Origin of the sequence: Pseudoalteromonas sp. P1-13-1a (assembly GCF_001401875.1) — a bacterium.
Lineage (GTDB): Bacteria > Pseudomonadota > Gammaproteobacteria > Enterobacterales > Alteromonadaceae > Pseudoalteromonas.
The window spans coordinates 403700-448249 of record NZ_LKDV01000001.1; the positions used below are offsets into that span (position 1 = coordinate 403700).

The 44550-nt window shown below is 40.4% G+C and carries 40 protein-coding genes (1 of these 40 running past the window's edge); 17 read left to right on the top strand and 23 right to left on the bottom strand.

The features are described from left to right. From AN391_RS01860 to AN391_RS01885, 6 genes are all read right to left on the bottom strand, one after another. Nucleotides 1–821, bottom strand: partial view of an efflux transporter outer membrane subunit gene (locus AN391_RS01860; protein WP_055013812.1) — the 5' portion only. Its footprint begins 595 nt before the window's first position; the window shows 821 of its 1416 coding nt (coding positions 1–821); its start codon is at nucleotides 819–821; the stop codon falls past the left edge of the window. Next, nucleotides 818–3952, bottom strand: a complete 3135-nt coding sequence (locus AN391_RS01865; RefSeq protein ID WP_055013813.1) for an efflux RND transporter permease subunit — start codon at nucleotides 3950–3952, stop codon at nucleotides 818–820. Before AN391_RS01865 ends, AN391_RS01860 begins: the two co-directional genes overlap by 4 nt. A gap of 15 nt (nucleotides 3953–3967) precedes the next feature. Continuing rightward, nucleotides 3968–5134: an efflux RND transporter periplasmic adaptor subunit gene (locus tag AN391_RS01870; RefSeq protein ID WP_055013814.1), complete on the bottom strand. Its 1167-nt coding sequence runs from the start codon at nucleotides 5132–5134 to the stop codon at nucleotides 3968–3970. A gap of 258 nt (nucleotides 5135–5392) precedes the next feature. Continuing rightward, entirely contained in the window at nucleotides 5393–6673 is a 1281-nt protein-coding gene (locus tag AN391_RS01875; protein WP_055013815.1) for a hemolysin family protein, read from the bottom strand. A gap of 122 nt (nucleotides 6674–6795) precedes the next feature. Further along, the gene (locus AN391_RS01880; RefSeq protein ID WP_055013816.1) at nucleotides 6796–7500 is read right to left on the bottom strand and encodes an ABC transporter substrate-binding protein; all 705 of its coding nucleotides are present in this window, start codon (nucleotides 7498–7500) and stop codon (nucleotides 6796–6798) included. Between the two features lie 109 nt (nucleotides 7501–7609). Beyond that, entirely contained in the window at nucleotides 7610–8719 is a 1110-nt protein-coding gene (locus AN391_RS01885) for an arginase family protein (protein WP_055013817.1), read from the bottom strand. A 433-nt stretch (nucleotides 8720–9152) separates the two neighbouring features. Here AN391_RS01885 and udp point away from each other — a divergent pair, with 433 nt between their 5' ends. Next, nucleotides 9153–9908, top strand: a complete 756-nt coding sequence (udp, locus tag AN391_RS01890) for a uridine phosphorylase (RefSeq protein WP_055013818.1) — start codon at nucleotides 9153–9155, stop codon at nucleotides 9906–9908. Nucleotides 9909–9972: 64 nt separating this feature from the next. On the opposite strand, the gene cdd is transcribed toward udp, so the two are convergent. Both cdd and ppc read right to left on the bottom strand, forming a co-directional pair. Beyond that, a complete protein-coding gene (gene cdd / locus AN391_RS01895; RefSeq protein ID WP_055013819.1) occupies nucleotides 9973–10914 on the bottom strand; it encodes a cytidine deaminase in 942 nt (313 codons plus the stop codon). A 337-nt stretch (nucleotides 10915–11251) separates the two neighbouring features. Next, nucleotides 11252–13897: a phosphoenolpyruvate carboxylase gene (gene ppc / locus AN391_RS01900; protein WP_055013820.1), complete on the bottom strand. Its 2646-nt coding sequence runs from the start codon at nucleotides 13895–13897 to the stop codon at nucleotides 11252–11254. 120 nt (nucleotides 13898–14017) lie between these two features. Between ppc and AN391_RS01905 the strand changes: the two genes are divergently transcribed. The 7 genes from AN391_RS01905 (at nucleotide 14018) to AN391_RS01935 (ending at nucleotide 19337) form a co-directional block, all read left to right on the top strand. After that, nucleotides 14018–14416, top strand: coding sequence for a thiol-disulfide oxidoreductase DCC family protein (locus AN391_RS01905; protein WP_055013821.1), 399 nt, complete (start codon nucleotides 14018–14020; stop codon nucleotides 14414–14416). Continuing rightward, nucleotides 14413–15135 (top strand): SDR family NAD(P)-dependent oxidoreductase, encoded by a 723-nt coding sequence (locus AN391_RS01910; protein WP_055013822.1) that lies wholly within the window; start codon nucleotides 14413–14415, stop codon nucleotides 15133–15135. Before AN391_RS01905 ends, AN391_RS01910 begins: the two co-directional genes overlap by 4 nt. Before the next feature lie 9 nt (nucleotides 15136–15144). Further along, nucleotides 15145–15756, top strand: coding sequence for a flavin reductase family protein (locus tag AN391_RS01915; protein ID WP_055013823.1), 612 nt, complete (start codon nucleotides 15145–15147; stop codon nucleotides 15754–15756). Between the two features lie 73 nt (nucleotides 15757–15829). Continuing rightward, nucleotides 15830–17050 carry a Xaa-Pro peptidase family protein gene (locus AN391_RS01920; protein WP_055013824.1) on the top strand — a complete coding sequence of 407 codons (1221 nt, stop codon included), beginning with the start codon at nucleotides 15830–15832 and terminating at the stop codon, nucleotides 17048–17050. A 109-nt stretch (nucleotides 17051–17159) separates the two neighbouring features. Then, on the top strand, nucleotides 17160–17819 hold the full coding sequence (locus AN391_RS01925; protein WP_055013825.1) for a DsbA family oxidoreductase: 660 nt from the start codon (nucleotides 17160–17162) through the stop codon (nucleotides 17817–17819). Nucleotides 17820–18153: 334 nt separating this feature from the next. Next, complete coding sequence (locus AN391_RS01930; RefSeq protein WP_055013826.1) at nucleotides 18154–18885, top strand: MauE/DoxX family redox-associated membrane protein; 732 nt, start codon at nucleotides 18154–18156, stop codon at nucleotides 18883–18885. A gap of 107 nt (nucleotides 18886–18992) precedes the next feature. Beyond that, nucleotides 18993–19337, top strand: a complete 345-nt coding sequence (locus tag AN391_RS01935) for an energy transducer TonB (protein ID WP_055013827.1) — start codon at nucleotides 18993–18995, stop codon at nucleotides 19335–19337. Between the two features lie 67 nt (nucleotides 19338–19404). Here the strand turns inward: AN391_RS01935 and AN391_RS01940 are convergent, their stop codons facing one another. The 5 genes from AN391_RS01940 to AN391_RS01960 form a co-directional block, all read right to left on the bottom strand. Next, entirely contained in the window at nucleotides 19405–19683 is a 279-nt protein-coding gene (locus AN391_RS01940) for a peptidylprolyl isomerase (RefSeq protein ID WP_004588770.1), read from the bottom strand. A gap of 90 nt (nucleotides 19684–19773) precedes the next feature. Beyond that, nucleotides 19774–20184: a thiol-disulfide oxidoreductase DCC family protein gene (locus tag AN391_RS01945; RefSeq protein ID WP_055013828.1), complete on the bottom strand. Its 411-nt coding sequence runs from the start codon at nucleotides 20182–20184 to the stop codon at nucleotides 19774–19776. Between the two features lie 17 nt (nucleotides 20185–20201). After that, nucleotides 20202–20729 (bottom strand): response regulator transcription factor, encoded by a 528-nt coding sequence (locus AN391_RS01950; RefSeq protein ID WP_055013829.1) that lies wholly within the window; start codon nucleotides 20727–20729, stop codon nucleotides 20202–20204. Beyond that, the gene (locus tag AN391_RS01955; RefSeq protein WP_200910085.1) at nucleotides 20726–21967 is read right to left on the bottom strand and encodes an ATP-binding protein; all 1242 of its coding nucleotides are present in this window, start codon (nucleotides 21965–21967) and stop codon (nucleotides 20726–20728) included. The genes AN391_RS01950 and AN391_RS01955 overlap by 4 nt, the downstream gene beginning before the upstream one ends. A gap of 48 nt (nucleotides 21968–22015) precedes the next feature. Continuing rightward, nucleotides 22016–22417 (bottom strand): DUF4440 domain-containing protein, encoded by a 402-nt coding sequence (locus AN391_RS01960; protein ID WP_055013831.1) that lies wholly within the window; start codon nucleotides 22415–22417, stop codon nucleotides 22016–22018. A gap of 218 nt (nucleotides 22418–22635) precedes the next feature. Here AN391_RS01960 and AN391_RS01965 point away from each other — a divergent pair, with 218 nt between their 5' ends. Both AN391_RS01965 and AN391_RS01970 read left to right on the top strand, forming a co-directional pair. Next, nucleotides 22636–23715: a ketoacyl-ACP synthase III gene (locus AN391_RS01965; protein ID WP_055013832.1), complete on the top strand. Its 1080-nt coding sequence runs from the start codon at nucleotides 22636–22638 to the stop codon at nucleotides 23713–23715. 80 nt (nucleotides 23716–23795) lie between these two features. Next, nucleotides 23796–24182 (top strand): VOC family protein, encoded by a 387-nt coding sequence (locus AN391_RS01970; RefSeq protein ID WP_055013833.1) that lies wholly within the window; start codon nucleotides 23796–23798, stop codon nucleotides 24180–24182. A 17-nt stretch (nucleotides 24183–24199) separates the two neighbouring features. On the opposite strand, the gene AN391_RS01975 is transcribed toward AN391_RS01970, so the two are convergent. Both AN391_RS01975 and AN391_RS01980 read right to left on the bottom strand, forming a co-directional pair. Next, nucleotides 24200–25561, bottom strand: coding sequence for a M17 family metallopeptidase (locus AN391_RS01975; RefSeq protein ID WP_055013834.1), 1362 nt, complete (start codon nucleotides 25559–25561; stop codon nucleotides 24200–24202). A gap of 81 nt (nucleotides 25562–25642) precedes the next feature. Next, a complete protein-coding gene (locus AN391_RS01980; RefSeq protein ID WP_055013859.1) occupies nucleotides 25643–26065 on the bottom strand; it encodes a hypothetical protein in 423 nt (140 codons plus the stop codon). A 104-nt stretch (nucleotides 26066–26169) separates the two neighbouring features. Between AN391_RS01980 and AN391_RS20310 the strand changes: the two genes are divergently transcribed. The 3 genes from AN391_RS20310 (at nucleotide 26170) to AN391_RS01990 (ending at nucleotide 30756) form a co-directional block, all read left to right on the top strand. Beyond that, nucleotides 26170–26319 carry an oxidoreductase-like domain-containing protein gene (locus AN391_RS20310; RefSeq protein WP_082422710.1) on the top strand — a complete coding sequence of 50 codons (150 nt, stop codon included), beginning with the start codon at nucleotides 26170–26172 and terminating at the stop codon, nucleotides 26317–26319. A 343-nt stretch (nucleotides 26320–26662) separates the two neighbouring features. Continuing rightward, a complete protein-coding gene (locus AN391_RS01985; RefSeq protein WP_055013835.1) occupies nucleotides 26663–29242 on the top strand; it encodes a TonB-dependent siderophore receptor in 2580 nt (859 codons plus the stop codon). Nucleotides 29243–29328: 86 nt separating this feature from the next. Next, nucleotides 29329–30756 carry a sulfotransferase gene (locus tag AN391_RS01990; RefSeq protein ID WP_055013836.1) on the top strand — a complete coding sequence of 476 codons (1428 nt, stop codon included), beginning with the start codon at nucleotides 29329–29331 and terminating at the stop codon, nucleotides 30754–30756. A gap of 10 nt (nucleotides 30757–30766) precedes the next feature. Here AN391_RS01990 and AN391_RS01995 read toward each other — a convergent pair whose 3' ends face one another. Continuing rightward, nucleotides 30767–31669 (bottom strand): alpha/beta fold hydrolase, encoded by a 903-nt coding sequence (locus AN391_RS01995; RefSeq protein WP_055013837.1) that lies wholly within the window; start codon nucleotides 31667–31669, stop codon nucleotides 30767–30769. Between the two features lie 128 nt (nucleotides 31670–31797). Between AN391_RS01995 and rlmF the strand changes: the two genes are divergently transcribed. Beyond that, the gene (gene rlmF, locus AN391_RS02000) at nucleotides 31798–32730 is read left to right on the top strand and encodes a 23S rRNA (adenine(1618)-N(6))-methyltransferase RlmF (RefSeq protein WP_055013838.1); all 933 of its coding nucleotides are present in this window, start codon (nucleotides 31798–31800) and stop codon (nucleotides 32728–32730) included. Between the two features lie 40 nt (nucleotides 32731–32770). Continuing rightward, entirely contained in the window at nucleotides 32771–33775 is a 1005-nt protein-coding gene (ltaE, locus tag AN391_RS02005) for a low-specificity L-threonine aldolase (RefSeq protein WP_055013839.1), read from the top strand. Here ltaE and AN391_RS02010 read toward each other — a convergent pair. The 6 genes from AN391_RS02010 to AN391_RS02035 all read right to left on the bottom strand — a co-directional run bounded on the left by AN391_RS02010 (nucleotide 33758) and on the right by AN391_RS02035 (nucleotide 42516). Next, on the bottom strand, nucleotides 33758–34342 hold the full coding sequence (locus AN391_RS02010) for a thymidine kinase (protein WP_055013840.1): 585 nt from the start codon (nucleotides 34340–34342) through the stop codon (nucleotides 33758–33760). The two genes, ltaE and AN391_RS02010, sit on opposite strands and share 18 nt — an antisense overlap. A 101-nt stretch (nucleotides 34343–34443) precedes the next feature. Beyond that, the gene (locus AN391_RS02015; protein ID WP_055013841.1) at nucleotides 34444–35235 is read right to left on the bottom strand and encodes a hypothetical protein; all 792 of its coding nucleotides are present in this window, start codon (nucleotides 35233–35235) and stop codon (nucleotides 34444–34446) included. Nucleotides 35236–35309: 74 nt separating this feature from the next. Next, the gene (locus AN391_RS02020) at nucleotides 35310–35780 is read right to left on the bottom strand and encodes a methylated-DNA--[protein]-cysteine S-methyltransferase (protein ID WP_055013842.1); all 471 of its coding nucleotides are present in this window, start codon (nucleotides 35778–35780) and stop codon (nucleotides 35310–35312) included. Then, the gene (locus AN391_RS02025; RefSeq protein WP_055013843.1) at nucleotides 35777–37132 is read right to left on the bottom strand and encodes a DNA-3-methyladenine glycosylase 2 family protein; all 1356 of its coding nucleotides are present in this window, start codon (nucleotides 37130–37132) and stop codon (nucleotides 35777–35779) included. Before AN391_RS02025 ends, AN391_RS02020 begins: the two co-directional genes overlap by 4 nt. A 130-nt stretch (nucleotides 37133–37262) precedes the next feature. Next, nucleotides 37263–37748, bottom strand: coding sequence for a GNAT family N-acetyltransferase (locus AN391_RS02030; RefSeq protein WP_029774246.1), 486 nt, complete (start codon nucleotides 37746–37748; stop codon nucleotides 37263–37265). Between the two features lie 10 nt (nucleotides 37749–37758). Further along, nucleotides 37759–42516, bottom strand: a complete 4758-nt coding sequence (locus tag AN391_RS02035; RefSeq protein WP_055013844.1) for a PAS domain-containing protein — start codon at nucleotides 42514–42516, stop codon at nucleotides 37759–37761. 559 nt (nucleotides 42517–43075) lie between these two features. On the opposite strand from AN391_RS02035, the gene bfr (AN391_RS02040) reads away from it, so the two are divergent. Together bfr (AN391_RS02040) and bfr (AN391_RS02045) are read left to right on the top strand one after the other, a co-directional pair. Then, the gene (bfr, locus tag AN391_RS02040; protein WP_024031963.1) at nucleotides 43076–43549 is read left to right on the top strand and encodes a bacterioferritin; all 474 of its coding nucleotides are present in this window, start codon (nucleotides 43076–43078) and stop codon (nucleotides 43547–43549) included. A 12-nt stretch (nucleotides 43550–43561) separates the two neighbouring features. After that, nucleotides 43562–44026, top strand: coding sequence for a bacterioferritin (bfr, locus tag AN391_RS02045; RefSeq protein WP_004588793.1), 465 nt, complete (start codon nucleotides 43562–43564; stop codon nucleotides 44024–44026). 71 nt (nucleotides 44027–44097) lie between these two features. On the opposite strand, the gene AN391_RS02050 is transcribed toward bfr (AN391_RS02045), so the two are convergent. Continuing rightward, nucleotides 44098–44292, bottom strand: coding sequence for a (2Fe-2S)-binding protein (locus tag AN391_RS02050; RefSeq protein ID WP_004588794.1), 195 nt, complete (start codon nucleotides 44290–44292; stop codon nucleotides 44098–44100). Nucleotides 44293–44550 lie beyond the last annotated feature (258 nt).

Sequence of the window (44550 nt, forward strand, 5' to 3'; positions counted from 1 at the left end):
CCAACCGGTACTTCTGGTAAATCCAATAAATTGGTTAACGAATTAGTTGGCAATAAATCACTCGATACAGGCTGCCCTACCAGTAAATCTAATGCGCTTTTATCACGTTTCAACAAGCGTTTATACGTTGCTATATCTACTTTTGCTGTGGCCACAGTACTTTTGAGCTGCTCAAGCGTAATGGCCGATGTAGCGCCTAAATCAAAGCTTTTTTGCGTAAGCGAAAGTGACTCTTGTTGCGAGCTTAATGTTTCTTTAGCGAGTTCTAATAACTGTAAGTCGGTGGCGTAGTTTAGCCACGCATTAGCAAGCTCAGCAATAAGTGAAATTTGCGTGCTGTACTGAGTAAGCTCAGTGTTATAAAGGTTTTGCAGGGCTTGCTCTGATTGATTACGTACCTTGCCCCAAATATCCAACTCATAAGAAGTAATACCCACTGTAGCACTGTATTGTGAGCTAATTGTGGCTTCGCCACTACCTGACAACTCAGCAGGCAAACGCTGGCGTGTACCACTGGCGTTAAAATCTAACGATGGGTATAAAGCCGAGTCTTCAATTTGGTATAAGCCACGAACGCGCTGTACATTAAGCGCTGCAATTTGCATATCCTTATTATGCTCAAGGCTTAAGCCAATCAGGGTTTTTAATTTTTCATCGTTAAAAAATTGCTGCCAATGTAATTGCTGTGCTGATGCTTGCTCAGTGTCAGATGCATATGCATCTGGCACTGGTAAAGTAAGCTCTTTTTGCTCTGGCGCTAATTGGCAACCACTTAAAATAACAAGCGTAATAGCGCTTAAACTTAGACGTTTTTTGCTCATTGCGCGCGCTCCTTTTTGTCTTCGCTATTTGCCATAGGGAATAAACGACGAACTAATACAAAGAATAACGGCACAAATACCACGACTAAAATAGAAGAGGCAAGCGTACCACCAATAATTGAAATACCCAGTGCATTTTGTGCGCCTGAGCCAGCACTTGAGGCAATAGCAAGTGGAATAACACCACAAATAAAGGCCATAGATGTCATAAGTATGGGGCGTAAACGCAAGCGTACGGCAGCAACAGCCGCATCGACTAAGCTTAAGCCTTCTTGCATTTTATGAATCGCAAACTCTACAATTAATATTGCATTTTTAGAGGCAAGACCTATGGTGGTTAACAAACCAACCTGTAAGTATATATCGTTAGATAATCCAGCCGTTAGTGCAGCAACCATAGCGCCAAATATACCCAGTGGCACAATAAGCATTACAGCAAATGGTACCGACCAACTTTCATAAAGCGCTGCTAAACATAAAAATACAAACAACAGCGATAAACCATATAGCAATGGCGCTTGGCCGCTACTTGAGCGCTCTTGAAACGAAATACCGGTCCACTCAGAGGCAATACCATTAGGTAATTGCTTTACTAAGCGCTCCATTTCATCCATTGCTTGGCCTGTACTGTAACCTGGCGCAGCAGTACCTTGAATTTCCATTGCTGAAAAACCATTGTAACGCTCAAGACGCGGCGAGCCATAGGTCCAATGCGAACTTGCAAAGGCCGAAAATGGCACCATATCACCGCTATCATTACGTACATACCACTTATTTAAATCCTCTGGCACCATACGCGAATCGGCATCGCCTTGTAGGTAAACCTTTTTAACACGGCCGCGGTCAATAAAGTCATTTACATAACTACTACCCCACGCAGTTGCTAGGGTGCTGTTAATATTAGCTTGCGAAACGCCCAGTGCCTGAGCTTTAGCAAGGTCTACATCAAGTTGTAGCTCTGGCATATCTTCTTGACCATTAGGGCGTACGCCCGCAAGAATTGGGCTTTGGCTTGCTAATCCTAATAGCTGGTTACGCGCGGCCAGTAGTGCATCGTGGCCAAGTCCAACACGGTCTTGTAAGAAAATATTAAAGCCATTAGCCGTACCTAGTTCCACAATCGCTGGCGGCGGAAAAGCAAATACAAACGCTTCTTTAATGGTAGAAAAATAGCCCATTGCTTTACCTGCCACTGCTTGTACAGATAAACCTTCGCCTTGACGCTCATCCCAGTGCTTAAAGTTCACAAAAGCAATTGCTGAGTTTTGACCCGAACCGGCAAAACTAAACCCAGTTACCGTGAAAATACCATTTACAGCATCCGATTGATCGTTCAAAAAGTGCTTTTCTACTTTTTTAACAACTTCTAGCGTTTCTTCCGTCGTTGAGCCTGCTGGCAGTGATACCTGATTAAACAAAATACCTTGGTCTTCATCTGGTAAAAATGCCGTTGGTAAGCTTGAAAAGATATACACCATACCTGCGACAATAAGGCCATAACATAAAAGATAGCGCTTAGATAAACGGATCATGCGACTCACAAAGCTTTGTGCGCCTGAATTAGTTTTATCAAACCCGCGATTAAAGCCACTGAAAAAACGACCGAATAACGAGCTGTTATCATGAACATGGCTTGGTTTTAAAAGCGTTGCACACAATGCTGGTGTTAAAATAAGCGCCACCAATACCGATAACCCCATTGCTGATACCAGCGTAATAGAAAACTGACGATAAATAACACCGGTTGAGCCACTAAAAAACGCCATCGGAATAAATACCGCCGACAGCACCATGGCAATACCTACAAGCGCGCCTTTAATTTCATCCATCGATTTACGTGTTGCCTCAAGCGCAGAAAGCTTTTCTTCGCTCATTACACGTTCAACGTTTTCTACTACAACAATGGCATCATCTACCAGTAGGCCTATGGCAAGTACCATAGCAAACATGGTTAATGTATTTATTGAATAACCAAACGTGTACAAAATACCAAAAGTACCTAGCAACACCACTGGCACAGCAATCGTTGGAATAAGCGTAGCGCGGAAGTTTTGTAGAAACAGATACATAACCACAAAAACCAGTACCACTGCTTCTATTAACGTATGAACCACTTTTTCAATCGATAGCGACACAAACGGTGTAGTGTCGTATGGTACAACAACGTCTAATCCTTCAGGGAAGAACGCCTTAAGCTCTGCAATTGCAGCTTTTACACCTTCGGCTGTATCAAGGGCATTTGCACCACTGGCAAGCTTAATACCTAAGCCCGATGCAGGTTTTCCATCGTAACGTGCTACAACACGGTAGCTCTCGCCGCCGAGCTCTACACGCGCTACATCTTCAAGGCGAACAAACGAGCCATCAGCGTTTGCTTTTACTATAATTTGTTCAAACTCTGCTGCGGTTTGCAAACGGCTTTGCGCTGTCACCGTTGCATTGAGCTGCTGGCCTTCAACCGCTGGCATGCCGCCTAATTGACCAGCAGATACTTGCGCATTTTGGGCACTAATTGAAGTGCTAATATCTGCAGGTGTTAATTTATAATTTTGCAGCTTAGCTGGATCTAACCAAATACGCATAGCATATTGAGAGCCAAATAACTGAACTTCACCTACCCCTTCAACACGCGAGACAATATCTTGCACATTCGATGAGACATAATCACCAATGTCGATATTCGTCATACTGCCGTCTTTTGATACAAAACCTAAAACCATTAAAAAGTTACGTGCAGATTTTGCCACCGATACGCCCTGTCTTTGTACTTCTTCAGGGAGTAAAGGGGTCGCTGTGGCTAACTTGTTTTGCACTTGTACCTGTGCAATGTCTGGGTCTGTGTCGGCACTAAATGAAAGCGTAAGCGTAGCTGAACCGCTCGACTCAGACGTAGATGACATATACAACAAGCCATCAAGTCCTTTCATTTTTTGCTCTATAACCTGAGTAACCGTATCTTCTAAAGTACGAGCTGATGCCCCAGGGTAAGTAGCGGTAATGCTAATTGCTGGCGGTGCAATTGACGGGTATTGTGCTATGGGTAAGCTTTGAATAGCCAACACACCTGCAAGCATAACCACGATGGCAAGTACCCACGCAAAGATGGGCCTGTCGATAAAAAATCGTGACATTAAAACTCTCCGTTATTACGCTTTGTCGGCTGTTGCAGACGGTGAAACTTCTGAAGGGCTAACAGGTGCACCTGGGCGAATTTTTTGTAAGCCTTCAACAATTACTTTATCGCCATCAGCTAAGCCGTCGGTTACTAACCAGTTAGAGCCAATCGTTCTATCTACTTTTAACACACGGCTTTCAACGGTGTTTTCTTTGCTTACCACCATAGCTGTTGGCTCGCCTTTTGTATTACGGCTAACTCCACGTTGCGGCACTAAAATAGCATTTTGTTTAACGCCTTCAACCACTGAGGCACGCACGTACATACCAGGTAACAATAATTTGTCAGGGTTTGGGAATTTAGCTCTTAAAGTAACCGAACCCGTGCTTGGGTCTACAGTCACTTCTGAAAACTGTAATGTGCCTTTGAGCGGGTAAGCTGAACCATCTTCCATTTGCAGTTCAACATCAGTTTGTGATTGTGAATCAACACTTAAAGTGCCTGATGCAATGGCTTTTTTTAGTTGGGTTAGCTCGTTACTTGATTGCGTTAAATCGACATAAATAGGGTCAAGCTGAGTCACTGTTGCAAGTGCTGTCGATTGGTTTGCACTTACAAGTGCACCAACGGTAACACTCGATTTACTAATTTGACCGCTGATTGGTGAAGATACGTGGCTGTAATCGAGATTAATTTGTGCAGACTTAAGCTGGGCCTTTGCTGTTAATAGTTCGGCTTTTGCTTGTTTTTGCGCGGCATCGGCCTCGTCATAGTCTTGTTGACTTACGGCTTTAATTTTTAAAAGCTCGCTATAACGTGACGCTTTAGATTTAGTGCTCGCAATACTTGCCTCAGCGCGAGCTACAGCCGCCTCGCTTGCTGCAAGATCTGCTTCAAAGGTCGCGGGGTCAATTTGGTATAGCGCTTGACCTTTTTCTACTTGAGCCCCCTCTTTAAATAACCGAGACTGCACAATGCCGCTTACTTGCGGGCGAATCTGTGCAATTTGAAAAGCACTAACGCGACCAGGAAGTTCCTTTTTTAGTGTAAGCGCTTGGCTTTTTAAAGTAATAACACCAACAGGTACTGCTTGTGGCGCTGAAGCTTGTTGCGACTCAGCTGCTTGATCGCAACCTGTTAAAGCAACAGACCCAATAAGAGCTGTTAATACAAATAAAGCGGTGCGAGAACGCTGCATGATAAATACCTTTTAATCTATTTATGTCTAGAGTGAACGATCATTCTAAAGTAAATCTAAAGGATAATAAATTAAAACAGCTTCAAATTTACACTAACTTACAGTTGCATAATTAAACTACGCCATAGGTTGTAGTTGGTGTTAATTAGATGAAAATTAAATAAAACAGTATGAAAAATAAACTTAAAAGCGATTCGCTAATTACCTACGCGCAACAAAAAAGCCAAGCTAAGCTTGGCTTTAAACGTAAATTTAGGTCTAGTTCTTAATTTGGGACACCAGTAATTGCTCTACTCTAATCCCCTCAACATCAACTACTTCAAACTTAAACCCGTTAAAGCTTACATGTTCAGCCCGTTTAGGAATACGCTTCATTGTGTATATTAAAAACCCCGCCACCGTTTCATAATGCATTTGCTCAGGAAACTCTTCAATATCTAATACTTTTGCTAAATCAGTAATGGGGGTTAAGCCATCTACCAACCATGAGCAATCATCACGCTTTACAATAAGTTCATCGCCTTGGTGGGTAATTAAATCGCCCATAAAGCCTTTCATTAAATCTTTTACAGTTACAATGCCAACCAATAACGCATACTCATTTACCACTACCGCAAACGGTTTAGCGGCACTTTTGAATGCATTTAACGCCTCAGATAGGCTCAAAGTTTCGGGCAGGTAAAAAATATCCGTCTCTACTAGCTCTTGTTTAATGGTTGCAAGCTCACCTTTAAGCACTTGGCGTAATATATCTTTTGACTCAACAGAGCCGCGTAATTTATCTAAATTCCCTGATACCACTAAAAAATGATTGTGGGGGCTTTCAATAATTTTAGTGGCTATATCGTGGCTGCTTTCATCTAAATCAAAATACACTATTTGGTCTCGCGGAGTCATCACACTCGATAAAAAGCGCGCCTCTAGTTCAAACACATTGCCAATTAGCTCGTACTCTTGCTGTTGTAAGCTACCGTATTCTGCACCTGCCTCCATCATCGCCACAATGTCTTCTGTAGTCACACTATCTTCTCGCTCTGCAGGTACTTTAAATAGGCGCAGCACACAATTAGTTAAACCATTAAAAAACATAACTAACGGTGTAAGTGCAAACGTAACCCAACGCATAATGATTACCACACGCACTGCAACTGCTTCGGGCATGATCATAGCTAAGCGCTTCGGCATTAAATCAGCAAATAAGATAAACAAAGAAGTAATAGTAAAAAACGAAAATATAAAACTGATTTTATCAAGGTGGGCGCCTTGATAAAAAAGCATCAATACATTTTTTACATAGGGCGATAAAGCTTGCTCACCAACAATCCCACCTAAAATAGCAATGGCGTTTAGGGAAATTTGAATCATTGCAAAAAACGCCCCCGAATTTTCTTGCAACTTTAATACTGCACGCGCGTTATCACTGCCTTCATCGGCCATCACACGTAGCTTAATTTTACGCGACGCTGCAATGGCGATTTCCGACATAGCAAATAACGCACTCATCAAGATCAATAAGCTAATCCCGATCAAATCACCCATTTAACGCTCCAAAAAGTTAGCGCTTTTTTCAATAAAAAGCAGCTGATTATAGACGCTTTTTTAAACGCGGCAATTAATATTTGCGACTTTACAACAAAAACCAGTAAGCCTTTGATTAGCAATTATTTATTTTTATATTTAGCTTCATCAAAAGCGAGCGAGAGTCTATCTTGTAGGCTTTGTGGCATGTTTTTATTACAGGCAAAGTACAAAGGGGAGTTTTGTGTATTGAGGGTTAATATAGGTTCTAATAACTTTAGCTTTGGCTCAAATTGTGCTCGGTAGTTAAATTGTTTTTTACTTAAAATAACAAAGTCGAGAATATCGTGCCGTGTGCTTATTAATTTATCTATTTTGTCTAAGCTATCAATTATAAGTAAGTTTTTAGACTCACTGAAGCCACGCTCTAACAAATAATGGTGGCTAAAATTGTCCCTAAGCACCGCTGTTTTATATTGTTTAGCATCGTTAAGCGTTTTTAAACGAATATTGCGCGATTTGAGCGCATAAATAGCAGAGTCAAAACTTTCAAGTTCAGCCACCCAGCTAAATTTATCTTCGCGTTTAGGCAGCCTTACAATAGAAAATATACAGGTATTTGTGTCTCTTAACACTGCGTTATAAGACACAGCCCAACTTTGCGCTAGCATAGTGTATTTTATATCTGTGTTGGCAAGTGCGTTTCTTACTTTGTCTACAGAACGCCCTGCTAGCCGATTGTTCTCATCAATATACTGAAAATCGGGGAATACCTCGGTCACTATTGTAATTTCAGCTGCATTGAGCCTTATGCATACAAAGCACAACAAAAGTACATACAACTTCATTCAGCTTCGCCTCAAAACTAAACAGATATTAACAAACTATAGCTGAGAGTAGCTGAACCGCTAGTTTTTAATCTAGCCCTATACGCTGATAGGACTAGATTTTTTATAACTATTTATTCATTGCGCCGATTAAAAACGCTGAGATTTTTGCGCCTTCACGTAATGTAGTTTCCGAGCTTGCTTGCCCTACCAACGAGCTGTCGGTGAACGGCGCAATTTCCATCATATCAGCGCCCGTAATAGGAAACTCATCAGCAATGGCTTGTAAAATATCCAAAGCGTGTTGCGGCGTTAAGCCATTGTCTTCTGGTGTGCCCGTTGCTGAGGCAAACTCCGCATCAAGTGCATCTATATCAAAGCTTACATACACTTCATCTACGTTATCAGCTTTTAACTGTGCAATGGTTTCAGCAGCAACCGCTTTAGCACCACGTTCTATTATTTCAGCAGCCCAATGCTGTTTAACGCCAAAGGTGCTTTCCCAATGCGCTTTTGGTTTACCGCTTGAGCGTATACCAAATTGAATTAAATGATGCGGCGCTGGTAAAAATTCTAAAATATGTGTACACCACGAACCAAAGCATAAATCTATACCTAAACGCTCTACTAATAAGTCAGTATGTGCGTCAAAATGAATTATAGCAGTACGCTTACCTTGCTCACGCTTTGCTTTTAAATACGCTTTAGTTAGTGGGTAGCTAATTGAATGATCGCCACCAATGCCAAAAATACCCTTGTCTTTAAACGTTGCATAAAAGCTATCGCACACGTCTTCAGTAATTGAAAGCGGGCTTACGTAATAGTCATCATTTTCATCACCGTAAAGGGCTTTTTGACAATTTGAAATGGTTGCATCGTTTAAGTATTTATCGTGCAATAAGTGAGGAATTACCCTCACATCGCCTAAATCGAATGAGTGACACTGCGGTTGTTGATCTATCAGCGCAGAGCGCAAAAATAATGGCCCCCAGTTTGCTCCACGTAGAATGCCACCGCCACAATCTGAGCTAATACCTAACATAACCGCTTTATGAGGAGACTCAGGCAGCTGTGTTAAAGAGTTTCGCCACAAAACATCAACATTCTCGCTTTGCCCATATAATTTATTACGTAATGCCGCTTTACGCTCTTTGGCGGTATTCACGGTAAATACACCGTCGCCTGGGGCACATAAACAGTGCTCTACTTTACGTTTAAACGCGTCAAATTGTGTGCTCATAATAAATCCTATACTTGTGTTTTTATTCATGCGGTTTTGATTAGTTATGCAAATATTAAAATTATCGGCTTAATTACCTAAAACACTCTGCGCGCTCACTTATTGAACTAGCAATTAATACACGCTTGAAAAATCGATGTTTAAATAAAGCCAAAATCAATACATAACCATTTGTTATAAAACAATTAAAAACGTTTTAAACCACATACTGATAAATTGAAATTATCACCATAACCAATACATATAGACTCTAAATTAACAAGTCAACTCCTCTTATTTTAACACCCTTTAAGTCTATGGTTTAATATTCAATGTGGATGAATAAAGCCAGCATATACGTGTATTTTTCAACATCGGACATACGTCCTGTACATAGTTTACATTTGTCGCAATGATGCTAGATTGACAACAAATTTTATAAAAAGGCTTAGTTATGGAAAAGGTATTTCACTTAGGATTATGTATTGACGATTTAAAAGGGGCGCAACTTGCTATTGTCCCTGGTGACCCAGATCGTGCTGCACGCATTTCTCAATTCCTAGACAACCCAACCTGCCTTGCTCAAACACGTGAGTTTCATGTTTATTTAGGTCAGTTGAATGGTCACTCTGTAGTGATTTGTTCAACCGGTATTGGCGGCCCGTCTACATCTATTGCAGTAGAAGAACTAGCGCAACTTGGTGTACGTACTTTTTTACGTATTGGTACTACAGGTGCGATTCAGCCACATATTAACGAAGGTGATATTTTAGTAAGCCAAGCATCAGTGCGTTTAGATGGTGCAAGCCAGCACTTTGCGCCGCTTAGCTACCCTGCGGTATCAGACTTTTTTGCTACGCAAGCTATGGTGCAAGCATGTAAAAACCTAAACATTGATTTTCATATTGGTATTACAGCATCAAGCGATACGTTCTACCCAGGTCAAGAGCGTTACGATACGCACTCTGGCTATGTACCAAAGTCATTACAAGGTAGCTGTGAAGAATGGCAAAACCTAGGCGTAATGAACTACGAAATGGAGTCGGCTACATTATTTACCATGTGTGCAGCCCTTGGCCTTAAAGCTGCGTGTGTTGCCGGTGTGTTGGTAAACCGTACTCGTCAAGAAATTCCAAATGTTGACCACGGTGAAATTGAGAAAAAATCTGTAGCAGTGGTATTAGAAGCTGCAAAAGTACTATTAGGCTAATCCTTTTTAGCACTTTAATTAAACGTATAAAGCACAGCAATGGCTGTGCTTTATTGTTTTTAGCTTAACCTAAACTCTGGTTACCCAGCGGTGCGCTAATCAATTTTATTTCAGGTAGGTTGTCAAAGCTTGCAAGTACAGCACGCGCTACTCCCCCTTGGTTTTCACGGCCTTGTGTTTCTAACAGGGTGATTGATTTAACCGTATTACCATTAAAACTAAGTCCCGCCAAAAACAGCTGGCTAAGCGCACTTTGTAGTGGCGAAAGGCTTGGGCTGTATGCTGCATTTTCTGCGTAACTGCCATAAAAGTCACCATTCTCAAATGTACTAATCTTTACCGCACTAAAATTTTGGCTATAGGGTACATATGCACTAAGTGCAATTGATGCTAATTTTTCATCAAGCTCAGTATTGGCAAACGTTTGCTGGTGAGGCTTAGGATTAAACAAACTGAATTCGTTACCTAAATCGGTAGGCCCAAATGAATGCGGTAATAAATCGGCTAGTTTAAAGTGTTGCTTTGGCAATAAAATATCAAACTCTTTAGCATCGGCCAGTTCATTCATAAACTGTCTACAGTAACCGCATGGCGCATCACTTATAGCGATTTTAACTATTTTTTTAGCGCCATTTAACCACGCATTATTAATCGCCGACTGCTCTGCATGAACTACTAAGCTAAGTGCTTGATGATCAAACTCTACATTAGCACCAAAATAAAAATTTACATCGCCTTGCTCATCAAGCGCTTTAACAATAGCACCCACATGAAAGTGTGAAACGGGAGCCACTGAAAATTCTGAGGCAAGCGGTACCAAACCTTGTAATAACGCATCATCGGATACATTAAATTGCGTACATAGCTGTTTTATATTATTAGAATTTAATATGCCGCGTTGGGTTTTTAGCTGACCACGTAAAGCGTGAGTTTGCGCTACGCTTAAAGAGATATGTGAATTTGTAAGGGCTGTGTCTTGTTGCACAGTAAAAGTTGCTGAAGCCATAACATATTATAATTATTTAATGGCCAAGTAGTTTAAAAGGTTAAGGTTAGAATTACTAGGACTATTGACCTTTGTGGTTAACATTTGTTCAGACTAGATGTGTTTTATGCGCGTCTTAAACTTTGATGCCTAGCGTGTTCGATAACTGCTCCTGTGCTATTTTAATGACTTACATTCAGTAAAGCTAAACAATGCATCTACACCTTATCAAGCCTCATATAGGCCGTAAAAGTTAATCCTTAGGTTATTAAATAAAAAAGGGAACACAGCGTGTTCCCTTTTAAAATACCGATTACATTAAATTAGTGATTTACTATCACGATAATAAAATCACGTATTAACCAGTATTACGCATACCTGCCGCAATACCTGTCATGGTGATCATTAAGGCGTTATCAATGTCACCTTCGCTGCCTTTTTCACTTGAACGCGCACGTCGTAGTAACTCAACTTGCAGTACATTAAGCGGATCCGTGTACGGATTACGAAGCGCAATCGATTCTTTTATCCAAGGTTGGTCCGCTAGTAAGCTATTTTGAGGACTAAGAGACTGTACAAGGCTAATTGCCTCTTCAAGCTCTTTACGCAGTGACACTCCCAGTGGTTTGTACATATCTTCCACCAGCGCGTTATCGTAATGCTCACTTAACCAGCTATCAGCTTTACTAAATACCATTTCTAGCATTTCTAGGCGCGCTCTGAAAAACGGCCATTGCAAGCTCATTTCATGAAGTGTTTCTAGGCCATACTTATCAAGCGCTGCTTTTAAGCCTGTTAATGCACCTAGCCATGCAGGTAACATTAAACGGTTTTGACTCCATGCAAAAATCCAAGGAATAGCACGTAAGCTTTCAACGCCGCCATTTGGATTACGTTTAGCAGGACGTGAGCCTAATGGTAATTTAGACAGCTCAAGCTCTGGAGTGGCCATTCTAAAGTAAGGTACAAAGTTTTCATCGTGACGAACTACATTACGGTAGTGCTCACATGACTCCTCACTTATTAACTTCATTACTTCACGCCACTGCGGTTTTGGCTCCGGCGGTGGTAATAAATTGCTTTGCAATACTGCACCAGCGTATATATTTAAGCTTTGTAGTGCTACATCGGGTAAACCAAACTTAAAGCGGATCATCTCGCCTTGCTCAGTTACACGTAGCCCACCTTTTAAAGAACCCGGTGGTTGTGAGTGCAGTGCTTGTGCAGCGGGCGCTCCACCGCGACCTACTGTACCGCCACGGCCGTGGAATAAAACAAGCTCAATACCACGATCATCGGCAAGCTGTACAAGTTTGTCCATTGCTTCGTACTGCGCCCAACCTGCAGCCATCATGCCGGCATCTTTAGCAGAATCTGAATAACCAATCATTACATTTTGGGTATTTTTAATATGCCCGCGGTACCACACGTTATCAAGCAAGGTAGTAATTACATCGCTACCCGCATTTAAATCGTCAAGTGTTTCAAACAATGGTGCAACGGGTAAATCGAACTGACAGCCGCTTTCTTTAAGAAGTAGTTGTACAGCTAAAATATCAGAAGCGGTTCGCGCCATTGAAATAATGTATAAGCCAAATGTTTTTTCATCTTGCTTTGCAATTACATCAAAGGTGTCGAGCACTTCTTGTACGTCTGGGCTTGGTTGCCAATTTTTAGGGATTAGCGGACGACGGGAATTGAGCTCAGTAAGCAAAAATGCTTGCTTGTCTTGCTCTTGCCATTGGTTGTAATCACCTAAGCCTAAGTGGCGTGTTAGCTCTGAAAATACGTCGCTGTGACGGTCTGAATCTTGGCGTACATCAAGTTTTGCCAAACGCAGGCCAAAGCTGTTAATACGGTGCAGTAAATCAAGTAATAAGCCATCGGCGACTACTTTCATATTGCATTTTAATAGCGAGCGGTAACATACTTCTATTGGGTGTTTAATTTGATTAATATCAGTAATTAAGTCTTGTGAATCACTGCGCTTGTTTTTAATTTTAGCGCCCAAGTGAGAGACTGTTTCAGCAACTTGGTTTTTCAGCTTTTTAATTACAGCACGGTACGGTTCAAACTCTTGCCCCGCAAGTTCAATAAGCTCATCGCTTGCATCAGACATAGACAGTTCAGCGCACAATGTTTTTAAGTCTTGAATGTATAAATTAAGTGCCATCCAACGGCCATGGTCAAGCACTTGTGTGGTCACTTGCGCGGTCACAAACGGGTTACCGTCGCGGTCGCCACCCATCCAAGAAGTAAACTCAATAGGGCTATAATCAATAGGCAGCTCTAAGCTTAAATGCTCTTTTACTTGATCTGAAAATTCACGCAAAAAACGCGGCACAGCATGCCACAAGCTATTTTCAATAACTGCATAGCCCCATTTAGCTTCATCAATTGGCGTAGGACGTGAACGACGAATATCGTCTGTGTGCCACGCTTGGCTAATAAGCTGCGCAATACGATTTAAAATAGCGGTGCGTTCTTGCTCTAAATTATCTTTTCGCTCAAGCGACGCTAAACATTCACTGAGTTCAACTTGTTTGTTGATCATTGTTCGGCGCGTCACCTCAGTTGGGTGAGCAGTTAATACTAAATTTATGTGGAGTTTTGAGAGTGTTTCGGCCAGATGATTACTGTCTAATTGGCCTTCTTTTGCTTTTGCAGTTAACGTTTTTAATGTTTGAGTGAGAGGGTTTAGTTGGCAAAAGCCAACATCATTAAAACGCGACACAGTATGAAACTGCTCTGCTACATTAGCTAAATTTAAAAAATGATTAAATGAACGGGCAACCGGTAAAAGCTCTTCATCACTAAGCGCATGCAGTACCTCAATTAGCGCTTGTCTGTCGTCTTCATTACCACTGCGAGATGACTTTGATAAAGCGCGAATTTCTTCTACTTTATCTAAAATCGCTTGGCCTTGGGCGTCCTTAATTGTTTGTCCTAATAACTGCCCTAGTAAATTAACATTTCCTCGCAAGGCGGCATATTGTTCACTCATTTCTCAGTCTCCTTTGTTTCATGGAATGCTATTAATATCATTATGAGCGCATATTTAATAGATCCATTTGCAATGGTATGTCGTAAAAAAGTATATGAAAAATAAACGTTAAGTTATTTTATGATCATTTTTTATGACGGCAATTGTCCATTATGTAGCACTGAGATGACAAAATTAAAACAGGCTGACACCGCCAATAAAATCCAGCTTGAAGATTTAAATGCGCCCGATTTTAGTGACCGCTATTCATATATTGATAAAAATAAAGCAATGAATCATTTACAAGCACAAACATTTTCCGGTGAAATGATTTACGGGTTAGATGTGACTTATCACGCATGGAAAACCGTTGGAAAACACACCTGGTTGAAAATTTTTCGCTTGCCTATAATTAGTTTTTTCGCTGACTGTGGTTATTTACTTTTTGCCAAATACAGACAAACGCTAAGCCGACTTTTAATGCCAAATACACAGTGCACCAACGGACAATGCCGTGTTAAATCAAAAGGTGCTAAATGAAAACAATTGTATTATTTGGCGCAAGTAGTGCCATTGCAAAAGCTTATATAGAGCAGCTACAAATAAATACACCCACTCATCAAATTGTTTGTGTTAGCTCAAAGAGTATTGATTTTGAGGGGAGTGTTGTACATTTTAAAACTGATTACACAACACCTTGCCTAGCGCGCGTTAGTGCTTACTTAAAAGAGCAAAGCGCTGAAATTGAACAGGTTGTTATATTTAACGGTATGCTGCATAGCACATCTCATATGCCCGAAAAAAAACTTGAAGATATAGACGCTGAGTATTTCAGCCAACTTCTAAACTCAAACACGCTAACCCCTCTGGTTTGCCTGCAAAGTATTTTGCCACTTTTAACACACAAAACGCAGTGCAATATTACCGCACTTAGTGCGCGTGTAGGCAGCATTAACGACAACAAGTTAGGCGGTTGGTATACGTATCGCGCCTCCAAAGCTGCTTTAAATATGCTTTTCAAAACCGCTGCGATTGAGCTTGCACGGCGCGCCAAAAATACCAAATTAGTATTATTCCATCCAGGTACTACCGATACAGCCCTTTCTAAGCCATTTCAAAAAAATGTACCTGCGGGTAAGCTTTTTAGTACCGAATTTGTGGCAAAACAGCTTTTTACACTTACATTTAATAACCCTCATTTAGAACTCAATGGTGCGCCTGCCTATTTAGACTGGCAAGGTGAAACCATACCGTGGTAAGGAACTTTAATGCATTTTACTAAAGAGCGAATAAACGCACTTGAAAAACACACCCGTACTCATTTAATTAACTCGCTTTCGGGTTATAAAAGCGCCAATTTAATTGGCACCCAAGATAAGCAAGGCAATACCAATCTCGCCATTGTTAGCTCTGTCATTCACCTTGGTGCACACCCGCCGCTGGTTGGCATGATAATGCGCCCAAACAGTGTGCCACGCCATACATTCGAAAACATAATCGAAACGGGTAGCTACACCATTAACCAAGTTAACAAAGCTATTTATAAACAAGCGCATCAAACATCGGCCCGTTACCCTAAAGGCGAATCAGAGTTCAATGCGACCGGTTTAACGCCAGAATACCTAAATGACTTTACAGCGCCATTTGTGCAAGAGTCACGATTAAAATATGCGGTAAATTATGTTGAGCACCAACACTTAGCCGTAAATGGCACTGAGCTGGTTATAGGTGAAATTACCGATGTTTACTTAGATGAAGTTGCCTTGCAAAGCGATGGCTTTTTAGATTTACAGGCTATTGAAACAGTTGCTGTGACGGGGCTTGATAGCTACCATACAGGCAACAAACTATCTCGTTTACCTTATGCTAAAAAGCCTTAATATGTATGTCGTCGCATAATGTTGAATTACTGTTTTAGATTAAACACAATGCCTAAAAACCAAGGAGACATTTATGGCCACAGTAGGCGTTGGTACGCAAACAAGTGAACAAGCACTGGCAAGTTTAAGTAATATGACATGCAAAGTGACCCCCATACAAGTAGATGAATATTTGCAGCGTATTGCTAAAGCACAAGCATACATGCAAGCTAATAATATTGATGCCATATACTTAAATGCAGGCACTAATCTCACCTACTTTACAGGTATGAAATGGTACGCAAGTGAGCGCATGGTTGGTGCCATTTTACCTGCTATTGGTGAAGTACAATACATTGCCCCGTATTTTGAAATTGGCACCCTAAATGGGTTTAAAGTGGTTGAGGGGCCTATTCATGGTTGGCAAGAGCACGAGAGCCCCTACTCGCTTTTTGTAAATGTATTAAAGCAGCTTAACGTAAGCGACACCGCCACTATAGGCATTGATGAAAGCGCGCAGTTTTTTATATTTGACGGTATTAACAAAGCGCAAAAAGGCTTTAATCTAATCAATGCACAAAGCGTTACTGCACATTGTAGAATGCATAAGTCGGTAAATGAATTAGCGCTTATGCAATGTGCAATGGACATGACTTTAGCTGTACATCAAGCAACCGCAAGTATGCTTTACGAAGGTATTACCACCACAGAAGTAGAGGCTTTTATAAAAAAAGCGCATCAAAAGGTAGGCGCACCAGGTAACTATTTTTGTATTGTTTTATTTGGAGTTGCAACGTCTTTTCCGCACGGTGTTAAAGACGCGCAAGTACTTAAAAAAGGCGATATGGTATTAATCGATACCGGCTGTAAAGTACACGATTACCTATCGGATATTACCCGTACTTATGTATATGGCGAACCAACAATGCGCCAACGCATGTTTTGGGATCACGAAAAAGCAGCGCAACTCGCCGCGTTTAATGCAGCCAAGATTGGTGTTACGTGTGAAGAGGTTGATGCAGGGGCTCGTAACTATTTAGCGGCTCAAGGATTGGGGCCACAGTATCAAACACCCGGCTGCCCACATCGTACTGGTCATGGTATTGGCTTAGATATTCATGAATGGCCATACTTAGTTGGTGGTGATAAAACCCCACTTGCCCCTGGCATGTGTTTTAGTAATGAGCCAATGCTAGTTATACCCGATGAGTTTGGCGTACGTTTAGAAGATCATTTTTATATGACCGACAACGGTCCACATTGGTTTACACAACCAAGTTATAGTATTGACGACCCGTTTGGGCTTAACGCTTAAACCCTTTAATAAAGAGCAGCCATTAGCTGCTCTTTTTAGTTTAAGGATTGATAATACATACTTCATCCCAATATCCCTTTTATACCAAGCAATCCGCAAAAGGATGAATATGAAAAACTTTAAAATTGATATCGTGTCAGACGTAATGTGCCCATGGTGCGTAATAGGTTATAAAAACCTAGAGACAGCGCTTGGCCAACTTAAAGACGAAATGAGTGCAGATATTACGTGGCATCCTTTTGAGCTAAACCCTGATATGCCACTTGAGGGTCAAGATTTAAACGAACACTTAATGCAAAAGTACAACCTGACTGAAGAGCAAGGCGATGAAAATCGTAAAAACATGTTTGAAGCTGGAAAGCGTGCTGGCTTTACGTTTAATTTTGATGGCAAACGTATCATGATAAATAGCTTTGATTTGCACCGCTTACTTACATGGGCGCGCGAACAAGGCAAACAAACACAGTTAAAACTCGCCTTTTTTGAAGCGCACTTCACCGATTTAAAATACTTAAATCAAGAAGACGCACTGCTTGATGTAGTGCAAAGTGTGGGCCTTGATAAAGAACAGGCGCGTAGTATTTTAAACTCAGATAAATACGTACAAACAGTGCGCCAAGAGCAAGAGCGCTTTAAGCAATTAGGTATTACTTCAGTCCCTACGTTTATCATAAACGATAAATATGCAATCAGTGGCGGACAACCAAGCGATTCATTTATACAAGCACTTAAACAAATTAGTGAAGAAGAAGCCAAGCAAGACGCTTAGCAAGTAAGCTGCTGTTTAACATATATAAGGCTGCGCAATGCAGTCTTATACGGTTTTAAAGGTGCAGCATGACTTTGCTGTCTACGTGAGCCGATATTTCTATAAGCTTTTAACAAAAACCCTCTGCTACTCAAACTTCACCTTCTGCGCTTTTATAAAAGTGCTGGCACTATACGTGCATTAACTATTTTGTGTTCTTAATGAGTGTGCTGCGCGCTGTTTTATTTCAAATGCCACGTAAATATTACAAGGTGCCATTAACTTCTTTCATACCGCGATTCACTCTCTATTTATTAAGGACTAACGAGCGATTAAATACGCATAAGGAGCAAGCATGGCTAAGTCAGCAACATTATACAGAATGGTAACCAATGAGCATATTTGCCCATTTGGACTCAAATCAAAAGATTTACTTAAGCGAAAAGGCTATAAGGTAGATGATAAGCCGCTGACTTCGCGCGAAGAAACCGATGCATTTCAACAAAAGCACAATGTTGATACCACACCACAAACATTTATCGATAACAAACGCATTGGCGGGTATGACGACCTGCGCGCTTACTTTAATAAATCGGAGCCTGGTCAACAAGGTACTACTTACACTCCCGTAACGGCCATTTTTGCTGTTACCTTATTACTTGCCTTTGCATTTAGCTACTCCACTGGCTTTGCACTTTTTTCTATGCATACAATTATGCTGTTTGTCGCGTTAACAATGGGCGTACTGGCTATACAAAAATTACGTGACTTATACAGCTTTAGTAATTCTTTTATAACCTATGATTTATTTGCAATGAAAGTCGTGAGATATGCTTATGTGTACCCATTTTTAGAAGCATTTGTAAGTATTGGCATGATTGCGGGTCTCTCTGCTTATATTGTTGCACCCATTTCTTTATTTATTGGGGGTATTGGCGCCGTGTCGGTGATTAAGGCTGTTTACATAGACAAACGAGAGCTTAAGTGTGCCTGCGTTGGCGGAGATAGTAATGTACCGCTGGGGTTTATCTCTCTGACTGAAAACCTGTTTATGATTGCCGCAGGTGTCTGGATGTTTATTAAGTAATCTTAATTAAGGTTAAATCATGAGCTTAATAACTAAACGGTTTATTTTACACAGCTGGTCATTTAGTGTAAAAAAGGGGGACTAACTAAATAATAAATGGATTTAAAATGAAATACTTGCTGTCTATCATTGCCGCTCTAATCATTACTGGCTGTACTTCAACTCCACTTCAAGACAGGCCTGCAGCAACGGTAAAATCAACAGTTCCACCTAAATACCCTATTGCAGAGGTGCGTAATAAAACAGAAGGTTTTGTTACCATGTCTTATGATGTAGATAGTTATGGGCGCCCTAATAATATTAACGTTATTAACGCTAAACCTGAGCAAGTGTTTAATAGCGAAGCCAAACGTGCCCTATCTAAATGGCAATACTCACCTAAAGTTGTTAATGGTGTTGCTGTACCTGACAAAAACTTAGAAATGACAATTGAGTTTAATTTGGATAATTAATAATCGGGTAAGGTTATATCTTAAAGGCTGCAGTGTGCAGCCTTTTTAGTATTTGTTTGCAAGCTTATTAAGTACGATAAAGCACTTTAATAACATGCCAGCCGAATTTAGTTTTAACTAAATGTGGCTCTAAAATAGCGCCATTAAAGGCTATTTTGTCAAACTGCGGAACCATTTGCCCGCGTCTAAATTCGCCTAAGTCGCCACCTTTTTTACCCGATGGGCACGACGAGTATTTTTTAGCTAAGGTTTGAAACTTGGCGCCTTTACCTAATTGCTTAATAATGTCTTCTGCTATTTCTTTGTGTTTAACCAATATGTGGAGTGCGTGCGCTGTACTTGCCATTTCAAAACCCTGATAATTTAAAACGCGGCGATTTTAGCACAGCCACCTAAACCTAGCATCTACTTATGCTGCAATGTGTGAACGACTAATTTATAAATAATGTTTTGCGTCCTCTAAATTGGGTACTCTGCAATACTGATATTTGCCAAATAAGGTATAGCGGTTTAAAGCAATTTTATCGTACAGCCAATTATTAAAGGTATTGGGTAAAACACTAAATACAGTGGCTAGTTTGTAGGGGTAACCTAGCTGCTTTACTACTTCAAAAAAAGCGTGGCTTTGCGTGAATACTTTGCCGTTTTGTAAGTACACCATCGAGGCGTATTGTGTGGTTGAAAAACCAAAGTGAGTTAATAGCAGTGCACCTTTTGGAGATTGCACGCTGCATAGTTTAAAAATGACATTGGCATCGTTACTACACCACGCACTACATAATTTACACTGCGCATCGAATAATATAATTTTTTGATTACGCATTAATGTAGCCGCATCATCACTCATTTTATACCCCTAAGCGGTTACTGCTGAACCGGCTTTTTTTGTAACTTACGCTGCAATGTGCGCCTATGCATGTTGAGTTGCCGCGCTGTGGCCGATACATTACCATTATTACTATGCAGTACTTGCTGAATGTGCTCCCACTCTAAACGCTCTGGAGACATAACTGGTGTGGCAACATCACTGACATTTTGTGTATTTAAATCTGCGTTTAGGGCCTTTAATAGCGTGGCCATATCAACGGGTTTAGTAAGGTAGTCGTTAGCACCTAAACGCATGGCCTCTACAGCGGTGGCTATGCTTGCAAAGCCTGTTAGTAATACAATATACGCCTGCGGTAATAAGCTGCGAAGTGGCTTAATTAAGGCAAGGCCGTTATCGTCACCCAATTTCATATCGAGCAAAATACAATCTGGTAAATGTTTATGTGCATTTAGTAATGCATCACTTTGATTATGCGCAACTTCACATCTAAAGCCTTGTTTTGTTAAACGCCGAGCAAGTGTACTGGCTAGGTTTATATCGTCTTCAATTATAAGTAATTTCATGTATGTGACTGCTCATTATTTACTGTGGCTAATTTTACTTTAGCAACCGCCCCACCACCAGCATGATTATACAAAGTTAACGATCCGTTTAGGCGCTCAAACGTTACATTAGAAAGCAAAACCGCAAGCCCCATACCTTGGCTGCTAGGCATAAGTTGCCCGCCAAGCTCTGCTAATTGTGATTGGCTAAAACCGCTACCAAAATCACGAACTAGCAAATATATACATTCACTGTGTTGATTATCTTGCTGCCAGCTTAGCTCTAACTGGGTTTGGTTATTTTTTTGATTAGCAATGCATGCATTTTGTAGCAAATTGAGAATAGCAGGCAATAGCATTGCATCACTTTTTAAGGTGGCTGCTATTGGCTCACTTAACCAAATAATGTGCTGATCTGGGTATTGCAGTAATAATGTATCATTGATCTGTGTTTGCAGCTGCTTGACTGTAATGTGCTCGATGGTATTTTTATTACGAAGCTGAGCAGAGAGTTTTCTAAAGTCGTTTAACTGCGACGCACACTGCTTAAGCGGCGTTTGCATTTGCACCACGACAGGGTTATTTGGCTCCTCTTCTAAAAGCTCTTCAAATAGTAACTGTAAGTTAGCAATAGGACTGGCTAGTTGATGGGTAATTTGCGCCGCTGCGCCATCTAGGGTCACCAGTTGCTCGTTACGCAGTTGTTGCTCGCGAGCTTTAGCTATTGTGCGTTCGCGCTCTTTTAATGCTCTACTCATAGCACCAATAACCAAAGCGATAACGCTTGCACTTAAAACAAAGTTAACCCACATGCCTATAAAATGCCCGCTCATATTCATTTGATGCATACTGTGATCGGGCATCCTAATGAGTAAAAAGCTATAAGCGGCAATTGCCAGTACGGCGATATAAGCGAGTCCTTTTTCACGAAGTGTTACCGCTGCAATCATGATAGGTAGCAATAATAGCGATACAAACGCATTGGTTGCGCCGCCACTTAATGAGAGCAAAATAGTTAAAAACAGCACATCCGCAGTGAGTTGCATCAACATACCAACGGGGCGCGCTCGACTTACATTGCGATAAGCAAATACGCTCACTAATTGAAATATAGCCTCTAACGCTATTACCACTAATAAAGGCAATAACGCTATTTGATGCTCTAATAAAAAATACACGCTTAGTACAGCAATTAGCTGCACGGCAATGGCACCACTTCGCAGCATTAAAAGACGGCTAATGGTCGGGTCGGTTTGCATAAACAAGGTACGGTTTACCTATAAAATTTAATACGTTAATAAAAGCAGTCAATCATCCATTGATATAGTAAAAAGCGCGCACGGTGTTCCTTGATGAAACACCATTTTCCATTGTTCATTACTTTTGCGCCAAAGCGACATACGTAAGGAGTAGTTGAACTCGCTTCGGGCTGAGCGCCTGTAAGCTGCTTGGTAACTAATTTGCGCGATGTCTTCGCTTAGCATTCGCCCCTTGAAGTGCTGGTTATAAAACTGTGGAACAACCTCAGTAGGTAAACGAGTCAGTACGTGCTGCTTATCAAATACGGTGCCATTAGCTGAAATCTCAATAAATTCATCATCAAGCAAGGCATTTAATGCATCGTTTGATTGGCGTACTTCTGGGTCTAATAATTGCCGTTCAGACTCAATTAAGTGATTAAATAGTGATGCTTTAATTTTATTACCCATACACTTCCCTTTTATCAGTACAGACCTAAGATAATAATACCTTTATTTGCTTTAAATTCGAACGGTTATATTTATAAATGCAGCAACGGGCATTTAAAATTACAGTAAATTTAAACTTTAAGAGACAAAACAGGGTAATAACTTCTCTTAAAGGGCAATTTTTGATATAACTCATCCTTTAGCAATACACGTCAGACCACCATTTAAGAGAACACATTATGGCCTACGCACATATCACAGGTTGGGGTAAATGCATTCCCCCAGCAAGCATTAGCAACGATGAAATTAGCGAAATAGTTGATACCAACGATGAGTGGATCACCACACGTACCGGAATTAAATCTCGTAGGGTTAGCCATGTAAGCACCGCAGAACTTGCAACCGTTGCAGCTAAACACGCCATTGATTGTGCTGGTATTGATGCAAAGGATATTGATTTAGTTATTTTAGCGACGTGTACCCCTTCAACAGTTGTGGCCAATACCGCCTCTTTAGTACAAAAAAACATTGGCGCTACGGGCGCTGCAGCGATGGATACCAATGCTGCGTGTTCTGGCTTTTTATATGCCCTTCAGGCTGCTACCGCACAAATTCAAGCGGGAATGATAAAAAAGGCCGTGGTTATTGCTGCTGAGCGTATGACTTGGTATGTAAACTGGGCACGCCGTGACAGTGCTGTATTATTTGGGGATGGCGCTGGCGCCGTAGTACTAGAAGCCGCAGAAACACCTGCAGGCCTACTTGGCACTAAAACCGGTTGTGACAGTGAAGACAGAGACATTTTACACATCACCAACTTTGGTAGTGATTTAAATAAATATGAGCCAATTGGTCCATCAGACTTACTCTTTGAAGGCCGTGAAATTTTCAAACGTGCCGTTAAAGGCATGAGTGAAGCGTGTGATGATGTATTAACGCAAGCTAATTTAAGCCTTGATGACATAAACGTACTTGTCCCGCACCAAGCTAACTTACGTATAATCCAAGCGATTCAGCAGCGTTTGAAAGTGCCGGATGAAAAAGTCATGGTTAACATTGCTGACTACGGTAATACCTCAGCCGCTACAATTGCTATTGCATTGTGTGAGGCCGTAGAACAAGGGTTGATCAAGCCACATTCAAATATTATGTCGGCAGCCTTTGGGGCCGGTTTAACATGGGCCGCAAGCTACATAAAATGGGGCGAGCGTGTAACGCCTATCAAAGTAAGCGATGCAACCTTGCCACCTTGTGAGCTAACAGGCCTTGAGCTTGTAGCTCCAGCCGTTAAAGCATGCCAGGAAGCTGAGCCAAACTAAAAACACATGTAACAAGCTATACATAAACGCACTTTTTGGTGCGTTTTTGTTTTTAAGGACAATAAAATTAAGGAACTAACTTGGAACTATTAGGTATTCATCATGCTGCTATTATTTGCAGTGACTACGCTCGTTCTAAACACTTTTATAGCAACATACTTAAACTTGACGTTATTAACGAGCACTTTAGAGCGGCACGTAATTCGTATAAGTTAGATTTAGCCATGCCTGATGGCAGCCAAATAGAGCTCTTTTCGTTTGACGCAGCCCCTGCAAGACCAAGCTACCCAGAAGCGCAGGGCTTAAGGCATCTAGCATTTAAAGTTAAAAACGTTGCCCAAGCAAAGCAGTATTTAGAGTCACAAAATATAACAGTGGAAGCGATAAGAGTGGATGAAATAACCGGCAAAAAATTCACCTTTTTTGCCGATCCAGATAACCTGCCACTTGAGTTATACGAGGTATAACCCTCGTATAACAAGGTTTATTTAAAGCGACTTTGCAGGTAATTAAATACCGCACGAATCCCTAACGCTTCACCACCTGTTGGGCGACCAGGTAATGCACGTAAATTCCACGCCATTACATCAAAATGTACCCATGGAGTGGTTGGCTCTACAAACTCTTTTAAATAAAGCGCTGCGGTGATGGCCCCACCAAACGGTGTGCTAGCACAGTTAGCCATATCGGCTACATCGCTCTTTAAAAAGCTTTTGTACTGATCAAATAAAGGCAATTGCCATACAGGATCGTTTACATCCATACCTGCATCAATAATCCCATTTGCTACATCACGCTCTGTTGAGAAAAAGCCCGGTAACTCAGTCCCTAAAGCAACACGACAAGCACCTGTTAATGTCGCAAAGTCAATAATTAGTTCAGGGTTATCGTTTTGTGCCTCGCTAAGTGCATCACACAATACTAAACGCCCTTCTGCGTCGGTATTATCTATTTCTACCATAATGCCTTTACGCGTTTTAATTACATCACCTGGACGAAATGCATTTCGTGATACCGCGTTTTCAACCGCAGGCACTAAAACGCGTAATCTAATTGGTAAATTAGCTGCCATAATTAACTGAGCTAATGCAATAACATGCGCTGCACCGCCCATGTCTTTTTTCATGTTACGCATGCCTGTGCTTGGTTTTAAATCAAGCCCGCCAGAGTCAAAACATACCCCTTTACCGACTAAGGTAATAAGCGGTGCGTTTTTGTCGCCCCATTTTAAATCAAGTAAACGCGGTTTGTTTTCGCTGGCGCGCCCTACCATGTGTATAGTTGGGTAGTTTTGCTCAAGTAGCTCATCGCCAATCCACTGAGTAAACTCGCCATTATAATTGCTGGCTAAATCTTCCATTACTTGCGATAAGTGCTGCGGCATCATATCGACCGCCGGTGTATTTACTAAATCACGCGCCAAATAAATAGCATCGGCTTGTTGCTTGATACGTTGATACAATGCTTCATCGGCGATGGCCAGTTGTGCCTTGGCAGTTGGTTTTTCTTTATATTCGCTAAATTCATAGCCGCCTAACACAAAACCTAGTGCTACTTGTTCTACAAAGGTATCATCACCCTGAATTTGATACGTGCCCAGCGGTAATTTATTGGCAAGCTCGCCTGCGGCCCAAAAATCATCTTTGCTTTGTAATAAACAATATACGTGGCTTAACTCACCGGTTTGCGCATCTGGCACAAGCGCTAAACCTTGCTTTTCAAAGCCACTATTAGTTAACCATGTTTGTATAAAAGTCGGTTGTTGAGATTGCCAGTCAGTGAACTCGTTTTTGAGAATAAAAGATAAAGGAATACCAGAAGAAGTATGACGAAGTAATGCACTCATTGAAAAGCTCATAAAATAAAAAATGGTATCTCAAAGCATATCAATAAGAGTGACCAAAAGGTATAGCTAATTTAACCTAGTTTATTCTTTATTAGGTGCTTTAGTATGTTGTTTTAAATCCTCTTTAATAATTTCGGCGTCGAGATCTTTGACGGGTTTATTAATGTTAAATGAGCTTGGCAACACATCAACACCTACTAACTGGCCTAGCTTAACCACCAAAGGAATAGTAATAGGTGCAAACGGCAGTACGGCAAATATACCAAGACCAAGCCCCTTTAAAATATCAACAAACTGCTCGTTAGCACGTTTTAACTCTTCTTTGCTGGTTTGGCCTTGCGTGTAACGCTTATAAATAGTGAGCATTTCTATGGTTTCTTGCTTTTCTTGCTCGAGCGCAATTTTAAGCGCCACCATGGCACGACGAAAGCGAAGCTGTTGGCGCTTTTTACTAATTTTAACTACCCGCCAAGGCGCACGGTGAATAACTTTATATAATCGCATAGCGTGTATTTTCACACATAAAGGGTTTTACACAAGAATAATTTACTTAATACGCCCTATACTTTATGCTTTTGCACTATATCAGTGCTTATAAACTCATTTCTATGCAAAACAAACCAAAAGTGGCCATCCCTAAACCCCAAAAACCTAAGCCTGATGAATGTTGCGGTGGAGGTACCTGCTGCCCTTGCGTGTGGGACGAATACAGGCAAAAGTATCGTGACTGGCAAGCGCAAAACCCACCTTCAAACTAACTTAAATAAACAAGTTGATAACATTTACCTACCTGCTTCACGCATTAAATCTTCTAAAAAACACTAAAACCGCACTTTATTAGTTCAAATTAGTTACATACTGCACCATTGTTGCAAATATATTTTATTTTGAACTTTTTGTTATTAAAGCGTTAATTATTAATTGCCCTCAAAGTTTTTTATGTATAGGCTGTACATAGGACTTCACATGAGGTGAGCTTTTAGCTCTAAAAAGTCGAGTAGGTTGACTTTTTATCCCCATGTGAACACGTCCAAAATAATAAATAAGTAGTGTTAATTACTGCATTACGTACAGAATATATTCTAACTGGGGAAAATTAGAATGAAACTTAAAAGCAACACGCTAAATCAAGCAATTAGATTTGCTTTAGCTACAACGACCACAGCTGGTTTGTTTATATCAGGGTCTGCTATTGCAGCAGAAGAAACTGAAACCAAAGTAAACAAAAATGTTGAAAAAATTGCCGTAGTGGGTACGCGTTCAGCGCCACGCTCTATTGGTGATTCACCAGTTCCTATTGATATTATTGGCGGTGAAGAGCTTGAAAAGTCAGGTAACACTGACATGCTTGAACTACTAAAAGGCTCTGTTCCTTCTTTTAATGTTCACCAAAACCCTATTAGTGATGCAGCATCACTAGTACGCCCAGCTAACTTACGTGGTCTGCCCTCAGATAGCACGTTAATTCTTTTAAATGGTAAACGCCGTCACCGTGCTTCAGTTATTGCATTTTTAGGTGGTGGTATTAACGATGGTGCACAAGGTGCTGATATTTCAGTAATCCCAAGTATTGCACTTAAGCAAGTAGAAGTACTACGCGATGGCGCAGCAGCACAATATGGCTCTGATGCAATCGCAGGTGTAATGAACTTCCAACTAAAAGATGCCTCTGAAGGGGGTAAGTTCGAAGTACGTCATGGCCAATACTATGAAGGCGATGGTGACACAACACAGATTTCGGGTAATGTGGGCTTACCATTTACCGATAACGGCTTTGCTAACTTAAGTTTTCAATATAAAACAGCAGATGCAACAAGCCGCTCAGTACAACGCCCAGATGCCGCAGGACTCGCTGCTGCAGGTGTGCCTGACGTTTCTTCGCTTGCCCAAGTTTGGGGTGCACCTGAAGTTGATGACGACATTTCAATTTTTGGTAATGTCGGATTAGAGCTAACAAACGACTCTGAATTTTATATGTTTGGTAACTACTCTGAGCGTGACGTACGCGGTGGTTTTTACTACCGTAACCCACATACTCGCCCAGGTGTTTACTCAAACGATGGCGGTGAAACACTGCTTGTTGCCGATTTAACAGAAGACATGAGCGGTAACTGTCCAACTATCGCGATTGACGATAACGTTTTAGATAACCCAGATTACATTAGCGGTGTTGCTAATAACCCTGATTGTTTTGCATTTAACGAAACCATTCCTGGTGGTTTTACACCTAATTTTGGTGGCAACATCACAGATACCTCTTTAACTATTGGTACAAAAGGTATGTTTACAGGTGGTTTCCTTAAAGATGCTTTTTACGATTTAAGTGGTACGGTGGGCTTAAATGAATCACGCTACTTTATTTACGATACAGTTAATGCCTCATTAGGGGCAGACAGCCCGCGTGATTTTAGCCCAGGTAAATACGAGCAACTAGAGAAAAACTTTAACTTTGACCTTTCAAAAGGCTTTGATTTTGACCTAGCGTACGATGTAAATATTGCCGGTGGTTTAGAATGGCACGAAGAAACATTTACTGTTATTTCTGGTGACGAAGCGTCATTTACAGCAGGTCCTTTAACCGAGCAAGGTTTTGGCATTGGCTCTAACGGCTTCCCTGGTTTTAAACCGTCGGATGCCGGCGAATACACCCGCCGTAACTACGCAGCCTATGTTGATGTAGAAGCACCTTTTACTGAAGAGTTCTTAATGGGCCTTGCAGTACGTTTTGAAGATTACGACAGCTTTGGTTCAACTACCAACTATAAAGTAATGGCACAGTACCACCTTACAGAAGACTTAAATATTCGTGGTTCTGTAAGTACAGGTTTCCGTGCGCCTACTGTTGGCCAAGCAAACGTAAGTAACGTACAAACAAACTTAAGTGATGGTGTATTACAAGATTCAGCACTTTTACCACCTACAAACCCAATTGCTGTGCAACTAGGTGGTACAGAGCTAACACCTGAAGAATCGCAAAGCTACACATTAGGTGCAGTATACACAATTGGTGATTTATTCTTAACGCTTGATTACTACAACATTGACGTAGAAGATCGCATCAGCCAATCAGAAAAAATCGTATTAAGCCAAGCTGATAAAGACACGTTAGAAGCAGCAGGTGTACCTAATGCACAAAGCTATGCGCAAGTAAGCTTCTTTACTAATGACTTTGATACTACAACGCAAGGTATTGACTTAGTAGCTAACTACACAGCTGACATGCTAGGCGGAAGCTCTACATTTAGCCTTGCTTACAACTGGAATGAAACTGAAGTAACTAAGTTCAGCGACATTACCGGAGAGTTTAAAGTTAAGCGCTTAGAAGAAGATTTACCTAACCACCGTGCAACGCTTACTTGGGCACAGCAGTGGGAATCTTTTTCAATGTTTACCCGTGCTAATTACTACGGCGAATACCAAGGTGTTCACGTAGATTACGATGCAACAGCAAAAACAGCTGACGCAGCGGTGACCATTGACGCTGAAATAACGTACTTCTTAAACGAATCTATTAGTTTCTCGGTAGGTGCACAAAACATCTTTGACCAAGACGCTGAAAAACTTGATTTTGAAGACCGTACCGGTATTCCTAACAATAACTGGGGCGGGCAATACTACGAAACGTCTCCATACGGTATTAACGGCGGCTTCTACTACGCGAAAGCAACCTATACGTTCTAATATTTTTTCATGATAAACCAAGGCGAAATGGTAAGACATTTCGCCTTTTTTATTTTATATTAATTAAAAAACAATAATGTCTCATCATGCTAATTAAAAAAGCCAATCAATTATTACAGCAAAATAAACTCAAAGAAGCTGAGTTTCATTTTAAAGCAATTTTAAATAGTGACCCACAAAGCGGCGAGGCATTTTTTGGATTAGGTAGAATAGCGCTTAGGCTAGAGCGCTTTGATGCAGCGGTATACTTATTACAAAAAGCATGCGAACGTTTACCTCATATGCTAGAACCTTTACACGCCCTTGCCGATGCTTTTAATGGTGTTCAATCCCCTGACGATGCGCTTAAAGTACTCGAATATGCTAAAAGCCTTGCAAGCCATAACCCGGAGCCTCACTACTACTTAGCCCAACAATATTTAAACTACGGTGAATTAGACAAGGCGCACACTACATTTGCGCATGCGCTAAGTATGGGGATTTATCCTGTAACGGCTTATATATTATTTGAATTAGTTCAATTGGGCCGCTTTAATAAAGAACATAATTATGTGAGCAACCTACACCACTTTTTAACGCAAACGAATAACCTGCGCTTAAAAATGGTGTGTTATTACGCATTAGGCAAAAGCTACGACAAACTAGACGACACAGAGCAAGCATTTAACTATTATGTGCTTGCCAATAAACTTCAAAAAAAGCTTACTCATTTTAAAACCAGTGACTTAGTGCCTTTTTATGAAGCAATTATAACGTATAATACACAACAGCTAATTGCATCTGCCGATCAGACTTTTACCGGCACTATTACGCCCGTGTTTATTATTGGCATGCCCCGAAGTGGCTCTACCTTACTTGAGCAAATGATGGCCAGCCACTCACAGTTTGCCACATTAGGTGAAAACACCAGTGTTGCTAACCAAGTGGTGGCATTTATAGAGCAGCAAACGCAAACCCCTTACCCGCAATGCTTAAGCGCACTTAGTAACGATTTAATCGCAAAAGCTCGCAATATCTATATTGAAGAATTAAAAAAAGCACAGCCTATACGCCCTTTCATTATTAATAAGCTACCGAGTAACTATCAGTCTATTGGCTTAATTTACTTGCTGTTCCCTAATGCTAAATTTATTAATTTAAGTAGGGATTTTAACGCCACTGCTTTTTCGGTATTCAGTAACTACTTTGCCGAAAATGAGCCGTACTTTTGTGATTTAAAAGAATTTAAACTTTACCATGCGTTGTATGCAAAATTAATGGATCATTGGCGCAGCCTGCCCTCATTACCGCTATACGATATTCATTATGAGCAAATAGTTGCCGAGCCTGAGTCGCAGCTAAGTGCTTTATTTTCGTTTTTAGGGTGTGAGTATGAACCGCAATGCTTAGCATTTTATAAGCGTAAGGCTGCTGTTAGCACATTAAGCAAACACGCCATTAGGCAGCCAATTAATACACAGGCACTCGCGCATTGGGAGCGCTATAAAACACCGCTTTTAAAACAATTTGAATGAGCCTAATTGCCTAACTGTGCTCGTTAAACCAGCTTACAACATCTTTAAATTGCTCATCCCGTGCCTGCGGGTGAGTAAGCATATTAATATGATCGTAATCCACACTGTGGCCATAGCGCTTGCCATAAACTTTTAGGGTTTGTTTTCCAGGCCCTGACTCTGCCATAAACTTTTTGATATCAATAGGCTGCGCCAGAGCTTTGTCGTTTACTGCGCCAATATGAAGTGTAGGGGGGACATGCAGCTTAGCTAACGCACTTGCGTAATCAAAACCATCATCGCTATCTACCCAAGGCCTTTTTTTAGCCCATTGCATACTTTGATAATGCGACTTTTGCGATTCGTTATCGCTGCCCCACTTATAACCTTTCGCATTTAAGTAACCATGCTTTTTAGCGAGTAATGGCGCCATAAAGTACCAAATCACATTCGCTTGCAGTAACTTTTTAGGGTGGTTGTTAAATAATGAACGTTTTGAGCCAAAATAGGCACAGGCCTTCACGTCTGTTACATACTCAGGAAAACGAGCAAAAACGCTATTCATTAAAACGCCTCCCCAAGAGTGAGCGACCCAATAGTCAGGCTTTTTGCCCTCCTCTTCCTCTATATAATTAATAAAGGCGGGAATATCTTCAACTATCGCCTCCGTTTGACCATATTTAGCATGACGTGAAATCAGCGGCTTACTTTCACCACGCCCACGCAGGTCTGCTACATAACAACAATATCCTTGCTCCGCCAAAAAAGGCGCTAAACCTTTATTACTGTGAGTATAAAAAATTTTGCCGTTTTCTACTGCTCCATGCATTAAAAACACGACGGGGCCTGCTTTATCATCGTTCGCGATACGGCGTAGATGCAAAGTTTGTTGATTGTTTAATTGAACAAAATGTGATTGCTGAGTGATTGCCACAAATTTTCCTTTGTTATTTTTACTTACTCATCCTACCAGTAGCATGGTTAATTCTAAAGTAAATGGTTGCACTTTTTAGCGGGGCATTTGATACAATTACATTATTATTGAATTGCTAAATTTAAGCTATGAAATCAAAATCAAACAGCAACAAGTTACATCCTCGCAATCAACACTTACATGGCTACGATTTGGACATGTTATGTGAAAAACATAATGCGTTAGCACCTTTTATAATAACAACTCCTGCGGGCAGTAAAAGCATCGATTTTAGCAATAACAAAGCCGTTAAAACGCTTAACCAAGCTCTATTAAAAGCGCACTATAATATAGAATTTTGGGATATACCCGATCAAAACTTATGCCCCCCTATTCCTGGGCGAGTAGATTACATACATCACTTAGCCGATTTATTAAGCACAGATAACCAACAAAACATACCGACAGGACGTAAAATTAAAGCGCTTGATATTGGGACAGGGGCTAACTTAGTTTACCCTCTTACAGGTAGCCACGAGTATAACTGGCACTTTACAGGGAGTGATATAGATGCAAGTTCAATAAAAATTGCAAAGCAAATAGCGCAGTTTAACGGTTTAAAAATCACTTTAAAACATCAAAAAAATGCTTCTTCTATTTTTAAAGGCATTATTAATCAAAAAGATTTATTTCACTTAACTCTGTGTAACCCTCCGTTTCACGCAAGCGCGGACGAGGCTAACAAAGGCACTGAGCGAAAGTGGAAAAATTTAGGAAAATCACCTAAAAACACCCTTAATTTTAGCGGGCAAAATAATGAGCTATGGTGCGAGGGGGGTGAAGCCCAGTTTATCAGTAATATGATCACCGAAAGCGAGTTGTTTGCAGAGCAAGTTATATGGTTTACATCACTGGTTTCAAAAAAAGAAACCCTTACTACCTTAGAAAAAAAACTAAACACCCTCCCTATTGCTGAATATAAAATTATAAATATGGCACAAGGGCAAAAAGTAAGTCGTTTTATTGCCTGGAGTTATTTTGATAAAGCCACTCGCGAACACATTTTTGAAGAACTTGTGTAAACCCACAAAATAAAAAGGCCCTAATAAAGGAATAACAATAATGATAGATTTTCGCTCAGACACAGTTACTAAACCGTCAATAGCTATGCGCGAAGTAATGTACAACTCGCCAGTAGGCGATGATGTGTACGGGGATGATCCTAGCGTAAACCAATTAGAAGCATACGCGTGTAAGCGTTTTAACTTTGACGCTGCGCTTTATTGTAGCTCTGGCACGCAAGCCAATTTATTAGCTTTAATGGCGCATTGTGAGCGCGGGGACGAATATATTTGTGGACAAAATGCCCATAACTATAAGTTTGAAGGCGGTGGCGCTGCCGTGCTTGGCTCAATACAACCTCAACCTATCGAAAACGAAAAAGACGGCAGCTTATGTTTTAACAAGATTGCCGAAGCTATAAAACCTAAGGACTGCCATTTTGCCAACACGCGCTTGCTTAGCCTTGAAAATACTATTGGCGGTAAAGTGCTCCCGCTTGAGTACTTAACCCAAGCTCACGACTTTGTTAATACGCATAAATTAGCACTGCATTTAGATGGTGCGCGCGCGTTTAATGCAGCCGTTGATCTAAATGTAGATATAACAGCAATTACAAAGCACTTTGATTCTGTTTCAATTTGTTTATCTAAAGGCTTAGGTGCGCCAATCGGCTCGCTATTATTAGGCGCACCAGCATTAATCGACAAAGCTAGGCGCTGGAGAAAAGTACTCGGAGGCGGCATGCGCCAAGCAGGAATGCTTGCAGCCGCTGGTCAATATGCACTTGAGCACAATGTAAATCGCTTGCAAGATGATCACGCTAATGCGCGTTATTTAGCTCAAAAGTTAAATAAATTAAGCGGTTTTACTGTAGATATGAGTAACACCACCAACATGGTGTATGCAACGTACAGTAGTAGTATTAATATTGAAGAGCTTGCACAAGCGCTTAAGCTGCAAGGTATATTATTTAGCCCAAGCAAGCAGCTTAGGCTAGTAACGCATTTAGATATTACGCGCGAAGATATTGATACATTTTTAAATGCCTTAGCGGCCCATATTTAATTCTGCTTTATAATGTTTGCGGCACACCGAAACGTATCGGTCGTTGCCGCCAATTTCTACTTGGTTACCATCGGCAATCGCATTGCCGTTTTCATCTGTGCGCAACACATGATTGGCTTTACGGCCGCAATGACATACTGTTTTAAGTTCAACCAGCTTGTCGGCCCATGCTAGCAAGTACTGAGAGCCTATAAATAACTCGCCTCTAAAATCGCTTCGCAGGCCATAACATAATACTGGAATACCAAGTTCATCAACCACATCAGTTAGTTGCATAACTTGCTCTTTAGATAAAAACTGGCATTCGTCGACCAATACACAGTGGCGTTTTTTTTCGTTTTGAAGGTTTTGAATCAAATCAAATACATTTTTAGATTCATCAAATATATGTGCATCAGCTTGAAGACCGATACGAGACGATACTTTCCCTACACCAGAGCGGTTATCAATGGCAGCCGTTAAAATAACGGGCTCCATGCCGCGCTCACGATAGTTAAACGCAGATTGTAACAAGGTGGTTGATTTACCCGCATTCATCGCAGAGTAGTAAAAGTATAATTGAGCCATTGCCGTGCCTTAAGATAAAAAGTGCGCTTATGCTACCTTAATATACGATTAATACCAATTTCATATCGCTATTTTAGTTAATAAGCGCTTTGATTTTCTTATTACTCAACAGCTTGCAAGTATTTTATGTAAATTTCAGCACTATCAAAGTGCGCTAGCCATTGCCATATCTCTTTACTAAGCTGGCTATTTTGCTGATAAAACTGCTTTGAAAAAATTAAATAACCGTCCGTTGTTTCATAAGGTGGGTAAAGGGGTTTTACATCACTCCCTTTATGTTGATAGCTCGACACTTTTAAGTCATCTACTTGGCATAAGTCAACACTTGCCTGCACAACGCCTTTATCAAGTAATTCAAATGCTTTATCTTTAGAAAACGTATTATGAATGTAAAAAGGCTCTTCTTTTAGCGCGCTGTTCAAGCCATAGCCATTAGGAATGGCAATAGTGAATGCTTTATTTTGGAATACTTCGCGGGTTTTCCATTGTTTATGAAAACGCGCTCGCCCTATTAAGCAGCTACTAAATCGACTCACTGCAAATCTTTCTAGCAATACGCCCTTTTCGTTTGTAGGGTACACAGCAAAACGTTCACGCCCAGCACGATAACTTGCAATAACCGCATTAACACGGTTAAGTTCTAAATCGTTTAGGCACCTGCGCCATGGTTTTCTAACAAATGAAATAGTCACATTGGGTATGCCGGCATCTAATTGCTTTAAAATTTCAATCGAAGCGCCAGGGTTATCTATCGGTACTTCCTGCCCTACCCCTAAAAACATAGGTGCTACGTCTTTGTCTTCGTAGCAAAACACTAAATTCGTTGGGTCAGCCAGCGCAGGGGCTGCAAATGTAAAAGCACAAAACAAGCTGATAAGTCTATATATTCTCATAATATTTTTATTTTAGCTGAGTTATCTAAAGTGTAGCGCGTCGTTTTATAAATGCCTAAGTTAATGATTATAATCTATATTAAACCTTCATGCTTTAACAACCATTGCTTTCTTGCAAGCCCACCAGCGTAGCCTGTTAACTTTGCGTTTGCGCCTATGATCCGGTGGCACGGCACAATAATACTAATAGGGTTTTTACCGTTTGCAGCCCCTACAGCTCTTACCGCCTTTGGATTGTTTAACAGTCGGGCTATATCACCATAAGTACTGGTTTTACCAAAAGGGACACTGAGTAATGCTTGCCACACACTGTTTTGAAAAGGCGTACCATGCGTATCTAATGGCACATTAAAGGTTATTCGCCTGCCATTAAAGTATTCGCTTAATTGCTTTGCGCAAATTAAAGCCGGTTCATTCGTCACCTGCTCAATGGGTGTATGTGTGTAGTGTGTTTTTGGATAAAAACCGACATAGCCCACGCCGTTTTCGGTTGCTTGAATGATAATGTCGTCAATTGGGCTCGAAATAGCGGTTTGGATAATCATGAAAGTTGTTGCCATAGCTGAAAGGTTAAGTATGAGCGAAATGGGGCGCTCAGTTCAGGGTTAAATTGCTGCGTATTTACTAACGCTTTTTTTACGCCCAGATCGCCAGCTAACAATATATCTGGGTTACTTTGCCCGCGCAGTTTGGCGTAGTTAACGGTCCATGGGCCTATCCCTTTTATCTCAAGCCAATTATCTAAAAGGCTATTTTCAGGATTATCGGCGCAGTACTTAGATAAATTTTTTAATGCATTTTTGCGCGATTGCGGCATTTTAAAAAATTCAAAGTCGCAGGTAGCTAAGTCTTCTGGCTGTGGAAAATATATTTTATCAGCATGTTGATCACCACGTTCTGCGAGTAACTTTGTAACTAAAGTATGTGCGGCTGCTACACTAACTTGCTGACCTAGCACAGCGCGGATCCCCGCTTCAAAGCTCGACCATATTCCAGGCAATCTTAATCCTTCACTTAAATTAAATGCACCATTTATACTACCCTTCAAGTGAGTTTCTATATGGTTTATGTCAGCATCTACATCGAGCACACGACGAATATTATTAATAACTTTATGTAAATGCTCGGTATTGTCTATCACTATTTCAACTTTAAAATGGTTATTTTTTGCTTTAAAGTGCGCGTTAAAATGGCCTACAGCCCCATTTAACTTAAATGTTCGCCCATAACTATTCGGGGTTATCCACTCCATAGGCGATATTAGTCGCTTTGATAAAAAGCTATGTAAGGCTTGCCAATTGTAGGGGGGCCTAAAGGGAAGCGTTAATATAATCACAGGGCTTGACTCTTTTTTTGTTTTTCTGAGCGTTGATGGCGCTAAATGCAATTGTTGTAAAAAGGCATCATTAAAACGGCGCACACTTTTAAACCCAGCTGCAAAGGCAATATCGGTTATTGGTAATGTGGTTTCTTGAATAAGCTTTTTGGCAAACTGACATTGGTTAAATAAACGATATTGGGTAATAGACACACCAAAGTGCTGGTTAAATATACGCCTCAAGTAACGGCTCGTAATACCCAAGCGAGTAGCAAGTATTTCGCAATTATCATTCTCACCTAGGTCAATTAATTGCTTAGCTCTTAGTGCAGTGGTTTTTACTCCCAGCCAAGCCGCGCTACCTGGCGCACTATCGGGCCGGCAGCGTATACACGGCCTAAAGCCCGCTTGCGCGGCATTGTGCGCGTATTGATAGTACAACACGTTTTTTTCATGTGCAGTAGGTGCGGGACAAATCGGCCGACAATAAATGCCGGTGCTTTTTACGGCAACGTAAAATAAACCGTCAAATCGGGCATCACGGCTTTGCCGCGCTTTTTGCCAATACTGATTATTCATCAAGGGTCTTAATCAATAAAACGTACCTTAGCATAGCAATGTTTTAAACCAGTACTGGCCATTTTCGGTACTCATCTGCTTTTAAAAGTATCATACCAACCCACTTAGTGAGTTAAGCGTGTAAGTATCACTATTGCTCTGCAAAATCGAGCAAGTCTTGTCCTGCGAGACGATAGATTATCCATTCGTTTTGGGCTTTTGCCCCAATGCTATTATAAAAATCGATAGCGGGTTTGTTCCAATCAAGTACTACCCACTCAAAGCGACCACAGTCGTTTTTTATGGCTTTATTAGCCAAGTGCTTCATTATTAGTTTGCCCGCGCCATTGCCACGGCTATCAGGGCTCACATATAAATCCTCTAAATACAATCCATTTTTACCCAACCACGTAGAGTAATTATAAAAATACACCGCAAAGCCAATAGGCTCATCATCTTCAAGGCAAATAACGCTGTGTGCTGTTGCCCCCTCACTAAACAGCGTTTTTATAATTGCCTGCTCATCTGTTTTTACTGCATCGGGTTCTTTTTCGTAAATGGCCAGTTCGGTAATAAACTGTAAAATGGTTGGCGCATCGCTTTTTTTAGCGTCGCGTATTTGTATTTGCTTACTCATGTTATTAATCCTAAAAGTACTGCTCTATTTTTTCTTTTAAAATATCAAGCTGAATGGGTTTAGTTAAGTAGTCGTCCATACCGGCATTAATACAACGTTCTTTATCTGAGTTCATTGCATTGGCGGTTAGGGCAATTATTTTTATTGCTTTGTGCTCATCCCCTGCCATACCGTCTCGTATATTAGCCGTGGCGTCAAAGCCATCCATTACCGGCATTTGGCAATCCATTAATACTAAGTCAAAATACCCCTCGTTGTGCTCGCTTAAGGTGTTTATGGCTTCTTGCCCGTTTTGCGCTAGTATCACCTCGCAATTTAGCTTTTTAAGCATCAGTGTAGAAACATGTTGATTAACGGGGTTATCCTCAACTAATAAAATTTTTGCAGGTGTGTCTGATTTTTCTTTTCTTAGTGACGAAATATACCCTGGAGTCACCAGAGGAAGGGGGTCGGTGCTGTCTGAACTTGTTATAACCGATAACGCAGAAATTAAATCGGCGGTTGTAACTGGTTTAGGAAAATACGCTTGAAAACCAATTTTTGAGTAGCGCTGAGCGCCTTCCATACCTGCAATACTGGTCATCATTACCAGTGGCACGGCTTTATAGTCATCATGTGCTTTAAGTACTTTACACAGCTCCATTCCATCCATTTCTGGCATTTGCATGTCTAGCACGGCAATATCAAACATAGTTTGTTTGTTTTCTATGCGCTTTGCACATAGCTCAAGCGCCTGCTTAGCACTACTAGCAAGCGTAACTTTTGCCCCCCAATGTCCTAACTGTTGAGAAATAACTAAGCGGTTAGTCTCGTTATCATCAACTACGAGTACATTTAACGAACTCATATTTATATTTGGGATAATGCGTTCTTTTTCTTCCCCTTCAGCCACTTGCATGGTTGCAGTAAATTCGCTGCCTTTGCCAGGTGCGCTCACCAGTGAAATTTTGCCATTCATTAGCTCACATAACTGTTTACATATAGCAAGCCCTAAGCCCGTGCCTCCGTACTCCCGTGTGGTTGATGCATCCACTTGCGAAAAAGGGGTAAATAATTGCTGTTGTTTTGCCTCGGTTATGCCTATTCCTGAGTCTTTTACTTTTATATTTAGCAGTAGGTCTTGCTCAGTTTTTTCTACAGAAGCACTTACCACCACCTCACCCTGACTAGTAAATTTAACCGCATTACTAATTAAGTTGGTTACCACTTGACGTATGCGCCCAGGGTCGCCCATTAAATGAGAAGGCTCCAAAGAAACTAAATCTAAAATAATCTCAATGCCTTTTTCTTGTGCGGTAAAGGCCTGCGCCTCGGCTATTTCGCCAATTAAGTCGCGAGCATTAAAATGTATATGCTCAAGCTCAACTTTGCCTGCTTCCGCCTTTGAAAAATCTAAAATATCGTTAATAACACCAAGTAAGGAGTGAGCACTGCTTTTAGCAATAGCGACCTTTTTTTCTATCGGTTTACTTAATGACTCTAACTCAACCAATTCTAACATGCCTAATACGCCATTCATCGGTGTGCGTATTTCATGGCTCATTGTGGCTAAAAATTGGCTTTTTGCCACCGCAGCCTCTTGCGCTTGTACTAAAGCAACTTTTAGCTTTTCAGCGGTTTCTTTACGCTTTTGCGAGACCAATGTGCTACCCACTAACGTAGCCAAAGAGCGCAAATAAGTCTCCTCACTTTGCGTCCAAATGTGCTTTTCTCCGACGGTCTCTGCACATAAAATACCTAAATTACCATCTCCGGATGAAATAACTGCATCCAGCATCGACTCAATATTTAATGGTTGAGTATAGCTTTGGGTAAATTCAACCGTTGCCTTGTGCGAATACACATCGTCAATTGCCACTAGGTTTTGATCAAAAATTGCCTCATAGTAACTTGGAAAATCAGCCTTTTTGAGCACGCCGTCAAAATCTACAAATCCGTTTTGCCGAGTATATAAGCCATGGCATGCCATTTCGTCGCACTGTTTATTAAGTATCCAAATAGAGGCACGTTCAACATTTAATACCTCTACCATCGACTTTATCGCCAGCTTTTTGACTTGTGCAACGTCGCTATTTTGTACCTCAGGCGAAACCGTTAATGACGCTAAATTTTTGTTATAGGCGTTTGCTTTTTCGCTTTCTAACTCTAGGCGTTTATGTGTATCAATACTTTGGAATGACCCAAAAACACGCACACATTTACCGTCTTTAAATTCCGCCTGCCCCATCGACTTAACCCAGCGCTCTTTACCGGTATAAGTTAAAATGATCAGCTCAACACTCCAGCTTTCACCTAAAGTGACTGCACATTCAAATAAAGTACTGATTTTCTCTCGATGCTCTCCTGGCTTATAAAAATTTATAGCTGTTTCGATGCTAGGCTCAAACTCTTCTGGTACTTCGTGTATTACTTTTACTACATCTGACCAATACATGGTTTGGCTTTCAAGGTTTATTTCCCATGCACCAATTTGGCCTTGTTTACTCATTGCCTCAAGCAAATTTTGCTGGCGGGTAATTTCTGCTTGAGTATTGTGGCGCTCAGTAATATCTGAAATAAAACCATCTAAATACAGTACTTGGTTGTCATCACCATAAATGGCCTGACCTTTTTCGTGTACCCAACGAATATGGCCATCACTTCTTTTTATTCTGTATTCAATCGACCAAGGTAGTTTTTGAGCAATACAAGTACTTACTTGTAGCTCAACCTCTTTGTCGTCTTTGTGAATCATTGAAGCAAAGCTCAGTATTTTATTATTTATAAACGCATCTGGCGTATAACCTGTTATACCTTTTACCTGATCGCTCATATATAACATGGTCCATGCTTTATCAAACTTACACCGATAAATCACGCCTGGAATATTATCTACTAACGAAGCAAAGCGGTCGCGGCTGTACTGTAGTTCAGATTCAATCTGCTTACGCTCGGTAATGTCTAAATGTGTTCCGATCATACGCCGAGGCGAGCCATCTAAGTTCCAGTCGACTACTTTTGCAGTATCAAGCACCCACACCCAGTGGCCATCTTTGTGTTTCATCCGCGCTTCGCTGACATAGTAGTCTGTATCACCGTTAAAATGCGCTTTTAATTTTTGCTCTGAAATAACTAAATCATCAGGGTGTGCATACTTATACCAAGTATCAATTGTTGTTGGCTCTAGCTCACTGAGCTTATAGCCTATTATTTCTGCCCAGCGATTATTAAACGTCACTTTGCTGGTATCTATAAACCAATCCCATATTCCTACAGCGGTGGTATCTATAACTAACTGCAACTGGGTTTTATGCTGTTCAAGTTCAAGCTCTTGTAGTTTCAATGGTGTTACATCGGTGCGAATAGCAATGTAGCTTTGTGGTTTACCATGCTCATCAAAAAATGGCGCTATGGTAGTATCTACCCAATAAAACCCCCCATGTTTTGCTTTATTACATATTTGGCCGTTCCATACTTCACCCCGTTTAAGGGTTTTATACATACTTTTAAAAAAACCTTTGTCGTGCCTGCCTGAGTTTAGTAAGCGGTGGTTTTGGCCAATAAGCTCATGTTCTTCATAGCCGCTTATTTCACAAAACTTCTTATTGACAAAAGTAATAGTGCCCGCTAAATCGGTTACTGCAACAATGGCATGTTCATCAAGGGCACTTTTTTGCTCATCTAATTGTTTAAACGCGGTTTGCAAAGCTGAACGTTGCTTTTGCAGTATACTCTGCTGCTCTTCTTTCACTGCCACCATTTTTTGAAGATCGACTGATAACCTATTTAACTCATGGCTATCAGTTAAGGTCGGTACAGTTACTTTCTCGCCATCGGTAATTTTAGTCATTACTGAGGTGAGCTGAATTAAAGGTTTAGATAAGCGCCGACTAAACCACCAAGCTGCACATAAAACAAGCAATAAAGACACTGCATTTGATAAAATTGCCAAACGTTTATAATAACCAAAGTCTTTGAGCATTATGTGTGAAGGTTTTGCCGCTAAAAGTTGCCACCCTTCTACGCCCAAAAAATCTAACTCGCTAACGTGAGCATTATAAGTGGTACCCTGAGTACTGCTGTACTCAAACATTTGTTTATTAGTTAGTGTGGTTTGCGTAAGAACGGAAGCCTCTTCTGCATTCGTTACTGAAGAACGCTCTATTTTATTGTTATGAAGTACAAAAAAACTAACATCATTATGTGTGCTATGAATGGTGCTTAGGCCTTCTAAAAGACCATGCATATTTACTTCTGCTAAAATTACCCCTTCTAGTTTTTGCGCATCACTAAGCCAAGGTATAGCCACAATATTAAACTGTTTACCTTTAAACTCAACAGAGCCGAAAGTGGCTTGCGCTGAGGTACTTACAGAGTTAATAAGCTGGCTCAGTTCACCTTTGTCTATCTGCCCGTAAGTCGAGATAATGGGCTGCTTAAGTGCCGATGCAGCTATAACCTCAATACTATTTACAAAATCATAGTGAGTAACAAAATGGTTTATTAGTTTGCTTTGTTCAAGAGGGTAATTAGCAAGCTGGTTTTTAAAGGTATATAAATCAGTAAGATGATCATCAAACCATAAATTAGTAAACTCAGATGCAATAGAGCTTAATTCGTGAAGCTCTGCATCTGCATTTTTTTTTAAGGTACTATTTACATGCTGTAAGCTGAACCAGGTCAGTAAGCAAAGAGGAACAATAGCCATAAACAAAAAAGTAATGATCAGCTTACTACGCACAGACTGAGCTGTGCCACTTAGCAGCCCATACTTTTTTCCTTCAACCATGCTATATATCCAATAACTGTAAATGCATTATTTGTTACCTACATTAATGCACTAAAACCTAAAAGACGCAAGTTTTAGCCCTCAAAGTTGGAAAAATACACCACTTAATTACAGTTTAAACATCAGTAAGTTGCAATTAAAAATTAATTACTCAAATAGACTAAACGTTTAAATTACGGCAAATTTAACCTTTCTCTTTTTTATATTTTATTGTTAAAAACTAAAGCTCACTATTTATACGAACTTTTACTTATCTAGAACCTTAAAATGTGCTTAAATTTATTCAATTTTTTGGTATAACACCGCTCGCGCTTATATACAATTGTGCGTTTACACGTATAAACCCTAAGCCACATTTGAAAATTTTTGGTGAAAATACTACAAATAAATCACATTTCATAGTTAAATAAAAATACAAAACTGTACACAAACCAAGCAATAACGCAAACTTAAATAAGAATCAAAACCAATTGTAAATCAATGATTTTTATAGAAAAACTTGCAAAATACGTAGATTTAACTACACTGTGCACAATTAAAATAGTTAAGGTGATTTATCATGAAAGGTAATCAAAAAGTAATCGATGCATTTAATACTTTGCTAGCCAATGAGTTAGCAGCAATTGACCAGTATTTTATTCATTCACGAATGTATGATGACTGGGGTTTAGATAAATTATATGTGCGCCTTAACCATGAAATGGAAGAAGAAAAAGATCACGCCGATTGGCTTATAAAACGCATCTTGTTTTTAGAAGGCGTGCCTAACATGACTAAACGCCGTGACCTTTTAATTGGTAACGATGTAAAAAGCATGATGCAGAACGACTTAACACTAGAGCTTGAAGTAGTGGCATGTGTTAAAGAGGTAATTGCTATTTGTGAAGAACAACAAGATTATCAGTCGCGCGAAGTATTAGAAAAGCTATTATTTGATACCGAAGAAGACCATGTTTATTGGTTAGAGCAACAACTAGGTCTAATTGATAAAATTGGTACACAAAACTACCATCAAGCACAAATGGGCGAGTAAGGAGCATAAAGTATGAAAGGCGATAAAGACGTTATAGCTGCTTTAAATAAAGTACTTGCTAATGAGCTTGTGGGTATTAACCAATACTTTTTGCATGCCCGTATGTTTAAAGATTTTGGTTTTAGCCAGCTCGATAAAGCAGACTACAAAGTTTCAATTCAAAAAATGAAAAATGCCGACCGTCTAATTGAGCGTATTTTATTTTTAGAAGGTTTACCTAACCTACAAGACTTAGGCCGATTACGCATAGGCGAAAACAGCGAAGAAATGATTGCTGCAAATATGAGCTTTGAGCTAGATACAATTGATGACTTGCGCAGTGCAATTAAGTTAGCTGAAAACAAAAAAGATTATATTAGCCGTGAAGCGCTTGATAATATTTTGAACGAGCAGGAAGAACAAATTGACTGGCTAGAAACCCAGCAATTACTTATTCAAAACACGGGGCTTGAAAATTACTTACAGTCCCAACTGTAAGGTAAGTTTAGGCCATAAAAAAAGCAGCTTTATAAGCTGCTTTTTTTGTATCAGAATTTTGTAATAATGAATTAAGCGACTTGATCGGTAATATCTGCAATCTCAATAAGTTTGCGATTTAGGATCTTTTTAGTACAACAACAACACTTACCGCATTGGCTGCCTACTTTAAGCTCTTTAGTTAATTCACGCATGGTAGTTGCACCATCGTCAATTGTTTGCTCAATTTTTTTATCAGTCACCCCGTGACAAAGACAAATATACATGAATACAAACTACTCTCAATTTCATTTAGTAGGTGCATATTAATCTAAACAGTAATGGTTATCAATTGTTTCGCAGTAGAAAAGCTTATTTTTCAAAAAATTTGATCAGTGCCACTTAAATCGAGAATTCACGGCGCGTTGAGAACTTGTTGATTTATAATGAAATATGGCACTTAAATTGAGATTTATTAACTAAATTACACTCTAAAAATAATTATGTTTTTTATTAGGTAAATTTCTTAAACAACGAGAAATCGC

Excerpts from the sequence above, each read along its gene's own strand:
- AN391_RS01865 (WP_055013813.1), bottom strand. The coding sequence starts at position 3,952 with ATGTCACGATTTTTTATCGACAGGCCCATCTTTGCGTGGGTACTTGCC.
- AN391_RS01870 (WP_055013814.1), bottom strand. The coding sequence starts at position 5,134 with ATGCAGCGTTCTCGCACCGCTTTATTTGTATTAACAGCTCTTATTGGG.
- AN391_RS01875 (WP_055013815.1), bottom strand. The coding sequence starts at position 6,673 with ATGGGTGATTTGATCGGGATTAGCTTATTGATCTTGATGAGTGCGTTA.
- AN391_RS01880 (WP_055013816.1), bottom strand. The coding sequence starts at position 7,500 with ATGAAGTTGTATGTACTTTTGTTGTGCTTTGTATGCATAAGGCTCAAT.
- AN391_RS01885 (WP_055013817.1), bottom strand. The coding sequence starts at position 8,719 with ATGAGCACACAATTTGACGCGTTTAAACGTAAAGTAGAGCACTGTTTA.
- udp (WP_055013818.1), top strand. The coding sequence starts at position 9,153 with ATGGAAAAGGTATTTCACTTAGGATTATGTATTGACGATTTAAAAGGG.
- cdd (WP_055013819.1), bottom strand. The coding sequence starts at position 10,914 with ATGGCTTCAGCAACTTTTACTGTGCAACAAGACACAGCCCTTACAAAT.
- ppc (WP_055013820.1), bottom strand. The coding sequence starts at position 13,897 with ATGAGTGAACAATATGCCGCCTTGCGAGGAAATGTTAATTTACTAGGG.
- AN391_RS01905 (WP_055013821.1), top strand. The coding sequence starts at position 14,018 with ATGATCATTTTTTATGACGGCAATTGTCCATTATGTAGCACTGAGATG.
- AN391_RS01910 (WP_055013822.1), top strand. The coding sequence starts at position 14,413 with ATGAAAACAATTGTATTATTTGGCGCAAGTAGTGCCATTGCAAAAGCT.
- AN391_RS01915 (WP_055013823.1), top strand. The coding sequence starts at position 15,145 with ATGCATTTTACTAAAGAGCGAATAAACGCACTTGAAAAACACACCCGT.
- AN391_RS01920 (WP_055013824.1), top strand. The coding sequence starts at position 15,830 with ATGGCCACAGTAGGCGTTGGTACGCAAACAAGTGAACAAGCACTGGCA.
- AN391_RS01925 (WP_055013825.1), top strand. The coding sequence starts at position 17,160 with ATGAAAAACTTTAAAATTGATATCGTGTCAGACGTAATGTGCCCATGG.
- AN391_RS01930 (WP_055013826.1), top strand. The coding sequence starts at position 18,154 with ATGGCTAAGTCAGCAACATTATACAGAATGGTAACCAATGAGCATATT.
- AN391_RS01935 (WP_055013827.1), top strand. The coding sequence starts at position 18,993 with ATGAAATACTTGCTGTCTATCATTGCCGCTCTAATCATTACTGGCTGT.
- AN391_RS01940 (WP_004588770.1), bottom strand. The coding sequence starts at position 19,683 with ATGGCAAGTACAGCGCACGCACTCCACATATTGGTTAAACACAAAGAA.
- AN391_RS01945 (WP_055013828.1), bottom strand. The coding sequence starts at position 20,184 with ATGAGTGATGATGCGGCTACATTAATGCGTAATCAAAAAATTATATTA.
- AN391_RS01950 (WP_055013829.1), bottom strand. The coding sequence starts at position 20,729 with ATGAAATTACTTATAATTGAAGACGATATAAACCTAGCCAGTACACTT.
- AN391_RS01955 (WP_200910085.1), bottom strand. The coding sequence starts at position 21,967 with ATGCAAACCGACCCGACCATTAGCCGTCTTTTAATGCTGCGAAGTGGT.
- AN391_RS01960 (WP_055013831.1), bottom strand. The coding sequence starts at position 22,417 with ATGGGTAATAAAATTAAAGCATCACTATTTAATCACTTAATTGAGTCT.
- AN391_RS01965 (WP_055013832.1), top strand. The coding sequence starts at position 22,636 with ATGGCCTACGCACATATCACAGGTTGGGGTAAATGCATTCCCCCAGCA.
- AN391_RS01975 (WP_055013834.1), bottom strand. The coding sequence starts at position 25,561 with ATGAGTGCATTACTTCGTCATACTTCTTCTGGTATTCCTTTATCTTTT.
- AN391_RS01980 (WP_055013859.1), bottom strand. The coding sequence starts at position 26,065 with ATGCGATTATATAAAGTTATTCACCGTGCGCCTTGGCGGGTAGTTAAA.
- AN391_RS20310 (WP_082422710.1), top strand. The coding sequence starts at position 26,170 with ATGCAAAACAAACCAAAAGTGGCCATCCCTAAACCCCAAAAACCTAAG.
- AN391_RS01985 (WP_055013835.1), top strand. The coding sequence starts at position 26,663 with ATGAAACTTAAAAGCAACACGCTAAATCAAGCAATTAGATTTGCTTTA.
- AN391_RS01990 (WP_055013836.1), top strand. The coding sequence starts at position 29,329 with ATGCTAATTAAAAAAGCCAATCAATTATTACAGCAAAATAAACTCAAA.
- rlmF (WP_055013838.1), top strand. The coding sequence starts at position 31,798 with ATGAAATCAAAATCAAACAGCAACAAGTTACATCCTCGCAATCAACAC.
- ltaE (WP_055013839.1), top strand. The coding sequence starts at position 32,771 with ATGATAGATTTTCGCTCAGACACAGTTACTAAACCGTCAATAGCTATG.
- AN391_RS02010 (WP_055013840.1), bottom strand. The coding sequence starts at position 34,342 with ATGGCTCAATTATACTTTTACTACTCTGCGATGAATGCGGGTAAATCA.
- AN391_RS02015 (WP_055013841.1), bottom strand. The coding sequence starts at position 35,235 with ATGAGAATATATAGACTTATCAGCTTGTTTTGTGCTTTTACATTTGCA.
- AN391_RS02020 (WP_055013842.1), bottom strand. The coding sequence starts at position 35,780 with ATGATTATCCAAACCGCTATTTCGAGCCCAATTGACGACATTATCATT.
- AN391_RS02025 (WP_055013843.1), bottom strand. The coding sequence starts at position 37,132 with ATGAATAATCAGTATTGGCAAAAAGCGCGGCAAAGCCGTGATGCCCGA.
- AN391_RS02030 (WP_029774246.1), bottom strand. The coding sequence starts at position 37,748 with ATGAGTAAGCAAATACAAATACGCGACGCTAAAAAAAGCGATGCGCCA.
- AN391_RS02035 (WP_055013844.1), bottom strand. The coding sequence starts at position 42,516 with ATGGTTGAAGGAAAAAAGTATGGGCTGCTAAGTGGCACAGCTCAGTCT.
- bfr (WP_024031963.1), top strand. The coding sequence starts at position 43,076 with ATGAAAGGTAATCAAAAAGTAATCGATGCATTTAATACTTTGCTAGCC.
- bfr (WP_004588793.1), top strand. The coding sequence starts at position 43,562 with ATGAAAGGCGATAAAGACGTTATAGCTGCTTTAAATAAAGTACTTGCT.
- AN391_RS02050 (WP_004588794.1), bottom strand. The coding sequence starts at position 44,292 with ATGTATATTTGTCTTTGTCACGGGGTGACTGATAAAAAAATTGAGCAA.